Genomic DNA, 57,671 nt, shown 5'->3' with positions numbered 1-57,671 from the left:
GCGAAACGGGAAGCCCCCCAAGCGGACACGCGGTCTTCGGTCACTGAGTTCCCCCTGGACTTTCGATGGTGGTGTGGTCATGCGCTCGGTCGTGCGCGTGTCGGTCCGTCACGCCGGGACCCGTCTCTCGAGATCCGCGAGTAGTTCGGCGACCGTCGAGCCCAGAGCGGACGGGATGAGGTCGACGAGTGCGGTCAACACGCCGGTGGCGCGCGTGGCGACGTGGTCGGGAACGATTCCGGGCTGGTGATCGACCTCGACGTGGGTGGCGTGGTCGTCGGTCTCGAAGGCGATCGACAACGGATAGTTGGCGATTCCGTTGAACACCGAACGGCAGGTGACCGGAGGGTCGTCGGGCCGGGCGATGCCGCGCAGCGGCGCGGGACGCACCGAGGCCATGATCTCCATGACCGGGAACCGGCCGCCCCGTTGACGAAGTGCGGTGAGGATCGGGCCGAAGTCGGTGCCGGAGTGTTCCATCGCCCGGTAGATCACCGAGGCGGCATCGCGTAGGGCCTGCTCGACGGTCGCGGTCGGGTCGACGCGGAAACGCATCGGGATGATGTTGCCGCAGTAGCCGATACGCTGCGGTGACTGCGTGCGGCGCCGGTTGTCGGCCGGGACCACGAGCACATGGTCGGGTGAACCGGTCAGCGCGAACGCGGCCAGCGAGCACACTCCGATGAGCATCGCGTTGGGTGTAGCGCCGACGATCTGTGCGACCCGGTCGAACGCGGCGAGCGATTCGTCGGCGACCGCGGCGGCCACCTTGATGCCCTCCCGATCGTCCATCGGGGAGAGCCAGCTCTCCGCGGCGCTCTCGGCGGGCAGTTCGCCGGAGAGCGGGTGGCGCACATCATCGGCCGCCCAGGTGTCGAGAGCGTGGCGTACCGCGGCGTCGGTGGTCTCGGCCGCAGTGGCGGCATCCGGGGTCGCGGGCCGGGACTCTGCGTGCACGTCCCCGATCCACTCGCCGGACACGAGCGTGCCGAGCAGCAAAGGCCACGAGGTGTCGTCGACCGCGAGGTGGTGAACCACCAGGATCATGGTCACCCGCCCGTCACCTCCCGAGACATGCAGGCGTAACGGCACCTCGGCGAACAGGTCGAATGGAGTGCGGGTCAACCGTGTTGCCATGGTGTCGCTCTCCGTCGAGCCGACCGAGGCGTCGTCGAGACCCCAGGTCCAGAACGAACGGGTTGCGTCCCAACGTCCTTCTCGACGGACCCTCACACGGTGGGGTACGCCGGCCTCGACCTCGACGATCGAACTGAGAACCTCGAAGCGTTCGACGAGTAGTTCCGCTGCGGCGACCACGGATTCGACGGTTCGATCGCCGTCGAAGTCGATGACCAGACCGATGTTGTGTGACACCGATTCCGGATCGAGCTCGTAGATCTTCCACATTCGACGTTCGGCGATGCCGAACTGTCCGAAGGAATCCGGGGTCTCTGCGCTCGGGTCAGGGCGGGCCTCGCCCGCAGCGGAGTCGCCGGACTCCGCGATCCGCCGGCGGAGCAGTGTGAGTCGCGCTTCGGTCAATGTGGGCACGGTTCTCCCTCGGTCGGAGTGGCGGTCGAAGTGACGGTGGACATGACGGTGGGGTCCTGCGCGCGCAGGACATCCCAGTCGCGGGCCACCGGGATCAATCGGCCGTCCGCCCACAGTGGGGCCTGGTCCTGGAAGTGCTCGGAATCCGGGTCGCCGCTGACGCCGAGCGGCACCACCCAGCGGCTCGCCCGCGGGTCGGCGAGGTCCCAGACATAGCGGGCCGCGGAGCCGGTGATGCACACGTGGGTGCCGACCGCGGACGCATTGGCGAAGACACACTCCGAATCCCCGGCGAGGGGCAGTGGAGTGGGTCGCAGCGCCGCGAACAGCTCCGGATGTCTCGGTGACGCGCCGACGAGATCGAAACCGTGGATCGGGGCGAGCACGTGCACGCTGCCCCAGCTCGGGACGTGCCCGATCGCCTCGACGCGGGTGACGACGGCGTCGAGCGCGTCGAGCGCGACCTCGCCGATGTCTATCCCGATCACGGCGGAGTTGGTGATCACCGTGGTGATGGCGGTGGCGAGGCGCGGCTCCGGGACGAACCACGGCTGGAACACCGCGGGGAAGCCGTGCGGACCCCGCAGCGGGGCGAGGACGTCGGTGCGCGCGACTCCGAGCACCAGCTGACTGCGGAATTCGGCGAACAGGAAGGCGTCGCTGCTGTCGGCGCCCATGGTGCGGTCCCAGGCGAGGATGCGTTGTCGGATGTCCTCGGCGGCAGGGGTGTTGCCCACCACCCGGGTGAGGAGTCGCTGGACCACCTCCGCCTGGTCGAGGCGGATGTCGCGGTGGATGTTCCCGCAGTCGTCCGCGCTGACCGCGTCGAGTTCGTCGAGACGAGCGGTGATGCGGTCGGCGCGGAACGCCTCCACGCACTCGGTGGTGATCGGTTGCAGCGCAGGGACCGTGGACATCCGTTGATTCGCGGTCACGCTGACACCGCCGTCGGCCACGGTCGCGTCGAAATCGGGGTCGCCCAGTGAACCCGGTTCGTAGCCCTGCCACTGGTAGCGCTCGTCCCAGCCGGGAACCGGTAGCCAGTAGTTCTCCGGAGCCCGGACGGGTACCCGTCCGGCCACGTGGGTGACGGTCGTTCCGTCGGCGTGCGCGACGACGGCACGGTTCACCGGCTCGACCCAGGACGACAGCGCGGCTTCGACGTCGGCGATCGATCGGGCGAACAGCAGGTCGAGCGGGGCGTCGAAGGTGACGTCCGTCGAGAGCAGCGGCGAACGCAGGCTGATCGCGAACGGCTCATCCGGACCACCGAATACGACGGCGCCATTGTGTGTGGTGATCACCTCGACCGCAACGGGTTCGGAGTCGCGGACGCCGATCTGCTCGGTGTGGACGGTGGCCGGCGCCCGGTTTCCGCCGGGCACCTCGACGAGCAATGTGCCCGTCTCGTCGCGGGTGAGTCGCTCGACGTACAGGTCCTGGTAGTCGGCCATCGCGTTGGTGATGCCCCAGGCGATCTCCTCGCCCTGAGCGAAGTGCGGGATCCCGGCGACGCCCGCGAAGGCGAAACCGGCCACGTCGAAGGACTGTGCCGGGTCGGTCGAGGCGAGGTGGAACTGCTGGTAGATGCCGGGCAGTTCGAGGAATCGGTGCGGGTCGCCGGCGACGATCGGCGACCCGGTGGTACTGCGGGCCGCGGAGACACCCCACGCGTTGCTGCCCGACATCGGATCCCCCAGGTCGACGGTTTCCCCGACGGGGGATTCGGCGACCGGCGTGGGCCGGGTGAGATCGAGGATCTCGCGAAGGAATGCCTCGTCGGGAATCCTCGGCACGGTCGGGTCGTTCTCGCTGCCCTCGAAGGCCCAGAACCGCAATGCATCCGGTCCGGTGGTGCGGCAGGCGTGGAGCCGGAACAGTTTCGTGGTGAACCGGCCGAACAGCACGTGATGCATGATGAAGACCGAGATCGGGGTCCACGGCCGCCAGGGCTCCGGATGATGGTCGAGCGCTGCGAGTTCCGGTGCCGGAGGAACGCCATCGGCATCCGACAGGGTACTGTTCACGCCGTCGGCATAGGCGCGCAGCAGGTTTCGGGTGCGCTCCGAGGAAGCGTGGTACATCCGTTCGGCGGCCGCATCGAGGCGTGCTCGCCGGGCGAAGGTGTCCCACTCCACGCAGGACCCGCCGAAGACCTCGGCGGTGCGGCCCTCGGCGCGCAGCCGCATGAACTCGATCTGCCACCGGCGGTCCTGACCGCAGGCACGGCCCTGTCCGTAAAGTGCCCCGGCCGGAGTGGCGGCCAGCACGTGCGGGATGCCGTGGGCGTCGCGCAGGATCTCCGCGACGGGAGATTCGGCCGACGGGGTCGTGGTGGTCATCGGGGCCCCCGATCGGCGACGGGGTTGGCAAGCAGATGGCCGGCGTCGATGAGAGATGCGTAGGAGTCCTCGATGTCGACCATCCGTTTGTTGTTGCGCAGCTGCAGGCCGTTCATGTGGACCGCACCGAAATGTGGCGCGAACAGATCCCATTTCGCGAACTTGTCGTCGAGATCGGGATGGGCGGCGACGAATTCGCGCAGGCTCTCGGCCACCAGGTCCCAGAACTGCCCATCGGTGACGAGCCGGTGGGTGTGGAGGATGCCCGCCAGTGGGCGCAGGAAGTCGTCGAAGATGTCCGAGAGCACGCCGAGGTTGCGGATCTCGTCGGGTTCGGCGGTGAGCACGCGAGCGCAGTTCTCCGGGAACCCCTCCGGATCGCCGAAGACCGAGACCTCCTCGCCGATGTCCTTGAGGATCGCGCGGACCGGGATCCCGTTGTCGAGGACGAGGATCAGGTTCTCGCCATGGGGGGAGAACTTCAGCTCGTACCGGTACAGCAGGTAGGCGATCGGATGGAGGTACGTCCGGAGGTAGCGTCGAATCCACTCGGCGGCGGGAATCCCCGACCGTGCGATGAACGCACCGACAAGGGAGTCGCCGTGGTGGTCGACGTGCAGGAGCGCCGCCATGGTGGCGAGCTGTTCGTCGCTGCGCACGAGCGAGACCGGACTCTCGCGCCACAGCGCCGAGAGGATCTTGCGGTACTCCGATCCCGGCTGGGTGATCGGGGTGAAGGTGGGGCTGCGGTAGCCGATGGCCGCGACCTCGAAGATCATCTCGAATCCGATGGCGGCCAGGTACGGGTCGTCGGCCACGAGTCCGCGGACCCAGTTGTTGATCAGCGGGGTGGTGCGCATGTAATCCGCCGACATGCCCCGGGTGAAGCCCATGTTCACGATCGACAGGGCGCCCTTGACGTAGTGGCGGGTGGGCCTGGTCGAGTTGAAGACCGTACGGATCGACTGCTGCGCCTGGTACAGGTCGGGGCTCTCACCCACGAACACGATGCGCCGGTCGGCGAGATCGGCGGAGTAGAGCTTGCGGACCTTCTCGGTCCACTGCCACGGGTGCACCGGGAGATAGCGGTAATCGTCGGGTTCACAACCGCATTCGCGTAGGACAGCGTCGAAGTCGGCCAGTGTGTCGACGCCGAGTTCTTCGACCAGCATGGCGTCGTAGTCGACGCCGCCGACCGTCGCCACGTCACAGTCCTCACGGCGGGCAGCGACCCAGACGAGCCGGAAGTGATTGCCGACCTCGGGTGCGTAGCGCTCGATGTCCTCGGCGCTGAAGCCGAGGCGCCCGGCGTTCGCCACGATGCAGGGATGGCCCTCGGTCATCGTCTTCTCGATGGTCTGGAAGTCGGCGTACGCGAGATCGGTTGCCGTGACGCGCCGTTCGTCGGATCGGTCGGCGCTGATGGCGAGGGTGTTGATGAATTCCTCGAGGTAGTCCGGCAGCGCCTGGGGGCCGATGCCGAGCAGCGGTGCGAGGTCGACGACCAGGGCGATGGCGTCGACGGGTAGTTCCTCGCCACGTCGCACACGACGCAACGAGGACTCCTCGATCGCCCAGTTCTCCAGCGCGAGGACCTCGGCGCGGAAACGGTATTCGGTGTCGCCGTCGGCGGAGACGACGACGTAGTGGCCCGGTCCGGTCTCGACGGGACTCAGAGCGCGTTCGTGAGAGAACTCCGCCAGGATCTTCCTGGCGATCCTGCGGTGATACGTCTCCCGATGGGACACGGTGCCCGGCAGTGCGGTTCGCGTATGGCGGATCTGTTCGACGGTCAACGGATCACGCTCCCAGGTCCGTCACCTCGACGGCGCCGACGCTGGTGCCGCCGGCGGTGACGCGGAGGAAGTCGTCGCGCGTGCAGTAGCTCAGATGAGCGATCTTGTCGCCGACCGGATAGTCGCCGTCGGCCTGGAATCCGACGCTGGCGTTGAGGCGGTGGACCGCGGTGTTGCGCACGTCCGGTTCGACGACCACACGCGCGGCGCCGACCTCGAGGATCACCGTCCGCATGATGTGCAGCATCACCGCGCCGGTGAAGCCGGGCAGGGCCTGCTCGGCGTGGGCGACGAGCAGATGCATCCCGATGTCGCCCTCGGCATGAACGTAACCGCTTGCGGGGTCGGCGAGTTCGCTGGTCTGCGGATCGTACAGTTCGAACAGGAACTGCGGTCGGCCGTCGTGGTAGCCCAGGCGCATGCCGTAGGGCGTGCCGGCGGTCGCTGCCGCGGTCTCCCGGATCATCTTCTCCACGTCCGCGACCGAGCTCTCCAGCATGTCCCAGTACTTGGCCTTGGGATGGGTGAGCCATCCGTGGACCGTGACGGCGTGCGACAGGTCGTCGAGATCGACCGAGTGCAGGTCGTACGCGGGTGCCGATGAAGTGGTCATGATGCCTTTGCTGTCGTGAAGTCTGCGGTCGTGGTGGGTGCGGTCGTGGTGGGTGCCGGGGCTGCCGGCCGCGCGTCAGGTCCCGGCGAGTTCGGCGTCCACCTGGTCGTCGGTCAGGGCCACGACGCCGAGGAAGATCTCGGCGACGCGCGTGACGCGCGGGCCTTCGAGGGCGGTGAGCCGTTCGGCGAGGCCTGCGATGGTCCGGTGACCGAAGATGTCGGCGACCGACAGGCGCGGGGCGTCGAGCCAGGTGCGCGACAGCGCCACGAGGCGGGTGGCCTGCACCGAGTCGCCGCCGAGCGAGATGAAGTCCTCGGTGACACCGATCGGCCGGACCGGCAGCACGTCGGAGAAGATCACGACGAGCGCCTCCTCGAGCGGAGTACGCGGTGCGACGACCGCCGGGCCGCTGTCCGACGGGTCGACGAGGGTTGCCAGTGCCTTGCGGTCGTACTTCCCGTTCGCCGTGAGGGGCAGAGCATCCAGCACGGCGATCGAACGCGGGATCATGTGCGGCGGGAGCGTTTCGGAGAGTCCGGCGAGGATCTCGTCCTCCCCGATCCGTGCGCCGGCAGGGACGACCGCGGCACGCAGGTCGCGGCCGTCGGACCAGGCGACCGCCGAACCGACCTCGTCGAGCCCGAGCAGTCCGGCTTCGACCTCGCCGAGCTCCACACGGTAGCCGCGCACCTTCACCATGTGGTCGGCGCGGCCGAGGAAGTCGAGGAATCCGCCGGGTAGATAGCGGGCGAGATCACCGGTCCGATACCACGTCTCGCCGTCATGGTGGACGAAGCGATCCGCCGTGCGCTCGAGATCGCCGCGATAGCCGTCGGCGACGCCGGCACCGCCGATCCACAGTTCACCGGGGACGAGGTCGGGACGGTCACGGCCGGTCTCGTCGACGACCCGGCACCGGACGCCGCGCAGCGGAACGCCATAGGGCACGAACGCCATACCGGCGGGCACGTCGTCCGCTTCGCAGATCGTGGAGTGGATGGCGGTCTCGGTGGTGCCGCCCAGGCCGGCGACCCGGCAGTCGGGCAGCTGTGCGGCGACCCGGTCGAGCAGCGACACCTCGACCTTGTCACCGCCCATGATGATCACCCGCATCGACGCGGGCAGCGAACCGATGTCGAGGATCATGCCGAGGATCGACGGCACGCAGTTGAGCACGGACACCGAGTGTTCGGTGAGAAGCCGCACCCAGTCGTCGACCTTGGTGCGCTCGTCGTCACCGGGCACCACCACGGCGCCGCCGACGGCCAGCAGTCCGAAGATGTCGAAGACGGAGAGGTCGAACTCGAGCGAGGAGACCTGGAGGCTGCGATCACGCTCGTCGAGCGAGTAGCGGTCGAGGAGGTCGGTGAGGGTGGCCACCGCGGCACGATGTGGGACCTGGACGCCCTTGGGCAGTCCCGTCGATCCGGAGGTGAAGAGGATGTAGGCCAACGCCTCGCCGGACACCTCTGCGGGCTCGGCCGGTGCCGCGGTTCGGGCATGTGCGATGTCGATGACGGCGGGTCCGTCGCCGTCCGCCCAGGCGCCGACATCGGCGGTGAGCACAGCGCGTGGTCCGGCGATGGAGACAATCCGGGCCCGGCGGGCCTCCGGTTGCGTCGGCGCGATCGGTACGTAGGCGGCGCCGACGGCGAGCACGGCGAGTGCGGCGACGACCTGGTCGCCGCCCTTGGGCAGGTGGACGACCACGGTGTCCCCGGTGCGGAGGCCCGCCGCGGCGAGTGCGCCCGCCACACGGAGTGCGTCGTCGGTGAGCTCGCCGTGCGTCCAGGTGTGGTCATCGGTGATGACCGCCGGATACGCGGACCGCTGCGCCGCGCGGCCGAAGATCGTGCCGTGCAGGGTGCCGTCGAAGACATCGGTGGCAGGGAGCGGGTGCTCGACCGAGCGACGTTGTGTACGAACCTCATCGGCGACCGGATCGGGCGCGGCCAGGTCCCACTCGCCGTCGACGAGGAGGCCGAGGAGACGGACGTAGTAGTCGAACATCGCGCGGGCGGTGGTCTCGTCGAGGTCGGACACCCGGACGTCCCAGTTCAGGAGCAGGCCGCCGGCGATCTCGGTGACCTGTGCGTCGAGCAGTACCTGGGGACCCTGTGAGACGATCCACGTGGGGTCGCCGAGTACGTCGGTGGACTGCGCCGAGAAGAGGTCGCCGAGCCCGAGCGCGCTGGTGAACACGACCGGCGAGACGACGGATTCGCCTCGTGCACGCCCGAGTTCGCGGAGGACGTCGAGGCCGCTCATCGAACCGTGGGCAGCGGCGTCATGCATTGCCGAACGCATCTGATGTGCGCGCTCGGCCAGCGTCGCCGGTTGGCTCAGGTCGACGTCGACGAGGATCGAGGAGGTGAAGTCGCCGACCACGCGTTCGACATCGGGGTGGATCTGCGGACGGTCGAACAGCGGAACAGTCAGCAGGAAGCGGGAATTCGCGGAGTGCGTGCCCACGGCCTCGGCGAAGACCGCCGCCACCGCAGCCGCGGGGGTGACGCCCCGGCGATGGGCGTGTTCCTCGAGTCGTTTCCACTCGGAGGCGGAGACCGAATGGTGGAGGCGGACGCTGCGCGGTTCCACCTCGCCGCGGGCGGCGCGATCGTCGACTGGGAGTTCGGGGGGTCCGGGCAGGTGGGGGATGCGCTCCCGCCACCATGCGAGGTCCTCGTCGCGGATCTCACGGGACGTCCGGTCGGCCGTGATCGTCGCGAAGGTGACACCGAGCTCCGGCAGGGTCTCTCCGCGGTAGAGACGCGCGAAATCGTCGACGAGCACGCGGTAGCTCATGGCGTCGGCCGCGATCATGTCGACGTCGAGGTGCACGCGGGTGGAGCCGTCCGGAAGCAGGCTCAGTTCCGCGCGGATGACCGCGCCCTCCTCGACCGGGAGGGCGCGATGCGTTCCGTGTGAACGCTTTTCGGCGAGGATCGCGTCGACCGTCGCGGCCGGCCGGCCGCGGAGGTCGTGGACGGCGATGGCCTCCGGATGTGCGGGTCCGACGACCTGGGTGCCGTCGGGGAGTACGCGGATCCGCAGCATCGGATGACGCTCCAGCAGCGCGCTCATGGCGGTGGTGAAGCGGTCCGGATCGATGTCGTGACCGTCGAATTCGATGTAGAGGTGCGCGGCGACGTTGCCGAACGCATGGCTGTCGGAGCGGCCGATCCAATACGCGTGCTGCATCGGCGCCAACGGGAAAGGTGCTGTGGGGTCGACGTTCTCCGGGGACTCGTCGGTGTCTGCGGTGGTCGCGGGACTTCCGATGAGTGCAGTCCAGGCGTCGAGTGTGGGTGCGGCGGCCAGGCGGGCGAAGTCGATGTCGATGCCGCGTTTGCGCCAGGTGCCGGCCAGTCGCATCATGCGCAGGGAGTCGAGTCCCTGGGCGATGAGGTCCTGGGTGGGGTCGAGGGACTCCGATGTCACGCCGAGAGCGCCGGCGACCTCGGCACGGATGACGGCAGGGTCGGCGAGATCGGTGATGGTGGATGTCATCTCGGAGTTCGTGGCCATCAGTCGAAGTGCCTCTCGCGGTTCGGGAACGTCGTCTACTCGTGTACGCCAATTTAGGGTAGGGTATACTAACTAATCGCCGCGACCAACGTCTGCCGGCGACAAAACTTAGGTTAGCCTAAGTTATGAACCGCCATGTCGCCAAATGATCTGAATCACGCTTCGGTGGGCAGTCGACCGCCCCTTGTGCGTTACAAAGATTAGGCTAACCTACCCATGGGTGGTGGGCTGAGTTCGGTCGCCGCGACCCACGCGATTCGCGCGCTCCGGCGCAGTGGACGCCATTCGCCAGATTTACGAGACAGCCGACGCCGCGGTCGGCGAGAACGGGGAACGAACATGTCGCAGAGCAGCGTGGTCCTGGAGGAGGCCGGCTCCACCAATACCCTGGCAGCAACTGTCCGAGAGGCGATGTCGGCGGGGAACACCACGCTGTCCGTGCTCGACTCCGACACCGGCGAGTGGGTGACCGCGCCCTGGCGCGAGGTCCACGCACGCGCCGAGCAGATCGCGGTGCAGCTGCTCGCCGACAGTGAGCTCCACGAGCCGCTCGCCGTCGGACTCATCGGCGATCCCACCGTCGACCTGATCGCCGCGATCCAGGGTGCGTGGCTCGTCGGAGTGCCGGTGAGCATTCTGCCCGGACCCATCCGTGGAGCCGACGAGGACCGGTGGGCGCAGGCCACCTACTCGCGATTCGTCTCGATCGGTGTCGGCACCGTCCTGGGCAGCGGCTCCCAGCTCGACCTGCTGTCGAAGGTCGACGGTCACCTGAGGATCGCGCGGGTCGCCGAGTTCGGTGTCGCCGCCGACACCACCGACTTCGTCGCCCGCAACGTCAACAGCAACACCGTCGCTGTCCTGCAGGGCACCGCCGGGTCGACCGGTGACCCCAAGACCGCGGTGCTCACGTCGTCGGCCGTGTACTCCAACGCGATCGAACTCGTGAGCCGCCTCGGACTGCACCGCACCCGCGACACGGGGTTCAGTTGGCTCCCGCTGTACCACGACATGGGCCTGATGTTCCTGCTCGCCGGCATGACCACCGGCATCTCCACCTATGTGTTGCCGAACACCGCGTTCGCCGCCGCGCCGTTCAAGTGGATGCAGTGGCTGACCGAGACGAAGGCCACCGTGACGGCCGCCCCGAACTTCGCCTACGACATCCTCGGTCGCTACGGGAAACTCCTGCGCGACGTCGACCTGTCGAACCTCCGCGTCGCGATCAGCGGCGGCGAGCCGATCGACGCCGACGCATTCGACAAGTTCCTCGAGGCGACCGCGCCGTTCGGTTTCGATCGCTCGGCGGCGGCACCCGCCTACGGCATGGCCGAATCCGCTTGTGCCGTGACGATGCCCGCGGTCGGCGAGGGCGCACACTACGACGAGGTGACGGTGACCCCGCCCGGCGGCGGCGAACCCATCCGACGCCGGTACGCGATCCTCGGAAAGCCGCTGGGCGGCATGCAGATTCGGATCGTCGAACCGAATATTGACGTTCCCGCCGTCGACGGTCGTTCCGTGGGCCACGTGGAGATCCGTGGTGCCTCGATGATGCGCGGCTACCTCGGCAGCGCCGATCTCGGTGCGGGGGAATGGTTCTCCACAGGTGACCTCGGTTATCTGATCGACGACCGCCTGGTCATCTGTGGACGGGCCAAAGAGGTCATCATCGTTGCCGGACGCAACCTGTTCCCGATCGAGATCGAGCGCGCGGCCGCCGAGGCCGCCGGCGTTCGGCGTGGCGGCGTGGTCGCGATGGCGCGGGGCGAAGGGTCGTCGCGTCCGGGCCTGGTGATCGTCGCCGAGTACAAGGGTTCGGACCCGGAAAAGGCTCGTGCCGAGGTCATGTCGGAGGTCGCATCGGCATGCGGGATCATGCCGGCGGACGTGATCTTCCTGGCCCCCGATTCGGTTCCACGTACCACCTCGGGCAAGATCCGTCGCCTCGAAACCCGCCAGATGGTCGAGGACGGGACGCTCGGATCGGTCGAGCAACAGTGAGCCAAGTGGTGACAAGAGGTCGTGGATGGCAGGGCGCCGTCCTCAAGCTGCTGGGCGGCGACGACTTCCGGCTCACCGTGACCGGCTCCGAGGTGGTGACCGAACACTATGTGCGTCTGACCTTCAGCGGCGGCGGTCTCCTCGCGAAACGAGCACTGCACCCCACGATGTGGATCCGGATGTGGTTCGACGACGCGGGCAAACTCCACCAACGGGGGTACACCCTCGTCGACGCCGACCCTGCCGCCGACACCTTCGGCATCGAGTTCGCGATCCACGACGGCATCGCCGCCCGCTGGGCGCAGCAGGCGCAGCCCGGGGACACGATCAACGCCACCGTGATGGGTTCGAAGTTCGCCATGCCGGCCGACGTCCGCGGGTGGGTCATGGCCGGTGACGCGGCTTCGCTCCCGGCGATCAACTCGCTGCTCGACGCCATCGAGGCATCCGGTCGCCCGGAGACGCCTGCCACGATCTGGTTGGAGTATCAGCACGAGAGCGACAGGTCCCTGCCGCTGCGTGCTCGTGCGCACGACACCGTCCACTGGATCGCCCGTGAGCGCGACGGGGCCGCACTCGTCGACGCCGTACGCTCCGCGGCCTTCGATGCGAATGGCCACTTCGGTTGGGTCGCACTGGATTCGGTCAGCACCCGCGCGGTGTCGGCGACGCTGAAGAACGACTACGGAATCCCCAAGAAGTCAGTGAAGGCGCAGGCCTACTGGATTCCGGGCAAGTCCTTCGCCTGACCCTTCGAGACGCTCGCGAGCTCGCTCTTTCTGCTCCTTGAGTAGCCCGGAGCTTGCGAAGGGCGTATCGAAAGGACTCTTCGAGATGCTCGCAGGCTCGCTCCTCAGGGAGCGGTCAAGCGAGGTCGAACACCACCGGGGCATGATCGCTGGCGCCCTTGCGTTTCCGCGCCTCGCGGTCGATGTGCGCGCCCATAACGCGTGTGTCGAGCGCGGGTGAACAGAACGCGTAGTCGATACGCATGCCCTCGTCGCGCGGGAAGCGCAACTGTGTGTAGTCCCAGAACGTGTAACCGGGGGCGTAGGGGAGCGCGGAGTCGACCAGACCGCCGTCCAGGAAGCGCTGCACCGCTGCGCGTTCCGGAGGTGTGACATGGGTGCGTCCCTCGAAGTATTCGCGGTCCCAGACGTCGTCGTCGGTCTGGGCGACGTTCCAGTCGCCGGCCAGCATCATCTCGACGGCCGGATCGTGAGCCAGCCGCAGTGCGATGTGGTCACCGAGCGCGTCGAGCCAGCGCAGTTTGTACTCGTAGTGCGGATCGTCGGGCGTACGTCCGTTGGGGACGTACAGACTCCACACGCGCACCCCGGCGCACACCGCGGAGATCGCGCGAGCCTCGCGGATCGGCTGGTTGTCGACCGGATAGGTGGGCACGCCGTCGAAGGCGATCTCGATGCCGTCCAGGCCGACCCGCGACGCGATCGCGACCCCGTTGTAGGCGCCCTGCCCGATGTGTGCCACGTCGTAACCGGCGGCCAGGAAACTCATCAGCGGAAACGCGTCGTCGTGACACTTCGTCTCCTGCATCGCCAGCACGTCGATGTCGGCCTGCTCCATCCACGCGACGACCGACTCCGATCGCGCCCGAATCGAATTGACGTTCCAGGTGGCGAAGCGCATGCAGCGTTCCTCGATCATGGTGGTGGCCGATGTCGGGTCCACCATAATGTGGCCGGTCGGCCTGCAGGGTCACCGGGGGTTGGCGGCCAGCTCTACGGCGCGTTCGAACGACCGGACGCGGTGTCGGGCCACGTCGTACCCGGTCCGGGCGAGCAAGGCGTCGCGGAACTGGGTGTTGAACCGGCCGGCGATCCCGGCCCACCAGGGCTTGTGGCTCCGGGGCAGATCGGCGAGCAGCCGGTCGGAGGCGACGGTGAAGACCGGGGCGAGCCGGAGGTAGTCGGGCCGGAATTCGCGCAGATCACGGTTGGGATAGCGGTCGAGACGGACCTCCGCGAGCGCCCGCGGCAGATCGGCTTCGATGTGTGCCGAGACCCCGGCCAGCAGTCCTTCCATGACCGGCAGATGCGGCTTCTCCGGGCTGACGATCTCGCAGGTAGACCATGCGACCCGCCACGGTTCCTCGACGTCGCCGCCGTTCCGGTAGGCGTCTAGGTTGCGGGCGAAGTAGTCGTGGAAGACCGGGATGATCGCGAGGACCCAATCGGGGTGGGTCAGTCCCAGTTCGAGACGTCCGGTGGCCGCGTCGATCATCGTCTCGGTCACGTACTGGTAGACGCGGGCGAACCACTGTTTCGGGTCGTTGGCGCCGGCGAGCTCGTCGGCGATCTCCTGCTGTAGGTCGCGGATCGCGAGCGCGGACGCCACGAGTTCGTCGAGGTCGTCGGGTTCGCGGGGTGGGCTGGTGCTCGGGGGAGTGAGCGTCGCGTCGTCGAGCTCGCCGGCGATCGACGCCATCACCTCGAGGGACCGTTGCACCTCTCCGCGGATCTTGCGGGCCATCACATGAGAGAGAACACCGGGGAAGAGGGTCATGTGGACGGTCCAGTGCACCTCGACGCCATCGGGGGTCTCGACGACGCGCTGGTGACCGCGGTGGTCCACCAGCAGAGGACCACCGTCGTAGACGCGGTACCTGAATGTCGTTGGGAACTCCGCATCTTCGATGACCTCGCGCAGTTTGACCCGTCCTCCCGGCAGCGTCACCATGCGCAGCGCGCCCGGGGTGTCGAGTCGATCCTGCGGGCCGCTGGACAGCGGGCTGATCGGTGCCGTCGACCACCGGCACATCTGCTCCGGATCGGTCAGCAGATGCCATGCGGCCTCGGGGGTGCAACGGAGTTTCTGGCGGAGGGTGAAGGTGGCGGTCATGCGACGGTCTCCAGGTGGCCCTTGTCGGCGGCGTCGTAACGGGTGGACATGATGTGCTCGAGGTCGATGCCGAGTTGCATGGTGACGAGCTGTAGTTCGCGATGCGCGACCTTCCGCTCGGAGCCGAGCAGTCCGGCGCCGCGCGCCATCTCGCGAGAGCGCACGACGGGTCGCGCCAGGGTCACCAGGTGATGCAGCGGCGTGGACCGCAAACCCATTGCGGCCGCGACCTCGTCGTCGACCCAGCGGGTCGACACGGAGGCGAACAGGCTCCGGAGGAATGGCCGGGACAACCGGTGCACCGCGTTGTTGAGTGGCTTGGGCAGTCGGAGATCGGTTCGGTACCCGTCGTCGAGGAGTGCCTGGACGAGCAGCTTGGACTCCTCCGGTGGGGTCAGGTGGAATTCGCGTCCGATGTGGTCCGTCCGCCGCGCGTCGGCGAAGCTCTTCGGGAGCCGGTGCTCGTCGACGCCCATCACCCAGCCGATCCAACGCCACAGATGGGTGATCGCCTCGAGTTCGGCCTGGGAGTACTGGATTCCGAAGTCCTTGGCGACCCGGAGTGGCAGGACGAGGAAACCGGCGGTGATGGTCAGCTGTGAGTACGTCTGGTTGATCGGTACGCCCCACTGATCGTCGTCCCATGTCTCGCCCGCGTGCAGGTGGTGGCGAATGATGGCGTGCACCAAGCGGATTCGCAGCGTCTGCGACCAGCCGGGGTTGCCGGGTTCCATCATTCCGGGGGCCGTGGCGAGGGTGACCCACCGTCCGGTGGCGACGACGCGGTCCCAGGTGCCTTCGGTGAATCGGCCGGTTTCCACCAGGGGCCGGGTGAATCCACGGGCCTGATATCCGTAGATCAGCGACTGGTACAAGGTGCTCGACTGCAGCGAACCGAAACGCCACCACGCCTCGGCGCCGGCGCGTGCGACGGCCGGATCGAACCACGGCGGTGTATGGGCGGCCTGGTCGAGGAACCGTTGCAGGGCGGGTGGGGCGTCGGCGCCCAGGGTCGGATCGTCGACGGCGGCGATGATCTGGGGCCACGCCCACCCCTCGCCGGCGAACATCTCGGCGATGACGGCGTCGGCGGCGGGGTCGCCCACCATCAACCCGTCGGCCATCGCGTCGACCTGTTCGGGATGGGCGGACCTCACCTCCGTCCAGTTGCGGGCGCCGGTGATCGAGGCGGCGCGTTGCGGTGTGACGGTACTCATGGCGTTCATAAAAAGACAGTGTGTCTTTTTGATGGGTTGTGGTCAAGGGTTGCGGGCGTTCGCCCTGCTGTCGACGCCTTCGAAACCGGACCAGATGAGGAGATGGAGGTGATCGACCAGCGTCGACCGCGGGATCGACCGGGTGCGCGACCACCAGCTCACCGTCGACGAGACCGCGCCCACGAGCGCGTGCGCCCAGGAATCGGCGGGGGCGTCGTCGCCACCACGTGCGCGGAAGCCTGCGCGCAGGATCTCGGCGATCGCGCTGACCACGGCCCCGGACTCCCCGTCGGCGGACTGGTCGAGCCGGCCGGTGAGGAGCTGGGCGAGTTGGGGTTCGGTGTCGAACCATTCGGCCAGGATGTCGATGGCGGCGCGCGTCTGATCGGCCGGTTCGATGGTTCCGCTGACCACGACGGTGAGCTTCTCCACGATCTTCCGCGCATGCCGCGCCGCCAGGGCATTCATGAGCGCGTCCCGGTCGGCGAACGCCGCGTACACCGCCGAGCGGGTGAGTCCGGCCGCCTTGGCGACCTCGGCGAGTCCGACCTCCGCCCCGGAGCTGCGGATCGCGGCCTCGGCCGCGTCGAGTAGCTCCTCGCGACGGGCGTCGAGGTCCACCGGAGGGCCGGGAGGGCGGCCTCGGCCGCGTCGTGCCGGTTCTGTAGTCATCTCCGCCCCAGGTTACGACGGTCCGACGCCATGGTGGGCCACGACCCGGCGTGGCCTGATCAGCGGAGGTTCGACAGGTCCGTGATTGCCACACCCGCATCGGACCAGCGGGAGCGCACCTCGCCCAGACGAGAATCCGAGGTCGACAGGATCACCGCGAAGGTGCGTCCACCATCTTGATACTCATCGCGGTAGAACTCGACGGACTGCGCGAACCATGTGAAGCCTGCGTCGTCGGAATCCAGCAACCGATGCGCCTGGGCGATGTGGACGACGATCGTCGACGGGGCGTCGCCCTCGGCGGCTGCGGTTTCGAGATCCCGCATGCAGTCGTCGAAAGCATCCTTGTTGCGCCCGAAGTGGTCCGGGAAATCCCAGACGCGGGCGAAGGAGGTGTACAGGCCACCGAGGTCGGTCGCGGTGGCGCCGCTGACCGTGCGGATGCGGGTGTCGGGCTCGAGATCGGGAAGTCTCGGCGCGGTCGTGACGGCGACGGCGGGGCCGTCTTGGCCTACGCCGGCGAGGAACGCGCGGAGGTCCTCGATGAACGAATCGTCGTGCGGCGCGGTCATGACGGTCCTCGGATCTGGATGAACGAGCGGTAGTGGTCGGCGGTGTACCAGGCGGAACCGTCACTGCCGGTGACGATCCGCTCGGCATCCCGGCCGCGGTTGGGGGCCTTGGGATTCACGTCCCACTCTCGGTATGTGATCCGGCGGTCGTTCGCGTCGGTGGCCGGGAGATGACCCTCGTTGTTGCGGAAGGTCATTCCGCCCTTCGTGCCCGGCGCCCGGGCGGCCTCGGGCCATTCGCCCGCGTCGATGTACGCCAGCGTGCGGGTGACGTGCGCCGGAATCGATGCGGGAGCAGGTGTTTTCGAGGTCTTCGACGCCCTGGAGGTCTTCGTCGCCGTCCGGGCCGTGGACGTCTTCGGCCTCGACGTCTTGGTGGTGGTCGTCCTGATTGTGGTCGTCTTGGTTGTGGTCGCGGCCTTCGATGCCTTGGACTTCGTGGCCTTGGTCGTGGACGACGCCGCAGCCGTACGCATGTCGTCCGCGCTCGAGTCGCGGCTGTTGTTGATGAACCACGTGATCGCGAAGACGAGCCCGATGATCACGAACGCGGCCACGGTGATCGCGGCCTGCCGCCGGCGCTGGGCGACGCTGGGCGTCGAACGGGAACGTGAACGGCGGGCCATCAGTGGTCCTCGGTGGGGATGTCCTCGGTGGGGATGTCGGTGGAGGGGATCTCGGGGGTCAGGTAGCGGTAGGCGTGGTGGAGGCCGAATCCGAGCCGCCGATACCACGCTCCGGCAGAGCGATTGGTGGTCTCGACCTGCAGACAGGCGGCGTCGGCGTCATTCTCGGCTCCCCAGGCCACCAGTTCGGCGAGCACCTGGGTGGAGAGGCCGGCGCGGCGTCGTGCGGGGTCGGTCCACAATGCGGAGAGCCCCAGCCACTTCCGGCCGTCGGCGGCCTGGGTGACGATGCCCCGGCCGATAGCTGCCGCGGTGCCGCCCGCATCGATCGACGCGAACACCAGCGGTTCGTCACCCGCTGTCACCACCTGCCGGACCACGTCGGTGTCGGCGTCGGCTCGGTGTCCGGCGTAGGCGTCGAGCCACGCCGCATCCGGTTCGTCCGCGAGCCGCACCGCGTCCGACCGTGAATCGGCGAGGCGCTCGGTGAGTGACGCGAGGTCGCAGGTCAGCGTCTGTACCTCGATGTCCTCCACGCCGCCGATGGTCGATGCCTTCATCAGCCGGTCGGGCAGCGCCAGGAGCGGCGGCAGGTCGCGGTCGGCGTACCAGCGAGCGATCCGCTGCAGCGTGGTCGCGTCGGGATGGGCCGACATGTCCAGTGGGACAGCTGAATTGGCGCGGCGGGTGAAGCCGAGTCCGGCGCGGAGGAACCAGCCGGCGATCCATGCGGTCTCCACGCCGGGCCAGGCACGGGCCGCTGCCTCTTCGAGTGTGCGGATCTCCCTGTTGCGCACCGGACGTGCCGAGAGGAGCCGGACCGATGTCACCGTCGCGACTGGGATCGACACCACCTCGCCGTCACGCTCGAGCCGCAAGGGATCCGCGTCGTCGACGAGGATGCCGGTCACATCCGACTGTGCGGCATCGGGATTGCCGCGCCAGTCGGCGGGTGTCGTGGAACCCAGCAGATAGCGCACGACGACCCGGTCGCCGACGACGGCACCCGACAGCGAGACAGTCACCTGGTGGGTCAGTCCTCGTCTTCGTCGTCGTGCCCGAAGGGGTCGGCGACGGTGCCCGGCAGCCAGGTCAGCCCGGGGACACCCCATTTGTTGCGCTTGATGGCCTTCTTCGCGGCCCGCGCGTTGCGGCCGACGAGCACGTCGACGTAGAGGAACCCGTCAAGGTGTCCCACCTCGTGCTGCAGCATGCGGGCGAAGAAGCCGTTGCCCTCGATGACGACCTCGGCGCCGGTCCGGTCGACGCCGGTGACGCGTGCCCAGTCGGCGCGGCCGGTGGGGAACTGCTCGCCCGGCACGGACAGGCAGCCCTCGTCGTTGTCGTCGGGATCGGGCATGGTCTCGGGGATCTCGGAGGTCTCGAGGACCGGGTTGATGACCTCGCCGCGGCGTCGGGTGGCCATGCGGTCGCCGTCGGGGCAGTCGTAGACGAACATCCGGGACCCGACCCCGACCTGGTTGGCCGCCAGCCCCACGCCACGGGCCGCGTCCATGGTCTCGTACATGTCGTCGAGGAGGGTGATGACCTCTTGCGACGGACGGCCGTCCGCGTCGAGCGGGACCGGGGAGGTGGGCTGGTGGAGCACCGGCTCGCCCACGATGCAGATCGGGAGAATCGCCATGCCGATCACCCTATAGCTGCTCAGGGCGCCGGAACGACGCCGGGTACGGCGCCACAGTCCGGAAATCATCCGATTCCCCGGATCGACGTGAACGTGGTGAGGTGAGGCTTACAGCGACAGCTCACGCGTGGTCTCGACCGACCGAGCGTCGTGGCGAGTCACAGCGCGATCGGACGGCGTGACCGTGGTTAGATTGTCTGCGAACCACACTGTTGTGATTCGTCGCCATGTCCCGGAATCTCGAGTCGGTCAACTCGGGTCGGTCCGCCGGCTCGGCGCACGTCGGCGACGGTGTGAGGGTCATCAGGTTTCATCGGTGAGGGAGTGAGATGGACGGCGCAGTCGCGCGTAGCCAGAACGAAGGCGATCAACCCACCCCCGACAACGGAGCCCAGCTCGATCCGCACGAGGTCGGTGCGGACGGACTGACGCGCAGGGAACACGACATCCTGGCCTTCGAGCGGCAGTGGTGGAAGTACGCCGGCGCCAAGGAAGAAGCGATCAAGGAACTGTTCGGTCTCTCGGCGACCCGGTACTACCAGGTGCTCAACGCGCTGGTGGACCGTCCTGAGGCGCTGGCCGCGGATCCCATGCTCGTCAAGCGACTCCGCCGTCTCCGTGCGTCGCGCCAGAAGGCCCGCGCCGCGCGTCGTCTGGGCTTCGAGATCACCTGAGACGCTGACCCCGGTCAGCCACCCGAGGTGCGTTAAGGTCGTCGGTGATGAATGCAGACCGTGAGCCCAATCGCCTCCCGCTGCGCGCGGGGGCGATGATGCTCTTCGCAGTGGCCGTCGTCTTCATCGGGCTCGGCTGGCATTCCGCGGCGACCTCGGGAAGCGATCCCCAGACCGAGACGACCGCGACCGCCACCTCGACGCCCACCGCAGCGACCCCGTCGTCGACCTCTGCCGCGGCGTCGGCGAAGCGCGTGTGCGTCATCAACGCCGGCCAGGTGTCCGGACTCGCGTCGGACGTGACCGACCTGCTGAAGGAGAAGGGCTACACGATGGCCCAGCCCGGCAACTACACCGCGGGTGGCTTCAGCGAGAACACGGTCTTCTACGACGAGGACTCCGACAAGGCGCAGGCCGAGCAGCTCGCGGAGGCGTTGGGCGGCACCGTCTCCGTAGAGGAGCGTCCCAGCTCGTTCACCCGGTGCAAGGGCGGGCTCCCGGTCATCGTGGTGACCGCGGTCAGTGGATCGTGACGCACGAGGCCGGACTATCGTCGAAGCATCCACAATTCAACAGCGCGCCTGTAGTTGTCGCGCACCGTTGGGCCGACGCCCAGTGAACCGCCCCAACCGGGCGCAGACCCGGTGACAGTGATCAAGGAGTGACATGTCCGGACGTTCGAAACTCACCGCGTCGCGCGCCCTCGCCGCGCTGGCTTCCGCGGGACTGATCGGAGTGGCCCTGGCCGGATGTAGCCCCGACCAGAACCCCACTGATGTCCCCGGCACGACCCCGCCGGTGGTCTCCGACAAACCGCTGCCCCCGGGTGCCGAGGACGACGTGGACAGCGAGCCCAGCGGCCAGACCGCGGTCGCCGAGATCAAGGACGCCTCCGGCAAGGTCGTCGGCGAGGCCACCTTCTCGGCCGAGAGCCAGAGCGAGGGTGCGGTCACGGTCAGCGTCCGCATCACCGACGGTGACCTCCCGGCCGGCTTCCACGGCATGCACATCCACGAGAACGGCACCTGCGACGCCGGTGCAGGCGGGGCACAGGCCTTCACCTCGGCGGGTGGGCACCTGCAGGTCAACGGCAACACCAGCCACCCCGCGAGCGGTGACCTGGTCTCGATCAACATCCTGAAGGATCACACCGGCCGAACGGTCACCACGACCGACGCGGTGAAGCTCCAGCAGGTCTTCGGCAAGGCCATCATGATCCACGAGAAGGCCGACAACTTCGGCAACATCCCGGCCGACAAGTACCCGGGTGGACCGAAGGAAGACACCCTGAAGACCGGTGACGCCGGCTCCCGCATCGCCTGCGGCGTCATCGAAGAGAAGAGCTAGGCACCGCGATCCGACAGCGATCGCGGCCGTCCATGACACCGATCGAGTTCGACGGGTCGCCGTCCCCCACTCTGGGGGTCGAGTGGGAATTCGCGCTGACCGACAAGGTCACCGGCGATCTGTCGAACTCGGCGGCGGCGCTCTTCGCCGCGGTCGAGGAGCATCACCCGGAACGTCTGGGGAAGATCCACAAGGAGCTGCTCCGCAACACCGTCGAGCTGGTGACCGGCATCTGCCGGACGACCGGTGAGGCGGTCGCGGATCTCACCGACACGCTCGGCATCGTGCGGGTACTGACCGAAGAACTCGGCGTCGACCTCTACGGCGCGGGCACCCATCCGTTCGCCGAGTACTCGACCCAACTGCTGACCGAAGGGCACCGGTACGCCGAGCTCATCGAGCGCACCCAGTGGTGGGGTCGGCAGATGCTCATCTGGGGCGTCCACGTCCACGTCGGGATCAGCCACCGCGACAAGGTGCTCCCGATCCTCGACGCCCTGCTGAACTACTATCCGCATCTGCTGGCGCTGTCCTCGTCGTCGCCGATGTGGGCCGGCCAGGACACCGGCTACGCCAGCAACCGCGCGATGATGTTCCAGCAGCTCCCGACCGCGGGGCTGCCGTTCCAGTTCGAGACCTGGGAACAGTTCGAGGCTTTCGTCGCCGACCAGAAGACGACCGGGATCATCGACCATCTCAACGAGATCCGCTGGGACATCCGCCCGTCGCCGCATCTCGGCACCATCGAGGTGCGGGTCTGCGACGGCATGACCAACCTCGGTGAGCTCTCGGCGATCGTCGCACTGATCCACTGTCTCGTCGTCGATCTCGACCGTCGGTTCTCCGCGGGGGAGACGCTGCCGACGATGGCGCCCTGGCTCGTTCAGGAGAACAAGTGGCGGGCAGCGCGTTACGGCCTCGAGGCCATCGTCATCCTCGACGCGGACTGCACCGAGAGACTCGTCACCGAGGATCTCCACGACCTGCTCGAACGCCTACAGCCGATCGCGCGCGACCTCGACTGCGTCGACGAACTCGCCGGGATCGAGAACATCATCGCGCAGGGCGCCAGCTATCAGCGGCAGCGCGCGGTGTACCGCGACACCCACTCGATGCGCGACGTCGTCGCATCGGTCGTGGCCGAACTGGGCGGTTAATCCCGGTCGGGTGACTCCATGTCCCGCTCCTCGATGAGGCCGTCGCGGGCACGCTGCTCCTGATACGCCAGGCGTCCGATCCGGTGTGCGACCACGGGTGCGGTGATCAGCGCGAAGAGTCCGGCCAGGATGAGCATTCCACTGTCGACACTGTCGCCGAGTCGCACGACGGCACCGATCAGGACCAGCAGCAGGCCGAAGGTCTGCGGTTTGGTGGCCGCATGCATTCGGCTCAGCGTGTCCGGGAACCGGACCAGGCCGATGGCCGCGGTGACCGCCAGGAGGCAGCCGACGAGAATCAGCGTCGCGCTGACGATGTCCACAATCATTTCTTCACCGTCATGTCTGGTCATCCCGCACACGGAAGCGTGCGATCGACACCGATCCCACGAAGCTGACCAACGACAGCGCGACGATGGCCGGCACGACGGTCGAGTCCCGGCTGTAGGCCGCCCACGCACCGAGGCCACACATGCACAGGGCGATCAGTACGTCGAGCGCGACCAGGCGGTCGAGTGTCGTCGGACCCCGCAGGATCGCGATCGTCGTCAGGACCGCGGCGAGCAACAGCATCGCCGCCACGATCGTCCACACCACGCTCATGACTCCCCTCGATCCGACCGGCCCGTGGTCCGGTCAGGTTCTTCGGCCGGTGGGGCGCCGTCGACCGGTTCGATGGGCCGCACGTGATGGAAGTCCTCGTCGATGCCGTGGTACGGGCTGGGATGCCATTCGCTGTCGCGCTCGAAGGCCTTGATGAACATGCGCTCGACATACGCCACCTGGTCGTAGAAGGCGCGCACCTTCTTCTCCGAGCGGACGTCGAAGACATGGACGTACAGCATGCGCCGCCGGTGGTCGATCTCGAGCACCATCGTGCCCGGCACGAGGTTCAGGTAGTCGACGGCGAGAGTGAGAACCATGTCCGACTTGATCGCCACCCGGACTCGCACGACCGCGCCGAGCGGCGGACGGCCGGGACGCAGGGCCATCCAGCCGATCTGCACACTCGAGACGAAGAAGTCGACGACCATCCGGACGAGGAGCCGCGCCACCGACAACGGATGGATACGGCCCTCGACGGGCACGCGGGGCAGCGGCAGCACGGTGAGCACCGTGATCGCCAGGACGACACCGCCGATGACGTTCGCCCAGGAGACGGTGCCCCACAACAAGACCCACACGAAGGTCAGCCAGGCGATGGTCCAGAGCCGGACCGCGACCTCGCGGCTGTCGCCGCCGAGCCACGTGGGCAGGCTCGTGTGATTGCGCAGCCACACCAGGGCACTGACGAAGTGCCAGAAGAGGAACAGCAGCGACACCCGCCAGGTGTTGATCACCAGCGACAGCACGGGCCCCTTGGTGGAGACCACGGGCGCGCGCCGCTTCGGCGGCCCCGTGTGCTTGCCGGTGTGCGGTTCTCCGGTGGTCACCGTGTTTCACCTCCGCCCAGTACGGCCTCGACATACACGCCGCGGTGCACGACGTCGGTCGCGGCACTGTCGGTGAAGTCGAAGATCGGGCCTGCCCACAGCGTGAGCACCAGACCCGCCACGACCATCGCGAACGTGGGGAGCACCATCATCGCCGGCATGCGGCCGACGTCCTCACGGTCGGAGAAGGCGCCCTCGTCGCGTTCGTCGATGAGTGCGGACGGTCCCTGGTCGGCCAGCTCGCCCTCGGGGGCGTCGGCACGTGGCCGCCAGAAACCCTTGGTCCAGATGCGGGCCATCACATACAGCGTGAGCAGGCTGGTCACGACCGAACCGGTCACCAGAATCCAGGCCAGCACCGAGCCGTTCTGGACGCCGGCCTGGAGAAGGGCGACCTTGCCGATGAACCCGGAGAACGGCGGGATGCCGCCCAGGTTGAGGGCCGGGACCAGGAACAGGACGGCGAGGATCGGGCTGGCGATCAGGCCACCGAGACGACGCAGCGACGCCGAACCCGCTTGACGTTCGATCAGTCCCACCACCAGGAACAACGTGGTCTGGACGAGGATGTGGTGGGCGACGTAGTAGATCGCGGCCGACATGCCGAGTTCCGACGACAGGGCGACACCGAAGACCATGTAGCCGATGTGGCTGACGAGGGTGAACGACAGCAGACGTTTGATGTCGGACTGTGCGATCGCGCCGAAGATGCCCACGATCATCGTCAGCAGACCTGCGACCATCAGCACCGTGTCCATCGACCCGCCGGGGAACAGCAGGGTGTGGGCGCGGACGATCGCGTAGACACCGACCTTCGTGAGCAGACCGGCGAACACCGCGGTGACCGGTGCGGGGGCGGTGGGGTAGGAGTCGGGCAGCCAGGTCGACAGCGGGAACACCGCGGCCTTGATGCCGAAGGCGACCAGCAGCACGGCGTAGAGGGCGTTGCGGGTACCGCTGGAGACGTCGTCGAGACGGACGGCCATCTCCGCGAGGTTCAGCGTGCCGGTCGTGGCGTACGCGAAGGCGATGCCGGCCAGGAAGATCAGCGACGACACCATCGACACCATCACGTACGACGCGCCGGCTCGCACGCGCTCCTCACTGGCACCGAGCGTCAGCAGCACGAAACTCGCCGTGAGGAGCACCTCGAAGGACACGTACAGGTTGAACAGGTCGCCGGCGAGGAAGGCGTTGCAGACACCCGCGGTGAGAATGAGGTAGGTCGGCAGGAAGATCGACGTCGGCTGTTGCGCCGTGCCGTCCCGGATACCCTGACCGATCGCGTACACGACGACGCAGAGCAGCACGATCGTCGAGACGACGAGCATCAGGGCGGCCAGTTGATCGACGACCAGCGTGATCCCGAGCGGACCGTTGGGGTAGCCCTTGTCGCCCCAGCCGCCGATCGCGACGGCGAAGGTGCCGTGCCGGTCGGTCAGGTAGAGCAGCAGGCACGACGTGATGAACGCCACCGAGATCGCCCCGATGGCGACCACGCGCTGGAACCGGGGGCTCCGGCCCAGCAGCAGCGAGAGCGCGGCGGCGCCCAGGGGCACCAGCGTCGGCAGGGCGATCAGGACGGGAATCCAGGACGGCTGCGGAGTCATCGGTCACCCCCTTCGGAACTGTGTGCTGCGTCGTCGGCGGCGATCTTCTCCCCGGAGCTGCTGATGACATTCGGCTCGCCCGAGTCGTCGTCGGGCACCTTGTCGCCAACGACGTCCGGGTCGTCCTCGGTGTCGTCGGAACCGATCTCGTCGATGACGTCCGCGTCGGTCGGCATGATGTCGGTCTCATGCAGGGCGGAGTGCCGCTCGGCGGCCTCCTCGGGGGTGAGCGGGTTGCCCGCGTCGTCGAAGTAGTCGCCGGTCACGGTGTCGGACAAGGTGACCGGGTCGTCGCTGCGGTCGCGGTCGGGGGCGGTGTCGAGCGTGCCGGTCTTGATCTTGACGTCCTCGACGTCGTCCTCGACGTCGTCGTCGTCGCGGTTGATCACGAACAGCCGGTACACCAGCGCGAGCACGAACGCCGCCACACCCATGGTGATGACGATCGCGGTCAGGACCATCCCCTGTGCGAGCGGGTCGGCATCGGTTGCACGGTTCTCCGACGACCGGCCCAGGATCGGCGGATTGCCCATCCCGCCGGACACCACGATGATCATCAGGTTCAGCGCGTTGCCGCACAGGAGCAGGCCGAACAGCATCCGGACCAGGCTGCGTTCCATCAGCAGGTACACACCGCAGGCGGCCATGAATCCGACGACCAGCAGGAGCGGGAGGTTGGTGCTCATCGCGCCACCTGTCCCTTCCCGGTCGGTACGTTCTCGGCGGTCGGTTCGTCCGATTCGGCCGGGACCGTCTCCGACGAGGTCCGGGACCGGACCGTGGTGCGGGCCATCGTCGTCTCGACGTCGAGTCGCGCACCGAGACTGCGCAGCACGTCGAGCACGAGGCCGATCACGATGAGGTAGATGCCGAGGTCGAAGAACAGCGCGGTGACCAGTTTGATGTCGCCGAGGACGGGGACGGTGATCTCGAAGACGGCCGACGAGAGCGCCGGGGCCCCGAGGAACATCGAGGTGATCGCGGTGGTGGCGGAGATCGCCAGACCCGCGCCCAGGATGCGGCCCGGTTCGATCGGCAGGGCCTCACCGAGCTCGTAGCGTCCGCCGGCGAGGTACCGCAGGACGAGTGCGAGTCCTGCCGTGAGTCCGCCGGCGAAACCACCGCCCGGCGAGTTGTGGCCGGCGTAGAAGAAGTAGACCGAGAGCACCACCATCGTCGGGAACAGCAGACGTGTCGTCGCCTCCAGCACCATCGAACGGTGCCGCGGGTCGCGCAGACCCGACCCGAGCAGCCACGTCGTGCGGTCGGGTGGGATCGGATCGTCGTCGTCCGAATCGTCGCCACTGATGCCCGCCTGCAGCCGGATGGCGTCGGCGACGCGTGGTGCCGCGCCGAAGCGTCGGTTGCGGAACACCATCGAGGCGACGCCGGTCGCCGCGACGATCAGCACCGACACCTCGCCGATCGTGTCCCAGGCGCGGATGTCGACCAGGAGCACGTTCACCGCGTTCGCGCCGTGCCCGTACTTGTAGGCGGCTTCGGGGAGGTCGACGTGCAGGGGCTCGGTCGAGCGCGCGGAGGCGGCGTACAGACCGATCACCACGAGCATGGCGCCGAATGCGAGACCGATCAGCGCGCGGAGGGGCTTGAAGGCGGTGGCGTGCCGCTTCTCCGGCTCGGCGGGCAGCTTGCGCAGCACGAGCACGAAGATGACCAGCGTCAGGGTCTCCACCAGGAACTGGGTGAGGGCGAGGTCGGGGGCACCGTAGAGCGCGAACAGCATGCCGCAGCCGTAGCCGGTGATGCCGACCAACAGTGTCGCGGCGAGACGATTGCGCAGGACGACCGCGGCGAGCGCCGAGGCGATCATGATTCCGCCGATGACGACCTGGACCGCGGTGGCGCTGTAGTCGACCTGCAGCCGGTCGCGCGCGCCGAGGAACAGGACGATCGTCGGCAGCAGGATCGCCGTGCACAGGATGACGCCCTGGGTGATGGGCAGTGAACCGCGCTGGGTGTTGCGGGTCAGCAGCAGCGAGATGGTGTCGGCCGAACGCAGCGCAGCGTCGTAGATGCGGTCGGCGTTGAGCAGGGGCCGGAACCCGAAGACGCGGTCGCGGATTCGGCGGATGCCGAGGAAGGCGATCACGCCGCCCACGATGACGATGATCGAGAAGATCACCGGGAGGCCGAATCCATGCCACAGGGCGAGGTGTTCGATCTCGTGGCCGTAGCTGTTCAGGGTCTCGGCGTAGGGCTCGAAGAGATCGCCGATCGGTCCGCTGACGAGTCCGGCCACCACACCGGCGACCGCGAGGACGACCGGGGAGAGGTAGAAGGCCCATGAGGGTGCGTGCATCTTCGCCACTGCCGGGCTGGGCGTGTGCCGCACCTTGCGACCGAAGGCCCCCCACAGGAAACGGAGCGTGTACGCGCAGGTGATGATCGAGCCGACGAGCAGCACGATGTCGACGGTGTGGGCCTGCCAGGGGGCGAGGGCGCCGGTGTCCCAGACCGACGCGAAGGCGGTTTCCTTGCCGATGAAACCGAAGGTGAAGGGGATGCCGGCCATGCTGGCGCCGGCGACCGCGGCGGTGATGGCGAGCACGGGTAGCCGATGACCGAGCCGCGCGAGTTTACGTATGTCGCGGGTACCGGTGGCGTGGTCGATGATGCCGACGACCATGAACAGCGAGGCTTTGAACATGGCGTGCGCGACGAGCATGGCGAGTCCGGCCATGGCCACGTTGGCGTCGCCGATGCCGACGAGCACGGCCATGAACCCGAGCTGGGACACCGTGCCGAAGGCCAGGATGAGCTTGAGGTCGAGTTCACGCAGCGACCGCCAGCCGCCGAGGACCATCGTGAACGCGCCCAGTCCGACGACGGCGACCTGCCAGCTGGCGGTGACCGAGAAGGCCGGGGCCAGCCGCGCGATCAGGTAGATGCCGGCCTTCACCATCGCCGCGGCGTGCAGGTACGCGCTGACCGGGGTGGGGGCGGCCATGGCGCCCGGGAGCCAGAAGTGGAACGGGACGATGGCCGATTTGCTGAGCGCGCCGACGAGCAGCAGGACGATCGCGACGTCGACGTAGACGCCGGTCGGCGGCGCCGCGATGATCTCCGAGAGCAGGTAGGTCCCGGACCGTTCGCCCAGCATGACGATGCCGACGAGCATGGCCAGACCGCCGAAGGTGGTGACCAGCAGCGCCTGGGTGGCCGACCGGCGGGCAGTCGCGCGGACGCCGTAGAAGCCGACCAGCATGAACGACAGCACGGTCGTGAGCTCCCAGAACACATAGAGCACGAGCATGTTGTCGGAGACGACCAGACCGAACATGGCACCGGCGAACGCGACCATCTCGCCGCCGAACAGCGCGACGCGGGGACGGGCGTCGTCGAAGTAATGGGCGCAGTAGCAGAGCACGAGGGCGCCCACCCCGAGGATCAGCACGGACAGGATCGCCGCGAGGGTGTCGAACCGGGTGGCGATGTCCATCTGCAGCGACGGAACCCAGCTCACCGTCTCCACGACGACGCGGTCGGCTTCCGGTTCGGGCCAGTGGGTGATCACCCAGATCAGGGCGCCGAGCGGCGCGAGCGCGAGGATGTAAAAGCCCCGGGTGCCGATCCAGTGGATGACTGCGGGCGCTATCAGTGCGCACACTGCCAACGCAGTCAACACGGATATCAAAAGGGCACTCCGTCTTTCTCCCGGCGGGGTGTCACGGGCGAACACCCGCGGGAACTACTTTACCGTTGCCCGTATGTTCCGGTTCGACTGGCTCTGGCGTCTCCTTGTGGTACTGGCTTCGATCGTGGTGGTCGCGGGCTCACTGGCCGGGTGTGGCGAGGAGGAGCAAGCCGGTCCCGAGGGTGTCCCGCTGCCGTCGGATTTTCCCGTCACGCAGGTGCCGCTGATCGACGGGCACGTGCTCTCGGCGAGCGGTACACGCGCCGACGGCTGGGAGGTCACCGTCCAGGGTCCGGCGAATGCCGGCAACCAGCTCGACGCGGCGGCGAAGAAGCTCACCGACGCCGGCTACACCGAATCGCACCGTTCCACCGAAGGTGGTCAGTCGGTCGCCGTGTTGTCCGCGTCCAAGGGCGGATCGACCTTCTGGGTCCAGATCGGCGCATCACCCCAGGCGGCCGGTGGTGGTTCATCGGTGTTCTACCTGGTGAACGCGGAGTAATCCGGCGCGTCGGCCCCCGCTGCGGCGGGGGCTTTCTCGTGCCCGAAGCTGCGAGACAAATGACAGAACATGTCAGGTGTTGACCTAACGCCTTTCGGTTACTAGTCTCTCCTGTGACCCGATTCACAACGCTGCGTCACCGTGTTGTCCGCCCTGGACTCCGGGGCCGCACATCCACTCATCGAGGAGCTGTTCCATGACGACGACCGAACAGGCGACCGACCCACTCGCCACCATCGCCGACCGCGACCGAGTCTTCATCGGAGGCCGCTGGGTCGAATCGAGCGGCAATGACTGGATCGACGTGGTCGACTCGTACTCCGAGCGCACCGCGGCCCGCGTCCGTGCCGCCACCGCCGAGGACATGGCGCGTGCCGTCGACGTGGCCCGGGCATCGTTCGACGGCGGTGAATGGGCGCGCAAGTCGCCTGCGGAACGTGCCGACGTGATCGACGCCATCGCCGACCGCCTCGAGACGCGGATCCCCGAACTGACGACCCTCGGCATCGTCGAGGTCGGCGTCACCGCGCCCGTCAGCGCGATGACCCAGCAGATGGTGCTCGGCCTGTACCGTGCGGTGGCCGCCGAGGCGCGCAAGGTGAATGTCGTCGAGGAGCGTCCGCGCGCCGACGGCGGGGTCTCCCGCATCGTCAAGGAGCCGACCGGCGTCGTCGCCGCGATCATCCCCTGGAACGGTCCCATCGGCAGCATCGCCTTCAAGGTGATCCCGGCGCTGGCCGCCGGGTGCTCGGTGGTCCTCAAGACCTCGCCCGAGGCGCCGCTGTCGCCGTCGGTGTTCGCCGACGTGGTCGCCGAACTCGTCGAAGAGGGTGTGATCCCCGAGGGCGTCCTCAGCGTGCTCGTCGCCGACCGTGAGGTCTCCGAGTCGCTCGTGGTCAACCCGAAGGTCGACCACATCACCTTCACCGGCAGCACCGCCACCGGCCGTCGGATCATGAGCCTCGCGGCCGACCGGGTCGCGAAGGTGTCCCTCGAACTGGGCGGCAAGTCCGCGGCGATCATCCTCGACGACGCTGACCTGAACACGGTGATGGCCAACCTGCCGATGGCCGGTTGCATGCAGTCCGGCCAGGCGTGTGTCGCCCTGACCCGCGTCCTCGTCTCGCGCAAGCGTCACGACGAGATCGTCGGGGCGTACAAGGCGGCCCTCGACATGATCCCGATCGGAAACCCCTGGGAGCAGACGAATTTCCTGGGGCCGCTGACCTCGGAGCGTCACCGTGAGCGCGTTGAGGGCTACATCGAGAAGGCCAAGGCCGAGGGTGCCGAGGTCGTCTACGGCGGCGGTAGGGTCGGGGATCAGGGCTTCTTCGTGCAGCCCACGATCATCGACAACGTGCGCAACGACATGACGATCGCCCAGGAAGAGGTGTTCGGTCCCGTCATCTCGATCATCACCTACGAAGACGAAGACGACGCGGTGGCCATCGCCAACGACTCCGTCTACGGCTTGTCCGGTGCCGTCTTCACCGCCGACGTGGAGCGCGGATTCGAACTCGCGCAACGCATCCGGACCGGAACGGTCAACGTGAACACCTCTGTTCTCGACTTCACCCTGCCGTTCGGCGGCTACAAGCAGTCCGGTGTCGGCCGCGAGGGCGGCGCGGAGGGTCTCGAGGAGTTCTTCGAGATCAAGACCGTGCACCTACCGGCGCCCCCGCAGTCCTGAACCGGGTGAGGGCGGACCTCTCCGACGGCTGCACGACCGACAACTGAACGACGCCAACGTGGCGATCCTTCCGGGTCGCCAAGGTGGCGCGCGGAACGAAACAGACGACCAGGCGTGACACTGTCACGCCTGGTCGTCGTCGTTGAAATCAGCTGTGTGGCAACGAGAAAAGAAAACCTTGAGCTGCTGACAAATATCACTTGACGTCTCATGTTCAACGATCTAACGTGGTGCCCGAAGGTGGCGGTCATCACATCGACTCACACGTCACGATGCGAGTCACCTCGTTTCACGGCGTCAGTCAGCCTGGCCGCGAACTCGGCAGGTATCGCCACTCACCCCCCCCAGAGCAAGGATCGAACATGAAACTCGAAGGCAAAGTCGCACTCATCACCGGAGCCGGCTCGGGTCTGGGCCGTCAGTCCTCCCAGCTGTTCACGGCGGAGGGTGCCAAGGTCGCCGTCGTCGACATCGACGGTGATCGCGCCGAGCAGACCGTGAAGCTCGTCGAGCAGCAGGGTGGCGAGGCGATCGCCATCACCGCCGACGTCTCCAAGAAGGACCAGATCACCGCCGCGGTAGACCAGACGGTCGCCGAGTTCGGCAAGCTCGACATCGCTTGGGCCAATGCGGGAGTCGTCTCGCGCGGTGGCGTGCCCACCGTCGCCGGCGGCGAGCAGGTCAACTTCGAGGACCTGACCGAGGAGGACTGGAACAATGTCCTCGGCGTCAACCTCTCCGGTGTCATCTTCACCGCCCAGGCCGCGGTTCCCCATCTCAAGCGCAACGGCGGCGGCACCATCATCGCCACCTCGTCGGCGGCCTCGTTCCTCGCCTACCACCAGATCGCGCTGTACTCGGCCACCAAGGCCGGCGTCAACGGCCTCGTGCGCGGCCTGAGCCTGGACCTCGGCCCCTTCGGCATTCGCGTCAACGGCCTCGCACCGACCCACGGCATGTCGCCGAACTTCCTGATGCCCGCCGGTTCGCCGGTCGTCGGCCAGTCCTACGAAGAGGTCTCCGGCCCGTGGGACCCGTTCGTCTCGCCGATCCCGCTCAAGCTGAACCGCCCGCCGTCACTCGTCGACAACGCCAAGATCGCCCTGTTCCTGGCCTCGGATGACGCCGCCTACATGTCCGGCCAGGTCATCTCCTCGGGCGACGGCGGCACCATGTCGCGCGTCGGCATGTGGTTCCCCGAGGACCTCGAGCAGAAGAACCCGAACGCCTGACCATGTCCTCCCCGCAGCCCACCACTCTCATCGTGGATCGCGTGGCGTGCGCCGGACACGGACTGTGCTACGGGGTCGCCCCTGATCTGATCGACGCCGACGATCAGGGCGACCCCGTTGTTCCGGAACGCGCTCTCACCCCGGACGAGGCGGCTCAGGCAAGCGAGGCGGTGTCGATGTGTCCGGAACGGGCCCTGGCGCTGCTCACCACCGACTCCACGACCACAAAGGACCAGTAATGACAACAGCGGAACGATCCCGCGAGGACGTCACCGTCGACTTCGACGTCTACGACCAGTCCATCGCAGCCCCGATCGATCGATTCCAGGAATTTGCCGCAGAACTCGCCGCGAAGGGACCGGTCGTCTACTCGACGGCCCACGGCGGCCACTGGATCGTCACCTCTTACGACGAGATCCACGAGGTCCTGCGCGACGCGGAGACCTTCTCGAGCTACCCCAACAACCTGGTGACGAACGAGGCCTTCGGCAAATTCATCCCGATCGAGCTCGATCCCCCGGAGCACACCGGCTACCGCAAGGCGCTGCAGCCGCTGTTCGGTCCGGCGCGGATGAAAAAGCTGTCCGATGACATCAGAGGTGTCGTCAACGACCTGCTCGACGGCTTCGCGAAGAAGGGTGAGGCCGAATACATCTCGGAGTTCGCCCACGAACTCCCGGCTCGGATCTTCTTGGCGCTGATGGACTGGCCGGTCGAGGACGCGCCGCTGTTCACCGAGGCGACCGACGTCGTGCTGTTCGGCAAGCCCGGTGGCTCCGAACAGGAGTCGCTGGAAGCTCGTGCGATCGCCGGCATGCAGATGCTCGGCTACTTCCAGAAGATGGTCGACGAGCGCCGGGCGAGCCCGGGCGACGACGTCACCTCGCAGCTCATCCACACCGAGGTGGAGCTCGAGGACGGACTCCGGCTGCTGACCGACGAAGAGCTGAACCGCATGTTCTTCCTGCTGCTCATCGCCGGCCTGCACACCGTCCAGGGCTCGCTGGCGTGGGCGATCGTCCACCTGGTGAACCATCCCGAGCAGCGACAGCAGATCATCGACGACCCGGAGCTGATGATCCCGACCGCGGTCGAGGAGATCCTGCGCATCGAGGCGGCCGTGGTGCCCGGGCGTCGCGCCACCCGTGACGTCGAACTGGGCGGGATGAAGATCTCGGCGGGCGAGCAGCTGATCCTGATGCTCTGCTCGGCGAATCGGGACCACGAGGAGTTCGAGGACCCCGATGCCCTCGACATCGCCCGTAAGCCGAACCGCCATCTGTCGTTCGGCGGTGGCGCACACCGATGCCTCGGTTCACATCTCGCGCGCATCGAACTCACGGTCGCGCTCGAAGAGATCCTGCGCCGAATCCCCGATTTCCAGCTCGTGGAATCGGATCCGCCGGTGTTCCACGCCAGCCAGGTGCGTGGCTGCGTCCGCATGCCGATCCGGTTCACCCCGGAGTCCTGACCCGGCGTCCCAGACCACCGGTGCGGCGGGTTGTGTTCCCCGCTCGCCGCACCGGTACCCAGGCCGCACCGTTGCCCCATAAAACTTATTACTGTAGGTTTAGGTCCGTATCCGCGGCAGCCCGCCGGGTGCATCCCTACTCGCAGACAACCGCTCCTCCACGGAGGGAATCATGACCACTTCGCTTCCCCGTCAAGATCGAATCAGGCGTGCGCTGGATCTCCTGCGCAACGAGACGACGGACAAGTTCGACGAGATCGTCCAGTTCGAGTCCGAAGAGTTCACCGATCCGGTGCTCGCGAAGGAGGAGCGCGACCACATCTTCGGCCGTGTGCCCTCGATCGTCGCGCACGGCAGCGAGATCTCCCGGCCCAACGACTTCGTCACGGTCCAGATGCCGCGGAACAACATCATCGTGGTGCGGCAGAAGGACGGCAGTGTCCGGTCGTTCGTCAATCTCTGCCGGCATCGCGGGGCGATGCTCGAGAAGAGCGAGAAGGGGCGCTGCCGGATCTTCTCGTGTGGCTACCACCGCTGGTCCTACGACCCGGACGGATCGCTGCGGACCATCACGCGCGACTCGACCTTCGGCGACGTGGATCGTTCCGACCACGGACTCATCGAGATCCCGACCGAGGAGCGTCACGGATTCATCTGGGTCGTCGACAACGCCTCGGCCGAGATCGACGTCGCGGCGTGGCTCGGTCCCGAGATCGACACGATGCTCGCCGAGTACAACCTGGACAAGCTGGTGTGCTTCCGGGCGGGGGGCTTCGACGAGCCCACCAACTGGAAGATCATGCAGGACGCCTTCCTGGACGGCTACCACATCCAGTACGCGCACCCGAACACCGCGGGCAAGATCATCCACACCAACGTGATGGCCTTCGAGGACTTCGGGCGGCACTGCCGGTTCATCGCGCCGCGCAAGACGATCGACCGGTTCCTAGAAGAGGATCCCGGTGACGCGCCGCTGGACAAGTACGTCACCGAGACCCATTGGCTCGGGCCGAACAGCACGTTGCTCCGCCAGCCGGATCACTTCCAGCTGTTGACCTTCCGGCCGCATCCCACCGACCCGACCAAGTCGCGGATGGAGCAGCGTCTGATCGTTCCGTCGGTCGAGGACAGCGGAATGGAACAGGAGCGCTGGGAGCGCCTGTGGAACAAGAACTGGGAGATCCTGCTCGCGGTTCTGCATCAGGAGGATTTCCCGTTGCTGCGCGATTCACAGGTGGGCATGGGCAGTGCCGACGCCGGTGAGATGCTCTTGGGCCGCAACGAGATCGCCAACCAGGTCTTCCGTCGTGAGACCAAGAGGCTGGTCGCCGAAGGACGCGCCGCCGGTTCGTGATCGCCGGGGGGTCGGTTCGGCCGAATCGGCCCGTGTCGGCGAAGTCCGATTTATCCTATAAGCGTTAGGTGATTGGGGGGCCGGTCGTCCCGCCGGATTCTCGCAGTGCGGCGGCCGCGCCCCTCGGTCGCATCGAAACCCGTTGACATAGAAGAAAGTACGATCATGACCGCAACCATCGGCAAAGCCCTCGACTGGTGGGCCCGGACCAAGGGTGACACCACCGCCGTGGTGTTCTCCGAGTCCGAGATCTCCTACCGTGAGCTCCGGGACTGGAGCAGCCGCATCGCCCGCCTCCTCGTGGAAGACAAGGGAGTCGCCCGGGGTGACCGGGTGGGCCTGCTCGGGCCGAACTCGCTCGAGTGGCCGGTCGCGGCCCTCGGTGCGCTCAAGTCCGGTGGTGTCCTGGTTCCGCTCAACAGCCGTTACCGTCCGGCGGAGCTGCGGAAGATCGCCGACGACGCGGGAATCGGCGTCGTGATCGTTGCGCCGGGTTTCGAACAGCTCGCCGAGGACACCGCCGCGATCGGTGAACCGTTCACCGTGGTCACCTACGCCGAGCTCGAGGCGCTGCGTAGCGGGAGTGCGGACGACTTCCGGGTCGATCTCGATCGGGACGAGCCGACCACCGTGCTGTTCACCAGTGGGTCCACCGGTCTGTCCAAGGGGGTGATCCTGACCAATCAGACCCTCACGTCGATCGTCCTGGAGAACACGCTCACCGAGGAGGGCTTCCGGCCGGGAACCACCACGCTGCTGGTCCTGCCGCTCGCCTTCACCCCGGGTCTGGTGTACGGACTCCTGATCACGACGGTTCTGGGCGGCACGCTGGTCATCGAGCCGGAACTGAACCCCTCGAACGCGGTGAAGCTCCTCGAGAAGCACTCGGTGGAAGCCATCTTCGGTGTTCCGCTGATCTTCGAGGCCATCTCGCGTGCCCCGGAGTTCGCCGACGCGGACCTGAGTTCCCTCAAGACCGCGATCGTCGGCGGCGCCGCGGTGCCGGTGCCGTTGCTCAAGCGCTGGGGCGACAAGGGCGTGCTGCTGCGCCAGATCTACGGCATGACCGAAGCGGGCGGCGTCGCGACCGCGACGATCCGCGAGGAGGCCTTCGAGTACCCGGATCGGTGCGGCACCGGGTCGATCTTCACCGAGGTCAAGGTCTTCAACGACAAGGGTGAGGAAGCGGCGCCCGGCGAAGAGGGCGAGCTCGTCGTCCGCGGCCCGGGTGTGACCCCCGGATACTGGAACGACCCCGAGACCACCGCGCAGGCCCTCCGGAACGGCTGGCTGCACAGCGGTGACCTGGGCGAGGCGGACGAAGAGGGTCGGGTGAAGTTCGTCGATCGTCTCAAGGACCTCATCATCTCCGGCGGCATCAACATCTCGCCGGTGGAACTCGAGATCGCGATCGGCGCCATCGACGGTGTCCAGGAAGTCGCCGTGATCGCGGCGAACGACGACCGGTTCGGCGAGACGCCGGCGGCCATCGTGACGACCTCGGGCGACGTCGACGAGAAGACGATCGTCGAGCACTGCCAGCAGGTCCTGGCCGACTTCAAGGTGCCCCGCTACGTGGTGATCCGGCAGGACCCGCTGCCCCGGCTCCCAAGTGGAAAGATCGCCAAGACGGTGATCCGGGACGAGTACAAGGACGTGGACACTCGCTTCGATCGCGTGCGCTGAGGGGTGCGCGTGCGTTAGGCGGGATACGCGCTGGGTGTGAGACGGCCGAGGTTGCGGAGGACATCCGCGCCTCGGTCGTTTTGCTTGTCGGCCGCCTCGACGCCACGGACGACGAGGCTGTCTCGAATTTTCCGCCTCGTGGACAGATGACACAGTTTGTCCGTTGTAACATCGCTTGAGGGAGGTGCACACACGTGGCACGCAGAAAGACGGGCAACGTCCTGAGCGAGGACGTCGACGAGGCCCGTAAACAGATCATGGTCGCTGCCGAGAAGGTTTTCCAGCGATACGGCGTATCCAAGACGACGATGGACGACATCGGTCGTGAGGCCGGTGTGTCCCGCCCGACCGTCTACCGCTACTTCGGCGACCGCGACACGCTCATCTCGGCCATAATCGAGCGGCGCTCGCGGATGCTGTTCGCCAAAGCGCGGAAGTTCTTGCTCGAGAAGGAGACCTTCGCCGATCAGCTCGTCGAGGGCCTGATCTTCCTGGTCGACCGCGGACGTCGTGATCCGTTGATCCGCATCCTCGTCAGCCCCGAGCACATGCAGATGGCCGAACCGCTGGTCGGTGCCTCGGGCCTCGCCGCGCGGCTGACCGCCGAGATGTGGGACCCGGTCATCGAACGGGCGATGGAGCGCGGCGAGGTCCGACGGGACGTCGACAGGGAGAAGATGGCGGAGTGGATCGCGCTCGTCCAGTTCATCCTCGTCGGGCGTCTGGACTTCGATCGTCCGGACGACCCCGAACACCGGGACATGTTGCGTACCTTCGTTCTTCCGGCGTTCTTGCCGAGCGCGGTGCCGGCCGCTACCGCCAAGTCCTAGCCCGAACCGCAAAGCGCCCCTGAAATTCGCCCTCCACAGACTGTCCGACGACACCACGTCGGCGCGACTACAGAGGGTGGTTTCCAGGGGCGGTTTCGGTGGCTACGGCGAACTCTCGGAGTAGACCTCGTCGATGACCGAGGCGTACTTGTCGGCGACGGCGCGTCGTTTGAGTTTCATGGTCGGTGTCAGTTCGTCGGAATCCGGTAGCCACTCGTCGGCGAGCAGCCGATAGTGCTTGACCTGCTCGACCCGTGACAGCTGACCATTGGCGCGCTCGACTGCTTCGGCGATCACGGCCTGCAGGGCAGGATTCGCGACCAGTGTCGCCGGGGAGCCGTCGGCGAGACCGTGCGCGGCCGCGTAGGTGTCCGCGGCGTCCGGATCCAAGACGATCAGTGCGACGTTGTACGGGCGCCGGTCGCCGAAGACACACGCCTGGCCGATGAGCGGCGATGCGCTCTTGAGTTTGCCCTCGATGTTCACCGGCGACATGTTCTTACCGGCGGCGTTGATGATGAGTTCCTTCTTGCGGTCGACGATCGTGACCCATCCGTCTTCGTCGATCCGTGCGATGTCACCGGTGTGCAGCCAACCCGACTCGTCGATGGCCTCGGCGGTCCTCTCGGGGTCTTTGCGATAGCCCATCATCACATGGGGGCCGCGCAGGAGCAGTTCGCCGTCCGGCGCCAGTTTCGCCTCGGTACCCGGTTGCGCGAGTCCGACCTTCCCGACGCGAATGTCGGTGGGCAGGTTGGTGAAGCCGAGTGCTCCGGTCTCGGACATGCCGAAACCTTCCTGGAGCGGAGTGCCGATGGCGAGGAAGAACTCGTGTACCGCCGGCGCGATCGGGGCGGCGCCGGTCATGAGCAGCGCGACGCGGTCGAGGCCGAGCTGAGCGCGGAGTCCCGCAAAGATCTGTCCGTCGGCGGCGGCGACCGACGCTTCGACCTCGGCCGGGACGGGTTCGTGACGCTGCTCCATCTGTACCCTGCGCGTTGCCGCCTCGATTGCCGCGAGCGTGGGTTCCCGCTGATCGTCCGGAAGTGCGGCGAAACGGGCGAGGAGTGCGGTACGGAGCTTTTCCCAGATCCGGGGAACGCCGAGGAACCAGGTCGGACGCGCCTCGGCCACGGCGGCGAAGACGGCTGTCGCGTCACGCACGGTCGTGATCGGCCATCCGGTCACGATCGCCAGATAGTGGGAGAAGACGCGGTCGGCCGCATGTGCCGTGGGGAGATAGCTGATCGCCGCGCCGTCGGAGGCGAACGGGAAGCGCAGGTTGCAGGTGAACATCACGAACATGAGGTTCGCGTGGGTGAGCTCGACCCCCTTGGGGTCCCCGGTGGTCCCGGAGGTGTAGATCAGGGTCGCCAGGTCGTCGGGCCCGAGGGTGCGCCAGGCCTGTTCGAAGTCGAAGCCGTCCGAGGGATGCCGCCGGAGGTCGGCGAGGCAGATGAGCGCCTCGGGACCGTCGTCGCGACCGTACGGACCGTCGTCGACGGCTCCGTTGACCACGATGTGTTCGACGGTGGGCGCCGCCGTGCGTCGGAGAACGTCGACGAACTCGGGATCGGCGACGACGACGCGGTTGCCCGCGTTCTCGAACAGGTAGCTGATCTGTTCGGGCGCCGAGGTCAGGTAGATGGAGAAGGGGGTCGCGCCGAGGTGCAGCACCGCCATGTCGAGGATGTGGAACTCCGGACTGTTGCGCACCATGAGGGCGACGGTGTCACCGCGGGAGACGCCGAGGCCCGCGAGGCCGGTGGCCACTTCCTCCACCGCGTCGCGGTACTCACCCCAGGTGTACGAACGGTTTTCGCCGAATGCGGTCAGGGCGGTGCAGTGGGTGCGATTCGCCGCGGTTGCCTGGAAGGCGTCGACCAGGGTGGTGGCGGAGATACCGGGAGCCGCGACGGGTTCCGGCGATGTCTGTGTGCGGTTCATGGGTCCTGTCTCGATTGCGTTGGGGGAGTGGGAATTCACCCGGACTGGGCAACAGGTTCCGCGACGGCGGAGTGCAGCCCGGCCGTGACGGTGTCGCGGGTGGTGAGGAAGTGGGCCGGATCGGGTTGGTGGACCCGTCGCCAGTAGTCGACGTAGCGCCATGGGCTGTTGGTGACGATCCGCCCACGATCGTTGCGGTAGTAGGTGGTGGTGCCGCCGAAATGCCAGACGGTGTCCGCGAGTGCCTCGTCGAGTTCCCGGTTGTAGGCCTCGTACGCCTCGGGACGAACCTCGATGGTCGCGAGGCGATCGTCGATCATCGCGGCGAGCAATGCGGTCACGTGTTGGATCTGCATCTCCGTCCCGGCGATGACCGTCCCGCCGTGGCCGGTGTTGGTGTTCGGGCCGTACAGGCAGAAGAAGTTGGGGAACCCGGGCACGGTGATCCCGAGATGCGCCCTACCGTCGTCATCGCCCCAGACCTCCCGCAGAGTTCGTCCGTCACGTCCGCGGACCTCGACCGAGCCGAGGACGTCCACCGATCGGAACCCCGTGGCGAGGACGATCACGTCGGCCTCGAAAGTCGTTCCCGCCGTGGTGGCGACACCGCTCGGGGTGATGGTCTCGATCCCGGTGGTGATCAGGTCCACGTTGTCCCGACGCAGGGTGCGGAACCAGCCCGCGTCGATCAGCAGACGCTTTCCGTACGGCGGATAATCGGGAAGGCTCTTCTCCAACAGGTCCGGGCGATCGGACAACTCGCTCTCGATGTATGCGGTGAGCATCGCGCGCAGCCGGTCGTTCCCCTTGTTGATGGCGCGGCCGAGGTGCGGGTAATCGCGATCGACCTGCAGCAGACGCCACACCTTGTCGCCCATGCGCCAGAACAGCCGGGCGCGGTACCACGCCAGATAGAACGGCACGTGTTCGTTCAGCCAGTGTGTCGACGCGCGTACCGCAGCACCTTTCAACGGATGAGGCATCGCCCACTGCGGTGACCGTTGGAAGATACGCACCTGTGCGGCGATATCGGCCGCGGCGGGGACGAACTGCATCGCGCTGGCGCCCGTGCCCACCACGGCGACGCGTTTGCCCCGGAGGTCGAACTCGGGATCCCAACGGGCGGTGTGGAGAACCGGACCGTCGAAGTCCTGGAGTCCCGGAAGGTCCGGGAAGCTCGGCTGGTTCAGCAGTCCGACGGCACTGACGACGGCGGTCGCGGTGAGGTTCTCGGTCTCACCGGTGTGGACCGAACGGACCGTGAGTGTCCACGTCGAGGTGCCGGAGTCGAAGACGGCTGAATCCACCATGGTCGAGAACCGTGTTCGGGCGAGCACGCCGTGCCGCTCGGCCAGATCCTGCCAGTACTCGGCCAGTTCATGCTGGGGAGCGAAGTGACTCGACCAGTCCGGTTTGGGGTCGAAGGACAGCGCGTACAGGTAACTCGGGGTGTCGACGCCGCAGCCCGGATACACGTTCTCGTGCCACGTGCCGCCGACGGCAGTGTTCTTGTCGATCAGGATGTAGTCGATTCCCGCCTGCTCCAGGCGGATCGCCATCGCGAGTCCGGAGATGCCGGCACCGATGACGGCGACCCGGAAACCGTCCGCCGGCGGTGACGACGGTTCGGAGTGGCGTCGGTGGATCCCCATCTCCTCGCCGAGCAGCCGGCCGTAGTCGTCGGGGATCGCTTCGGCCAGCATGACCGACAGGATTCGCGAAAGTCGTTCGGGTGCCGGGGGATCGGACATCATCAGGTCACCGTCACGCCAGGCGCACATTGCCGTGTGTGCTTCCTGTCGGATGCGGGTCGCGAGTTCCGGACCGAAACCACCGCCATCGTGGTCGCCGAGGTCGGGCGGCGGGGTGGGAAGAAACGGCTCACGAATCCAGCGGTCGTCACCGGTGAGCAAGGCCAGCGATCCGAGCAGAATCGGCAGATTCGCTTCCTCGAGCGCCGCTTCGAGCTCCGCGTCGCCGAACTCCGCGTTCGGCCGGAACGAGTTGTCCGGTGCGCCGGACCAATCGGGGCCCGGCCACGGGGGACGTGGTGTCGATGTCCGATGCGGTGCCGATGTCCGATGTGTGGTCATCGTTTCGCCACCACCGGCATGCCGCCCTTGTTCGCGGCGATGTCTGCGTGAACCTCGTCCGGGTTGGCCACGGCCATCTGTTTGTCGGCTCCATCAGGGAGCCTGATCGCGTCGTTGAACTGGCGAAGCATGGCGAAGGCTGCCTTCTCGTCGTCGTGCGGGAGTATCCGCCCGACACGATCGGCGAAGGTGACGAGGGGACTGATGGCCGGCAGAATGTGCCGCCAAGCGGTCTTCTCGACGCCGAGAGCGTCCATCACCTGCGGCGGAATCCACGAGTGCAGCAGTCCGTAAGCGAGTTTCAGCCTTCGTTCGTTCGTCATGAACTTCGCGACCGGCCCCGGCAGGACCTCGACATCGCCGGGCGGGTTCTCGACGCTGTACTCGATGATCGAATGCACGACGTCGTGGCAGAGCTCGTCCGGCGGCAACTCGATGAGAGTGTGCAGATCTGTCTTTCGGCGGGCGTCGTCGTAGTCGGTGTGCAAGATGTCCTCCGGGACACCGATGACATGACCGACATAGCGGCTCAGAGCGAAGATGTCGTCGAGTTCGCGGTCGCTGTAACGGATTCCGGCGGACTGGACGGCATCGGTGAACTTGACACCGAACTGCCCGGCCTGGGTGACCATGCTGTCGAGGTTGTTGATCGGGATGCCCCAGTTCGCCCAGTCCCAGTGGTCCGAGCGCCCGAGGCTGTGACGGACGGCGGCGTGGATCATGCGGACCTTGGCGGTCAGCCGGAACCCTTCCTCGAAGCGCCTCATCCCGCCCGGGGTGTACGCCGCCACCACGTAACGGAAGCTCTCGATGAGTCGCGTCCCGACCTTGTCCTCTTTGCGCAGGCGGCCGCTGAACAGGACCGGGCGCGTGGCGCTGTACATCGAGAACCCGCCGGCGATCGCACCCCAGGCGAGGACCGGCGGGACGATCGGTCCGGCGCGCCAGAACGCGACCGCGCCCCGGTAGAGCTGGTCGAAGTCGACCCACTCGGGGACCCGGTCGAGCTGCTCGAACAGCGCGATCAATCCGGGACTCGGATCGTCCACGGCGTCGATGCCGTACTCGAGCGCCTGGTCGAACGTGCGCCACGTCGAGGTGTACGACGGGTCCTTGAAGTCGAGCATCGCCGCGTACGCGTAGTCGTCGGCGAGGAGTGCGTGGTCGGTCAGCTTCTCGACCAGGCCTCTCCCGTACATGGCTATTGCCTTGTCCTTGTTCGCGATTCGTCCCAGGTCGATCCCGCGGGGCAATCCCGCCGGTACATCCAGGTCGCCGCGAAAAGTCTGCTCGTCCGCCTGTGGTGCTGCGTGGGGTGTCATGTCCTCTTCCTCGCCGAGTGCGTGAAGCGGCCGGTGTGACGGCCGTTACACGGCAGGGTAGACCCGACTGAACACTATGTCTACACTGCATGTCTGGTTAGGTGTCTCGTCGCTGGTGCCACCGGCCGGCGAGCAAGATCCATCAGGAGGAGACAAGCCAATGTCCGGAGTCCCGGCCCACGAGACCGGCGCAGTCGGTTCCGGCGTCGCCGCCGAAGTGCTGCGAGACCTGCTGGCCACGCGCTGGAGCTGCCGCGCATTCCGGCCTACGGCGGTGCCGCGCAACGAGATAGAAGCGATCCTTGACATCGCACGCCGAACCCCCTCCTGGTGCAACACCCAGCCGTGGCACCTGCACATCACGGAGGGCGACGCCACCGGTCGCCTACGGGAAGCACTGCGGGCGCGGGTTGCGTCCGGGGCCGATGTCCGGCCCGACGTCGAGTTCCCGCGGGCCTACGAGGGGGTGTATCGCGAGCGCCGTCGGGAGAGCGGATGGCAGCTGTACGACAGCCTCGGTATCGACCGGGACGATCGGGTGGGTTCGGCGCGACAGACGTTGCGCAACTTCGATTTCTTCGACGCCCCGCACGTTGCCGTGCTCACCACCGACGAAGTCCTGGGCACCTACGGCGCCGTCGACTGCGGGCTCTTCGTCCAGAGTTTTCTGCTCGCGGCGCACAGTCGCGGGGTGGCCGCGATTCCGCAGGCGGCGCTCGCCACTCAGGCACCCCTCCTCCGTGAGCATCTCGGTCTACCCGCTGATCGGCTGGTCCTGCTGGGGATCTCCTTCGGTTACGCGGATGTCGATCACCCGGTCAACGGTTATCGGACACACCGTCAGAGTGTCGACGAGGTCGCGACCTTCGTCGGCGGAGGCCGGCTCGGATGAACCACTTCCATGTCCTGACGCGGGACGGCGTCCGGATCGCGTTCCACGATGTCGGTGACGGGCCGGGTGTGCTGCTCATCCACGGCTGGAGTCTGAGTGGGGAGGTGTGGGATCGGCAGATCCGTGTCCTCGCGGAGAGCGGGCACCGGGTTGTCGCGATGGACCTTCGGGGCCATGGGAACTCGGACGCCCCTCGCGCCGGCTATCACATCGACTCACTCTGCGACGACGCCATCGAGGTCATCGATCAACGCGCCCTCGACCGGGTGGCCCTCGTCGGATGGTCGCTGGGTGGCCTGGTCGCGATGCGATTGGCCTGTCGGCGACCGGATCTCGCGCGTTCCCTGGTACTCGTCGCGTCGAATGGCGTTGCGTCGGCGCGACACGAGACCTTCCCCTTCGGGGTGCCGCCGGAGGGGACGCTCGAGGCGATGCTCGCGGCCGAGCACGCCGACCGCATCTCCTTCCGGCGGAAGGCGGTCGGGGACCCGTTCAAGGGAAGCGACCCGGAACCTTCGGTGCTGGATTGGCTGCACCGCATCTCGCTTCAGACCCCGAGCTGGGCCGCGGGGGCGGCGTTGCGCACCTTGATGACCACCGAGCAGGTCGATCTGCTGGATCGTCTGTCGCTGCCGGTGACGCAGATCGTCGGCGACGCGGACCCGGCGCTCTCGGTGCGCGGTGCCCGGTGGGTGCGGGATCGTCTGGGCGGTGAGCTCGTGGAGCTGGACGCCGGTCACTATCCGATGCTGGAGTGTCCGGACGAATTCGACGAGGCGTTGCTGGCGGGACTCCGGACCGGTGCCGGACTCCGGTCGTGAACGATCGGGTCACCGCCGGCCCCTCCCTGCAGACGACCCTGCAGACGGCGTGTCCGGACATCCACTACCCTTCTCCCATGAGCCAGGGTTCGTTCGCGCGTCGACGCCCCCGTGACCACGACGGGAGTTCCGCGGCGGAGACCGCGGTGTTCGACGCGACCGAGAAATTGCTGGCCAATACATCTCTCCAGGACCTGACGGTGGCGCAGATCCTGGAGGTCGGCGGTTTGTCCCGGGCGAATTTCTACCACTACTTCGCCAACAAGTACGACGTGCTGGTTGCGCTCCTGGGCCGTGTCTTCGACGAGTCGTACGGTCTCGACGCACCGTGGGGGACAGGCCCGGGCCGCGACCGGGCGCGGCGAATGGGGTCGAGTCTCGACCAGACGCTCGAGATGTGGTCGAAGCACGGCGCGGTGATCTGCGCGGTCATCGAGCACATGCACAGCCGACCGGCGGTCGCCGAGGCGTGGCAGCGCATGTTCGAACAGTTCGTGTCCGCTCTGGCGGAACAGATCAGGTTCGAGCGAGCCGAGGGCCGGGCACCTGACGGAGCTCCCGCGGTGATGCTCGCCGCGATGCTGGTCGGTGGCGCCGAGCGTGCCTTCTACGTGAGCACCCGTGGTCTCGATGATCGGTTGCCTGCGGCCGCGAGCGTCACGACGTCGTTGACCGCGATCAACGAGGCGGCCATCTACGGAGGACGCACCCCGGTGAAGGGGCGGCGCGCGAAGGCGAAGGACACCGCGACCGAGGTGACCGCACCGCCGGCCGCGGAACCCGTGGCCGTCGAGGCCGAGACCGCGCGCAACATCTTGAACTCGATGCGCGAGCTGCTGATGACAGAGACCCTCGCCGAGCTGTCGGTGGCGAAGATCCTCAAGCACTCCAACACTTCTCGCGCATCCTTCTACTTCTACTTCCGCAGCAAGGAAGATGCCTTCGTCGTCCTGTTCCGGGAAGCGGCAGCGCACGTCGTCGCCGGGCTCGCCGACATCGTCGAGGTCGACCGGGCGGACCCGTCGGCGCTCATGGGTCAGGTCGACCAGTGGTTGAACGTCGATGGTCACGCGGGGGCGGTCATCAAGAACGCCGTGCACGAGTGGCCGCGCCTGCCCGACCTGCGTGTCGAATACCTGGCGGCGATGAGTGCGATGGAGACCGTGCTCGAGTCGATCATCCTCGCCGATCGGAAGCGAGGTCTCGCGCCCGCCGGGCCGCCCGTTCGTGAGTACGCGGCGACCCTGTTGTGGACGATCGAACGCACGATTGCCGGTTCGCTGGCCGGGGAGGCCCATCTCGGCGACCGTGCCGCCGTCACGGAGATGGTCACACGATTCGTCTTCGCAGCGATCTACGGACGTCGCTGACCGCGCTGCACAACGCGACGCAGGGGGGTTCGAAAACCCTCCTGCCGAGTCGATTTCGGATTCTTCCGGCCGTACTCCCGGTGATCGGCGGTGGAATCGTGCGTGACGCACATCGATCGAACCCGGGATCTGCACTGCCATTTTTGTGATTGACGTCACGTCTGAACACTATGTATGCTCACGGTATCTAGCCGGCCCACGGTGGGCTGTCGGCACCCCGCGAAGAAACCGGAGTCATCGATGAGTGTTACCCAGATCCCAGCCGGCTCGACCACCGCCGGTATCGAGGACGAACTCGATTGTGCCCGCGCGGCTTTCACGAGTGGGCGCACGAGGCCGCTGTCCTGGCGGGTGGCTCAGCTCGAGGGGTTGTTGCGATTCATCGACGACTGCGAGGCCGGTATCGCGGCCGCGGTGCGCGCCGATCTCGGGCGAGACCCGATGGCGACGTTCATGGCCGACATCGCGCCTGTCCGGCACGAGATCCGGCACACGCTTGCGAACCTGGCGCAGTGGATGAAGCCGGAGAGGGTTCGGGTGAGTGCGGCGACCGCGCCGGGTAAAGCGTGGATTGTCCCGGAGCCCAGGGGAGTTGCTCTCATCCTCGGCGCCTGGAACTTCCCGATCCTGCTGACCCTTCATCCACTGGTGAGTTGTCTGGCAGCGGGGAACGCCGCGGTCGTGAAGCCGTCGGAGATCTCCGCCGCGACCGCGAGATTGCTCTCGGAGCAGCTGCCGCGGTACGTCGATGCCGAGGCGGTTCGCCTCGTGCTGGGTGACGCGGAGGTCAGCGCATCGCTGGCCGGGCGGCCGTTCGATCACACGTTCTTCACCGGTTCGACGCCGGTGGGCCGTGCGGTCATGGCGGCGAGCGCTCGCAATCTGACCCCGGTGACGCTCGAGTTGGGCGGTAAGAGCCCGGTGATCGTGGCCTCCGACGCCGATGTGGACGTCGCCGCTCGGCGGATCGCCTGGGCCAAGGCGGTGAACGCCGGCCAGGCGTGTACCGCTCCCGACTACGTGCTGGTGGAGGAGTCGGTGCGACCGGCGCTCGTCGAGCGGTTGCTGGCGGAACTGCCGCTGCGCGGGGCCCAGGACAGCACCCGGATCGTGAACGACCGGCATGTCGCCCGACTGCGGCGCATCCTGTCGACGCATGGCGGCGAGCAGTACGGCGGCGCGATCGACGAGGCGAGGCGGATCGTCGCGCCGGCGCTCGTCACCGACCCGGATCCGGACTCCGAACTGATGCAGGAGGAGATCTTCGGTCCGGTGCTCCCCCTGGTGTCGGTGCCCGACCTCGACTCCGCGATCGAGTTCGTCAACGCCCGACCCAAACCGCTCGCCCTCTATCTGTTCACCCGGTCGAGCGCTGTGGAGGATCTCGTGGTGAGTCGGACCTCGTCGGGGTCGGTTGCGGTCAATCACCTCCTGTACCAACTCCTGGTGCCGGAACTCCCGTTCGGCGGCGTGGGGGCCTCCGGGATGGGCAGCTATCACGGCCGCCACGGATTCGACACCTTCAGCCATCGGAAAGCGGTGTTGAGCAAGCCGTCCCGTCCGGATCTGCCGCTCGCCTACCCGCCATACGGCCGGAGGGTGGAGAGGGTGCTCAGGAAGCTGATGGGATAGCCGGCCACCCGAACGGCCGGCGAGTGGTCGGTCGGGACGCCGACGGGCCGCGTGCAGAATGTACGCGGCCTGCTGGTCCATGTCATCGCCCGGTCGACGACAATCTAACATCGATAGGTAGCGATTTACCCTTAAGTCACGCGACTATCAGCGGTTTTCGCCGGTCCAGACAGCTTTGAGCTGCTGACACTTGACAGCTAACGTCTCATGTCTGCTAGCCTGATCCAGGCTTCAAGTGGTGGGCATCACACCAAGCCACCTAACGGCGTTAGGCCACAAGAGATGCCCGACGTCGGGGAAGACGCTTCGGAGGTCCTCTTGACGACACCGGTGCGCGGGTCAGCCCGAGAACCACGCCCGGGGTCGTGGGACCCGTTTCGGCATCGGCTCAGACGTGTCACCACTCGCAAGAATTCGAGAGGACCGTGATGACTGTCAGTGCTCTGGGAGGGCGCAGTCCGGGAATCAGATCTGCCGAGGCGCTCCGCAAGGTCGTCGCCGGCGTGATCGACCGGATCAGTCGCAGTCTGGCGACCATCGGTCGTTCGGCGCGACTGGCCGGGGAGATGATCCGGTTCGCGATCACCGACACCTTGACCCTCCGCCTGGCCGGCGGTGAGGTGATCGATCAGATGTGGAAGCTCTTCAAGGTCACCGCGCTGCCTGCCCTGCTGATGGCGGTTCCGATCGGCGCCGAGGTGTCGGTCCAGGTCGGTGGCGTCATGGACCAGGTCGGTGCCAACTCCCTCGCCGGCGCGGCGTCGGGGCTGGGCGTGGTGAACCAGGGTGCGCCGATGGCCGCCGGCCTCCTCATGAGTGGTGCCGCCGCCTCCGCGATCGCCTCCGACCTCGGTGCGCGGTCGATCCGCGAGGAGATCGAGGCGATGCGGGTGATCGGGGTGAACCCGGTCCAGCGGCTCATCGTGCCGAGGTTCCTGGCGATGCTCGCCATCGCCCCGGCGCTCTGCGTGATGATCATCGCGTCCGGCGTCGGCGCCGGGCTGGCGATCGCGGCGAACGTCAACGACGTTGTCCCGGCGAGCTTCTGGCAGTCCTTCGGGACATTCGCGACCCCGACCGACCTGGTGTTCTCGGTGCTGAAGGCGGTGCTGTTCGCCTTCATCGTGGTGGTCATCGCCAGCCTGCGCGGCCTCGAGGCCAAAGGCGGTCCGAAAGGCGTGGCCAACGCGGTCAACGCCTCGGTGGTCCTCAGTGTCCTGTGCATTTTCATGACGAACATGGCGGTCAGTCAGCTGCAGGCCATGTTCTTCCCGGCCCAACTGGCGTGAGGCGCAGATGACTACAGGTAGTACGACGGCCACCACGGGTATCACCCGTCTGGGCCGATCGATGAACGAGCGGCTCACCACGGCGATCGCGACCTTCGGTCAGATCGTGGTGTTCGTGGGCAAGACCTTCGCCCTGCTGCCGACGACGATCCGCCACTACCGCAAGCAGACGTTCAAGACCATGAACGACATGGCTTGGGGCAGCGGCTCGATCATCGTCGACGGCGGTGTGGTCAGCCTGATGTTCTTCCTCGGCATCGCGGTCGGCTCGGTCGTCGCGATCATGGCGTTCATGGCGTTCGACCTCCTGGGGTTCGGCGCGCTGACCGGCATCATCAACTCCTTCGGCAACATCCGCGTGGTGGCGCCGATCATCACCGGGATCGGCTTCGCCGCGCAGGCCGGGTGCCGCATGACCGCCGAGATCGGCGCCATGCGGATCTCCGAGGAGATCGACGCGACCGAGACCATGGGTCTGCGGGCCATCCCGTTCGTGGTGGGAACCCGCCTCATCGGCGGCATGCTCGTGGTGCTGCCGAGCTACCTGATGGCGCTGGTCGTCAGCTTCATCACCGGCGGCCTGATCGTGAAACTGTTCCACGAGCAGCCAGAGGGAACCTACGACCACTACTTCGCGCAGTTCATCTCGATACCGGACCTGCTCGCATCGGTCGCCAAAGCGCTCATCTTCTGCGCGGTGATCACCATCATCCATTGCTACTACGGCTATTTCGCATCCGGCGGGCCGGCAGGCGTCGGCGCCGCATCCGGGCGCGCCATCCGTGCGAGCCTGGTCGCCATCGTCGTTCTCAATTTCCTCATGACCGTGGCCATCTGGGGCCTCAATCCGGTCCTTCCGTTCAGGGGTTGACGTGTCGGTAAACAGCAGTCAGGACTTTCTCCGAGGAGACGTCCGGGGACAATCCCGGACGCTGGTCATCGCCGGCCTGTCGGCACTGGTCGTGATCGCGCTCGTCGTCGCGGTGTTCGCGGTGGTCTATCCCCGTGCGACCGCGCCGAAGGGAACCGATCTCCACCTGGTCTTGCCGGCACTGGGGCCGGGTGTGGAGAACGGGAGCAGGGTGTTGCTCCGCGGGGCCGAGGTCGGTGAGGTCTCCGGCATCGACTCCTCCGAACCCGGGGTCGTCCATGTGGACGTGGTCCTCGACGATCAGGCCGCCGGCAGCCTCACCGATTCCTTCGAGCTCGACTACCGGCCGCAGAACTACTTCGGCATCACCGCGGTGAATCTCGTTGCCATGCCCGGTGGTTCACAGCTGCGCAGCGGGCAGACCGTGCGTCGCGAGGCCGCCCCGGACTTCACCATGTCGACGATGATCGAGCGCAGTTCGATCGTCGTGGACGGCACCCTGACGCGCGAGATGATCGACAGCCTCGACGAGGTGATGCGGTACGCCAACGGTCTCTCGCCGCTGATCGAGTCGGCGGTGATCTTCACCGACACGGTCGCACGCACACAGCGTCAGATGCCGAGCACACTGCTGGGCAAGATGAATGACCTCGCCGAGGCCTTCCCGGGCTTCAACCGCGAGGCGATGAAGAGCCTCGACGCGATCAGCAACAACGTCCTGAACAAGTTGCCGGATGGCTCACGCGGCGTGGACGAGGCCTACCACGACCTGATGGACCGCTCGCTCACCGTGGCTTCGACCGGCTTGTTCGGCGCCATCGGCACCCTGCTCGCCTCGCATGCCACGGATTTGACGCCGGGGGTGACCGCGATCAAGTACCTGGTCGACCCCGTGCCGCAGATGATCGGCGGTGGTGCATCGATGGCAAAGACACGAAAGGCAATCGAACAGTTGCGCAACACGTTCAAGGGCAACGACGAGGCCAAGACCCTGCAGGTCCGACTGCTCCTCGACACCGTTCCCGCCGTAGCGGGTCCGCTGGCCACGATGGGCGTCGTCGACGGCCCGAGTCGCGGAGGTAACTGATGCTGACCTCTCGAAGTACGCTCTTCGCCGGCATCAAGGTTCTCGTCGTCGCGGTGATCACCGTCCTGTTGTTCATCCTGGTGATCAACGCGATGCGTAATCCGGTCGACGCGCAGGTGGTGAAGTACCGTGCCGACTTCACCGACGCATCGGGTCTGCACGAGAACGGTGACGTCCGCTTCCGCGGCAAGCGCATCGGCAAGATCACCTCGGTGGACCTGCAGCACGATGTCGACGGAAAGCCCTTTGCCCGAGTCGAATTCACGATGGAAGACCAGCAGAAGCTGACGTCGACCACGAAGCTCGCCATCAAGTACCAGAACCTCACCGGTGTGCGATACCTCGATGTCCGTCCCGGGGACACCCCGGGGCAGATGGTCAGTCATGTGCCGACCTCTCAGACAGTGCCGTCCTTCGACATCACCGGTCTGTTCAACGGACTCCAGCCGGTGCTGACGACGATGGATGCCGACGAGGTCAACCAGTTCAGCGAGAACGCGATCGCGCTGCTGCAGGGCGACGGTTCCGGTCTCGGACCGATGCTCGACAGCACGCAGAAGCTGGCGAACTTCGCCAAGGACCGTCAGCAGCTGATCTCCACTCTCACCGCCAATCTCGCGCGCATCGCCGACACCATGGGTGGACGTTCGCCCCAGGTCATGGGCTTCCTGGAAGCGGTGGACCTGCCCATCAGCAACGCGATGACGGTGCTCGACGAGTTCGCCGTGACGGCCAGCGCGGGTCCGGCCCTGTTCGAACCCGTCGAGCGTCTCCTGGTGGCATTGGGCATCAACGAGCAGTTCAACGTCGACGAGTTCCTCCAGACCTCGTTCAAGTCGATGCAGGAGGCGCTGAACTCCTTCCAGCTCATGCCGAATGCGCTCGCCGGCCTGCGGGGCATCGACACCCGCGCGTCGTTCTCGAAGCAGTGCGCGCACGGACGTGCGCAGATCCCCGCCGATGTCCGTGTGCTCATGAGTGGTAGCGAGGTGGTCCTGTGCCAGCGATGAAGAAGAGCCGGTTGCATCGGTTCTCGACACACGACGGCGTGCTCGGCGCGCTGGTGCTGCTCGTCGTCGCGGCGCTCCTGGGCACCCTCGCGGTCATCTACCTGCGTCCGCCGGGCCAGAAGACGATCACCTTCGAGGTCACCGACGCATCGGCCATCGAACCGGGAGAAGACGTCCGGGTCGCCGGCATCAGCGTCGGGAAGGTGAGCGAGGTGACCCTCGAGCCGGACCGGGTCAAGGTGACGGCACGAATCGACGAGAAGACCTTCGTCGGTGATCAGACGCGACTCGAGGTCCGGATGCTCACCCCGGTGGGCGGTTACGCGATCACGATGATCCCGATGGGCCGGCAAGAGCTGTCCACACCCATTCCGGCCGAACGGGTCACCGTTCCCTACTCGATCGGCGACGTCATCCAGGCGGTGCCCAGCACCACCGACGAGGTCGACGCCGGAGAGGTCAACTCGAATCTCGATCAGGTCGCGAAGGCGCTCGGCTCCAACGACACCTCGCTGCGGTCCATCGTGGACGGTCTGGAGTCGGTCACCGAGGTCTTCGACAAGCAGCGCGGGCAGGTCCACCAGATCGCCGGGCTGGCCGCGGAGTACCTCCAGACCTTCAACGGCAACCGGGAGTTCGTCTTCGAACTCATCCGCAAGATCGACATGGTCGTCAGCACCTATCACGTGAACTCGGCGGGCTTCAACTACGCCTACAAGCTGTTCGCGAACGTGCTGTACAAGCTGTCTCCGTTCATGCGCTTCTACCTCGGCCACAGCGATCTGGTCGCCCAGCAGGTGAACCAGATGAAGGACACCATCATCCGGCTCCAGCAGCAGCTCGGACCGGCCATCGACGGCCTGGTCTCCACACGGAAACAACTGGCGCAGTGGATCACTCCGCAGGGCATGCGCGAGGTCGGCGGCGGCGCGCTGTGGACCGAGAACGTGTGCATTCCGATACCGGGAAGGAACTGCTGATGAGGCGCATCGTCAACGGCTTCGGAGGAAGCCGATCGAACCGGCGGCGCACGGTCGTCGCGGTGGGGACCGTCGCGGCGATCCTGGCCGTGGTCACGACGGTCGGGTTGAGCACGGCCTCCGCTCGTGACGTCGGACCCGGCTCCGCCGGCGGCGACGGCTTCTGTGCCGACATCTCGGACACGATCGGTCTGTATGTGGGGAACCCGGTCACCCAGATGGGTATCCCGGTCGGCAAGGTCGAGAAGATCGAGAACCGCGGCACCCATGCGCGGGTCACCTTCTCGCTGGAACCGGGACGGCAGTACCCGGCCGACGTCAAAGCGGTCACTAGGTCGAAGTCTCTCCTGGCGGATCGCAATCTGGAACTCGTCGGCAACTATGCCGGCGGTCCGACACTCGTCGAAGGCGGATGCATCGGCGTCGACCGAGCCTTCACCCCGAAGAGCATCTCCGAGGTCGCCGGATCGGCGTCGGACTTCCTGAAGGCTCTGTCGGACAACGGCGGTGACGATCTGGAGAAGGTCCTCGAGGGTGCCGACCGGGCGTTCGCCGGGACCGGATCGCAGGCGGCGAAGATGTTCTCCAACGCCGCGCGTGCCGCCCAGAATCCCGACGCGTTCATCGCCGACATCGGGTCGTCGATCCGCGACATGGCCCCGCTCACCGATTCCGCGGTGCGCAACTGGGACCAGATCATGTCGATCATGAACCAGGCGCCGAACGTCTCGGCGCTGGGCACCACCCTGTTCTACGACGTCGCCAGGTTCTGTCAGGGCGTCGGCTGGACCATCGCCCTGCTGTACGACATCCAGCGCAACTACGGCGACGACATCCTGTGGCCGCTGCTGCACGGACCGGTCGAGGACATCGTCGCCTACGGTGCACAGCGTGCTCCGGAACTCAAGGAACTCCTCGGGGTCACGCCGTCGATCGCGGCGGCGATGCGTGAGCAGGAGTCCGCCGCGGGTGCGCTGTCGGTGCCGTACGTCGCACCGAAGGTCGCGGTCAGCAAGGCCGAGTGCAAGGCCCTCGGTGGAGCGTGCGACCAGGAGAAGGGCGGCACCACCTCGGTCAACCCGTTGTCGATCCTGTTGCAGAAGGCTGGTTTCTAGATGAGTGCGAAGAGAATCCTCGTCGCGGTGGTCGCCGTCTGCGCGATCGTCGTGGGTCTCACCGGCTGCTCGTCGCTGAGCCCGAATCGCCTACCGTCGGTGAAGAGCAGTGTGCCGCTGGACTATCGGGTGACGCTCCAGTTCACCAGTGTGCTGAACCTGCCGGACGGCGCCGACGTGATGATGAACGGCATCCAGGTCGGACGGGTCGAGTCGACGAATACCACCCGGGACGGCGTCGATGTCGTCGTCGGACTGACCGACGACCGCGCGGTGCCCGCTGACTCGAGCGCGATCATCCGGCAGAACACGCCCCTCGGTGACACCTACCTGGCCATCGAGCCGCCGGCCCGCAACGGTTCCGGCGAGTATCTCCGGGACGGCAGCGTCATCCCTGTCGACCGGACGACGTCACCGCCACCGCTCGAGGACACCATCGCCGTCCTCGCGTACTTCGTGAACGGCGGCAGCATCCAGAAGGTGCAGGACACGATGGCAACCCTGAACCGCACGATGCCGCCGGTCGGCGATGTCCGCAAGATCGCCGCGACCGTGTCGAAGGATCTCGATGACCTGGCCCGGAACACCGCCGAGCTCGAACGAACCATCAACGCGCTCAACGCCGTATCCCAGTCCTTCGACGACAGCCGGGTTCAGATCGATCACGTTTTCTCCGATCAGGGCCTGCACTACTGGAAGACCGTGGCCAAATCGCTGGTCGCGCACATCAGTACGCTGCTGCCGTCGGTGGGGTCGGTGTTCACCGGTGGCCTGTTCCTGGTGCCGTTGCTGAACTCCCTCGCCGACACCGGCGAGGCCGGACGCGGTATGTGGGACCAGGCACCGTCCACCGGCGCCGCGATGGCGAAGTTCCTCGAGAACACGCTCATCCCGTTCGCCAAGAACCCCTCGGTCAACGTCTCGTCCGTCCGCGTGACCGCCACGGACAGTGGGTCGGTCCGCACCGCGGGTAAGAAGCAGCTCCTCGGGGACACCAAGCTGCTGCTGAGCATGCTGGGAGCCATCCGATGATCACGAAGACCCGAGTGTCCGTGGTGGCCATGCTCGCGCTGGCCGCCCTGTCGATCGCCTACATCCTCAATGTCGGGCTGCACATCAAGTCGCCGTCGGCGAAACACGCGACGATCACCGTGCCCGACACCAACGGCATCCTGGTCGGTTCCCGTGTCCTGTTGCGCGGCATCGAGATCGGGCACGTCACCTCGATCCGGCAGGCTGCCGACGGGGCCCAGATCACCTGGGACTACGACGAATCCGAGAACGTTCCGGTCGCTTCGACCTTTCGGGTCGACAACCTCTCGGCGCTCGGCGAGGCATACGTGGCCGTGATGCCCAACACCGCCGGCGGTCCGTACCTGAAGGACAACGCACTCGTCGACGGCGACAGTGTGTCCAGTTCGGCCACGTTCAAGGAACTCTCCGAGCGGGTGACCGAGGTGCTGGGACAGACCGACCCGGACAAGGTTCAGCGGGTGTTCGCCGAACTCGACCTCGGTCTGCCCGACGGGATGGAGGTCATCGAGGACCTCAACCGCGCCGGTCGGCTCCTGACGTCCGAGTTCACCCAGCAGACGGATCAGCTCACGACGCTGCTGGCCACCATGCAGCCGCTGCTGATGCGGTCCACACCGCTGCCCGCCCTGCTGCGTGCGACCGCACCGAACCTGGAAGGATTCGGCTTGGGTTTCTCGGCGATGGAATCCGGGACCAAGGACGCGATCGACTGGAGTGGCCCTATGTACACCGGTATCACCACCGGCGCATCACCACTTGTCGCCGCTCTGCAGAAGTTCCTCGATGACAGCGGAGCGGATCTGAAGGTGATCGGCGACAATCTGTTGCCCGCAGCCCAGTCCGGTGCGGCGTCACTGCGGACCGTCGACATGGGGCGTTTCCTGGACAACCTGCTGAACGCAACGGATTCGGGGTCGCTCGACGTCAAGATCCCGGTGGGAGGTCGATGATGTCGCGTCGAAGACAAGCGGGACGGGCGTAGCCCCGTCGTCGACCCTGTTGACCACCAACCCATCACCTGAGAGAGACTCCCATGAAGACCGACAGCCGCGCCGACCAGCACGACACCACCACCGACGAACTCACCACCGACGACCTCACCACCGAGGCCACCGCCGCCGACACGACTGCCGGCGAGGCGGTGGAGGGCCCTGAGAGCAAGGCCACCGAGAGCAAGGCCACCGGGGAGAAGAAGTCCGCCGAGACGAAGGGTACGCCGAAGTCCGGTCTGTCCGCGCGTTCGGTGTCGCTGCGTTCCGTTCTCATCGGCGCGGTCGCCGTCCTGGTCGTCGCCGGGGTGGCGTTGATGGGTTGGCAGCTGTGGAGCACGTCGAACGAGGTCGACGATCTCCAGGCGGCGTCGGCCGACCGGGCCAAGGCCGAGCAGGTCGCCCTCGACTACGCCCAGGGTGCCGCGAACATGAGCTTCGAGAACCCGGAGGACTGGCGCGGCCGCCTCACCAAGGGGACCTCGCCGGAACTGTCCGAGCGCCTTCGCCAGGCGTCCACCCAGATGGAACAGCTGCTGCGTCCGCTGCAGTGGTCCTCGACCTCGGAACCCATCGCGGCCAAGGTCGAATCGGTCGACGGTGACACCTACCAGGTGGTGGCCTTCGTGAACGTTCGCACGAAGAACGTGCAGGCCCCGTCGGGCATCGAGTCGACGGCCACCTACCGGATCACCCTGGACAAGAGCCAGGACTGGCTCATCACCGCCATCAGCAGCACCGGGTCGAACCTGGATGCGAACGACGGCGAGGCCCCGGCACCGGCACAGCCCGCGCCGGCACAGCAGGCACCCGGTCAGCCCGCACCCGCGGTCCCGGGCAACTGAACGCGACCACGAGGACAGGGGAAACGTCATGGGTGTTGAGGTCAGTGTCGAGAATCTGACGAAGTCGTTTGGTTCGCAGAATATCTGGCGTGATGTCACGCTGACGCTCCCAGCGGGTGAGGTGTCTGCGCTGCTGGGTCCGTCGGGTACCGGTAAGTCGGTGTTCTTGAAGACGTTGATCGGGTTGCTGCATCCCGAGCAGGGGTCGGTGATCATCGATGGCACCGATATCACGCAGTGTTCGGCCAAAGAGCTCTATGAGATCCGGACGTTGTTCGGTGTGCTGTTCCAGGATGGTGCG

Annotated in this window: 51 protein-coding genes (1 of these 51 running past the window's edge); 28 read left to right on the top strand and 23 right to left on the bottom strand. The window is 66.9% G+C overall.

Annotation, left to right across the window (positions count from 1 at the left end; all coding sequences use genetic code 11):
- The 6 genes from NWF34_RS15490 to NWF34_RS15465 form a co-directional block, all read right to left on the bottom strand.
- Window positions 1-44, bottom strand: the 5' end (the start) of a protein-coding gene (locus NWF34_RS15490; RefSeq protein ID WP_258325432.1) for a pyridoxal-dependent decarboxylase. The gene continues 1,501 nt to the left of window position 1, outside the view; only the first 44 of its 1,545 coding nucleotides appear in the window; its start codon is at window positions 42-44; its stop codon lies off the left edge, out of view.
- 64 nt (window positions 45-108) lie between these two features.
- The gene (locus NWF34_RS15485; RefSeq protein WP_024500268.1) at window positions 109-1,551 is read right to left on the bottom strand and encodes a condensation domain-containing protein; all 1,443 of its coding nucleotides are present in this window, start codon (window positions 1,549-1,551) and stop codon (window positions 109-111) included.
- Complete coding sequence (locus NWF34_RS15480) at window positions 1,539-3,893, bottom strand: penicillin acylase family protein (RefSeq protein ID WP_258325431.1); 2,355 nt, start codon at window positions 3,891-3,893, stop codon at window positions 1,539-1,541. Before NWF34_RS15480 ends, NWF34_RS15485 begins: the two co-directional genes overlap by 13 nt.
- The gene (locus NWF34_RS15475; protein ID WP_258325430.1) at window positions 3,890-5,689 is read right to left on the bottom strand and encodes an IucA/IucC family siderophore biosynthesis protein; all 1,800 of its coding nucleotides are present in this window, start codon (window positions 5,687-5,689) and stop codon (window positions 3,890-3,892) included. Before NWF34_RS15475 ends, NWF34_RS15480 begins: the two co-directional genes overlap by 4 nt.
- 4 nt (window positions 5,690-5,693) lie before the next feature.
- Entirely contained in the window at window positions 5,694-6,302 is a 609-nt protein-coding gene (locus tag NWF34_RS15470; RefSeq protein ID WP_258325429.1) for a GNAT family N-acetyltransferase, read from the bottom strand.
- 75 nt (window positions 6,303-6,377) lie between these two features.
- Window positions 6,378-9,833: a non-ribosomal peptide synthetase gene (locus tag NWF34_RS15465; RefSeq protein ID WP_096272910.1), complete on the bottom strand. Its 3,456-nt coding sequence runs from the start codon at window positions 9,831-9,833 to the stop codon at window positions 6,378-6,380.
- A 339-nt stretch (window positions 9,834-10,172) separates the two neighbouring features.
- Here NWF34_RS15465 and mbtM point away from each other — a divergent pair, with 339 nt between their 5' ends.
- Window positions 10,173-11,837, top strand: a complete 1,665-nt coding sequence (gene mbtM / locus NWF34_RS15460) for a long-chain-fatty acid--ACP ligase MbtM (protein ID WP_024500263.1) — start codon at window positions 10,173-10,175, stop codon at window positions 11,835-11,837.
- Window positions 11,834-12,586 (top strand): siderophore-interacting protein, encoded by a 753-nt coding sequence (locus NWF34_RS15455; RefSeq protein ID WP_024500262.1) that lies wholly within the window; start codon window positions 11,834-11,836, stop codon window positions 12,584-12,586. The genes mbtM and NWF34_RS15455 overlap by 4 nt, the downstream gene beginning before the upstream one ends.
- A 115-nt stretch (window positions 12,587-12,701) precedes the next feature.
- Here NWF34_RS15455 and NWF34_RS15450 read toward each other — a convergent pair whose 3' ends face one another.
- From NWF34_RS15450 to NWF34_RS15415, 8 genes are all read right to left on the bottom strand, one after another.
- Complete coding sequence (locus tag NWF34_RS15450) at window positions 12,702-13,487, bottom strand: exodeoxyribonuclease III (protein ID WP_024500261.1); 786 nt, start codon at window positions 13,485-13,487, stop codon at window positions 12,702-12,704.
- 69 nt (window positions 13,488-13,556) lie between these two features.
- On the bottom strand, window positions 13,557-14,699 hold the full coding sequence (locus NWF34_RS15445) for a DUF5995 family protein (RefSeq protein ID WP_096272912.1): 1,143 nt from the start codon (window positions 14,697-14,699) through the stop codon (window positions 13,557-13,559).
- Complete coding sequence (locus tag NWF34_RS15440; protein WP_375295676.1) at window positions 14,696-15,916, bottom strand: oxygenase MpaB family protein; 1,221 nt, start codon at window positions 15,914-15,916, stop codon at window positions 14,696-14,698. The genes NWF34_RS15445 and NWF34_RS15440 overlap by 4 nt, the downstream gene beginning before the upstream one ends.
- Window positions 15,917-15,958: 42 nt before the next feature.
- Window positions 15,959-16,588, bottom strand: a complete 630-nt coding sequence (locus tag NWF34_RS15435) for a TetR/AcrR family transcriptional regulator (protein WP_024500258.1) — start codon at window positions 16,586-16,588, stop codon at window positions 15,959-15,961.
- Window positions 16,589-16,647: 59 nt separating this feature from the next.
- Window positions 16,648-17,160: a barstar family protein gene (locus tag NWF34_RS15430; RefSeq protein ID WP_024500257.1), complete on the bottom strand. Its 513-nt coding sequence runs from the start codon at window positions 17,158-17,160 to the stop codon at window positions 16,648-16,650.
- Entirely contained in the window at window positions 17,157-17,786 is a 630-nt protein-coding gene (locus NWF34_RS15425) for a ribonuclease domain-containing protein (protein ID WP_024500256.1), read from the bottom strand. The genes NWF34_RS15430 and NWF34_RS15425 overlap by 4 nt, the downstream gene beginning before the upstream one ends.
- The gene (locus NWF34_RS15420) at window positions 17,786-18,811 is read right to left on the bottom strand and encodes a GNAT family N-acetyltransferase (protein ID WP_024500255.1); all 1,026 of its coding nucleotides are present in this window, start codon (window positions 18,809-18,811) and stop codon (window positions 17,786-17,788) included. Before NWF34_RS15420 ends, NWF34_RS15425 begins: the two co-directional genes overlap by 1 nt.
- 8 nt (window positions 18,812-18,819) lie before the next feature.
- Entirely contained in the window at window positions 18,820-19,431 is a 612-nt protein-coding gene (locus NWF34_RS15415; protein ID WP_024500254.1) for a peptide deformylase, read from the bottom strand.
- A gap of 329 nt (window positions 19,432-19,760) precedes the next feature.
- Here NWF34_RS15415 and NWF34_RS15410 point away from each other — a divergent pair, with 329 nt between their 5' ends.
- From NWF34_RS15410 to NWF34_RS15395, 4 genes are all read left to right on the top strand, one after another.
- Window positions 19,761-20,105: a DUF3263 domain-containing protein gene (locus NWF34_RS15410; protein WP_024500253.1), complete on the top strand. Its 345-nt coding sequence runs from the start codon at window positions 19,761-19,763 to the stop codon at window positions 20,103-20,105.
- 47 nt (window positions 20,106-20,152) lie between these two features.
- Window positions 20,153-20,638: a LytR C-terminal domain-containing protein gene (locus tag NWF34_RS15405; RefSeq protein ID WP_096272914.1), complete on the top strand. Its 486-nt coding sequence runs from the start codon at window positions 20,153-20,155 to the stop codon at window positions 20,636-20,638.
- Between the two features lie 133 nt (window positions 20,639-20,771).
- A complete protein-coding gene (locus tag NWF34_RS15400; protein WP_096272916.1) occupies window positions 20,772-21,452 on the top strand; it encodes a superoxide dismutase family protein in 681 nt (226 codons plus the stop codon).
- Window positions 21,453-21,484: 32 nt separating this feature from the next.
- A complete protein-coding gene (locus NWF34_RS15395) occupies window positions 21,485-22,609 on the top strand; it encodes a glutamate--cysteine ligase (protein WP_096272918.1) in 1,125 nt (374 codons plus the stop codon).
- Here NWF34_RS15395 and mnhG read toward each other — a convergent pair.
- From mnhG to NWF34_RS15365, 6 genes are read right to left on the bottom strand one after another with little or no spacing between them, the layout of a single operon-like run.
- A complete protein-coding gene (gene mnhG / locus NWF34_RS15390; protein ID WP_096272920.1) occupies window positions 22,606-22,938 on the bottom strand; it encodes a monovalent cation/H(+) antiporter subunit G in 333 nt (110 codons plus the stop codon). The genes NWF34_RS15395 and mnhG overlap by 4 nt on opposite strands.
- 10 nt (window positions 22,939-22,948) lie before the next feature.
- Window positions 22,949-23,212, bottom strand: coding sequence for a monovalent cation/H+ antiporter complex subunit F (locus NWF34_RS15385; RefSeq protein ID WP_096272922.1), 264 nt, complete (start codon window positions 23,210-23,212; stop codon window positions 22,949-22,951).
- Window positions 23,209-24,042, bottom strand: coding sequence for a Na+/H+ antiporter subunit E (locus NWF34_RS15380; RefSeq protein ID WP_096272924.1), 834 nt, complete (start codon window positions 24,040-24,042; stop codon window positions 23,209-23,211). The genes NWF34_RS15385 and NWF34_RS15380 overlap by 4 nt, the downstream gene beginning before the upstream one ends.
- Window positions 24,039-25,652, bottom strand: a complete 1,614-nt coding sequence (locus NWF34_RS15375; RefSeq protein ID WP_096272926.1) for a Na+/H+ antiporter subunit D — start codon at window positions 25,650-25,652, stop codon at window positions 24,039-24,041. Before NWF34_RS15375 ends, NWF34_RS15380 begins: the two co-directional genes overlap by 4 nt.
- Entirely contained in the window at window positions 25,649-26,338 is a 690-nt protein-coding gene (locus tag NWF34_RS15370) for a Na(+)/H(+) antiporter subunit C (protein WP_096272928.1), read from the bottom strand. Before NWF34_RS15370 ends, NWF34_RS15375 begins: the two co-directional genes overlap by 4 nt.
- Window positions 26,335-29,307, bottom strand: a complete 2,973-nt coding sequence (locus tag NWF34_RS15365; RefSeq protein WP_238064139.1) for a Na+/H+ antiporter subunit A — start codon at window positions 29,305-29,307, stop codon at window positions 26,335-26,337. The genes NWF34_RS15370 and NWF34_RS15365 overlap by 4 nt, the downstream gene beginning before the upstream one ends.
- 73 nt (window positions 29,308-29,380) lie before the next feature.
- Here NWF34_RS15365 and NWF34_RS15360 point away from each other — a divergent pair, with 73 nt between their 5' ends.
- The 8 genes from NWF34_RS15360 (at window position 29,381) to NWF34_RS15325 (ending at window position 38,072) form a co-directional block, all read left to right on the top strand.
- Window positions 29,381-29,809, top strand: coding sequence for a hypothetical protein (locus NWF34_RS15360; RefSeq protein ID WP_024500250.1), 429 nt, complete (start codon window positions 29,381-29,383; stop codon window positions 29,807-29,809).
- Window positions 29,810-30,005: 196 nt separating this feature from the next.
- Complete coding sequence (locus tag NWF34_RS15355) at window positions 30,006-31,499, top strand: aldehyde dehydrogenase (RefSeq protein ID WP_024500249.1); 1,494 nt, start codon at window positions 30,006-30,008, stop codon at window positions 31,497-31,499.
- A gap of 362 nt (window positions 31,500-31,861) precedes the next feature.
- Window positions 31,862-32,731: an SDR family NAD(P)-dependent oxidoreductase gene (locus NWF34_RS15350; RefSeq protein WP_024500248.1), complete on the top strand. Its 870-nt coding sequence runs from the start codon at window positions 31,862-31,864 to the stop codon at window positions 32,729-32,731.
- 2 nt (window positions 32,732-32,733) lie between these two features.
- Window positions 32,734-32,970: a ferredoxin gene (locus tag NWF34_RS15345; protein ID WP_096272936.1), complete on the top strand. Its 237-nt coding sequence runs from the start codon at window positions 32,734-32,736 to the stop codon at window positions 32,968-32,970.
- Complete coding sequence (locus NWF34_RS15340) at window positions 32,970-34,202, top strand: cytochrome P450 (RefSeq protein WP_024500246.1); 1,233 nt, start codon at window positions 32,970-32,972, stop codon at window positions 34,200-34,202. The genes NWF34_RS15345 and NWF34_RS15340 overlap by 1 nt, the downstream gene beginning before the upstream one ends.
- Before the next feature lie 172 nt (window positions 34,203-34,374).
- Window positions 34,375-35,556 carry an aromatic ring-hydroxylating dioxygenase subunit alpha gene (locus NWF34_RS15335; protein WP_096272938.1) on the top strand — a complete coding sequence of 394 codons (1,182 nt, stop codon included), beginning with the start codon at window positions 34,375-34,377 and terminating at the stop codon, window positions 35,554-35,556.
- Window positions 35,557-35,721: 165 nt separating this feature from the next.
- A complete protein-coding gene (locus tag NWF34_RS15330) occupies window positions 35,722-37,242 on the top strand; it encodes a class I adenylate-forming enzyme family protein (protein WP_024500244.1) in 1,521 nt (506 codons plus the stop codon).
- Window positions 37,243-37,436: 194 nt separating this feature from the next.
- The gene (locus NWF34_RS15325) at window positions 37,437-38,072 is read left to right on the top strand and encodes a TetR/AcrR family transcriptional regulator (RefSeq protein ID WP_024500243.1); all 636 of its coding nucleotides are present in this window, start codon (window positions 37,437-37,439) and stop codon (window positions 38,070-38,072) included.
- A gap of 102 nt (window positions 38,073-38,174) precedes the next feature.
- Here NWF34_RS15325 and NWF34_RS15320 read toward each other — a convergent pair whose 3' ends face one another.
- Genes NWF34_RS15320 through NWF34_RS15310 form a run of 3 tightly spaced genes read right to left on the bottom strand, consistent with a single transcriptional unit; the run spans window position 38,175 to window position 43,434 of the window.
- Window positions 38,175-40,019 (bottom strand): long-chain fatty acid--CoA ligase, encoded by a 1,845-nt coding sequence (locus NWF34_RS15320; RefSeq protein WP_024500242.1) that lies wholly within the window; start codon window positions 40,017-40,019, stop codon window positions 38,175-38,177.
- 35 nt (window positions 40,020-40,054) lie between these two features.
- Window positions 40,055-42,112 carry an NAD(P)/FAD-dependent oxidoreductase gene (locus NWF34_RS15315; RefSeq protein WP_024500241.1) on the bottom strand — a complete coding sequence of 686 codons (2,058 nt, stop codon included), beginning with the start codon at window positions 42,110-42,112 and terminating at the stop codon, window positions 40,055-40,057.
- A complete protein-coding gene (locus tag NWF34_RS15310) occupies window positions 42,109-43,434 on the bottom strand; it encodes an oxygenase MpaB family protein (RefSeq protein ID WP_096272940.1) in 1,326 nt (441 codons plus the stop codon). Before NWF34_RS15310 ends, NWF34_RS15315 begins: the two co-directional genes overlap by 4 nt.
- 160 nt (window positions 43,435-43,594) lie before the next feature.
- Here NWF34_RS15310 and NWF34_RS15305 point away from each other — a divergent pair, with 160 nt between their 5' ends.
- The 14 genes from NWF34_RS15305 to NWF34_RS15240 form a co-directional block, all read left to right on the top strand.
- Complete coding sequence (locus NWF34_RS15305) at window positions 43,595-44,326, top strand: nitroreductase (RefSeq protein WP_096272942.1); 732 nt, start codon at window positions 43,595-43,597, stop codon at window positions 44,324-44,326.
- Window positions 44,323-45,147 (top strand): alpha/beta fold hydrolase, encoded by an 825-nt coding sequence (locus NWF34_RS15300; RefSeq protein WP_096272944.1) that lies wholly within the window; start codon window positions 44,323-44,325, stop codon window positions 45,145-45,147. The genes NWF34_RS15305 and NWF34_RS15300 overlap by 4 nt, the downstream gene beginning before the upstream one ends.
- 77 nt (window positions 45,148-45,224) lie before the next feature.
- Window positions 45,225-46,517: a TetR/AcrR family transcriptional regulator gene (locus tag NWF34_RS15295; RefSeq protein WP_096274888.1), complete on the top strand. Its 1,293-nt coding sequence runs from the start codon at window positions 45,225-45,227 to the stop codon at window positions 46,515-46,517.
- Between the two features lie 174 nt (window positions 46,518-46,691).
- A complete protein-coding gene (locus NWF34_RS15290; RefSeq protein ID WP_258325428.1) occupies window positions 46,692-48,149 on the top strand; it encodes an aldehyde dehydrogenase family protein in 1,458 nt (485 codons plus the stop codon).
- A 428-nt stretch (window positions 48,150-48,577) separates the two neighbouring features.
- On the top strand, window positions 48,578-49,438 hold the full coding sequence (locus NWF34_RS15285; protein WP_096272949.1) for an ABC transporter permease: 861 nt from the start codon (window positions 48,578-48,580) through the stop codon (window positions 49,436-49,438).
- A 61-nt stretch (window positions 49,439-49,499) separates the two neighbouring features.
- Complete coding sequence (locus NWF34_RS15280) at window positions 49,500-50,309, top strand: ABC transporter permease (RefSeq protein WP_232513108.1); 810 nt, start codon at window positions 49,500-49,502, stop codon at window positions 50,307-50,309.
- Window position 50,310: 1 nt separating this feature from the next.
- The gene (locus tag NWF34_RS15275; protein ID WP_258325427.1) at window positions 50,311-51,396 is read left to right on the top strand and encodes a mammalian cell entry protein; all 1,086 of its coding nucleotides are present in this window, start codon (window positions 50,311-50,313) and stop codon (window positions 51,394-51,396) included.
- Window positions 51,397-51,398: 2 nt separating this feature from the next.
- Window positions 51,399-52,406 (top strand): MlaD family protein, encoded by a 1,008-nt coding sequence (locus NWF34_RS15270; protein ID WP_096274890.1) that lies wholly within the window; start codon window positions 51,399-51,401, stop codon window positions 52,404-52,406.
- On the top strand, window positions 52,403-53,386 hold the full coding sequence (locus NWF34_RS15265) for an MlaD family protein (protein ID WP_096272953.1): 984 nt from the start codon (window positions 52,403-52,405) through the stop codon (window positions 53,384-53,386). Before NWF34_RS15270 ends, NWF34_RS15265 begins: the two co-directional genes overlap by 4 nt.
- A complete protein-coding gene (locus NWF34_RS15260) occupies window positions 53,386-54,501 on the top strand; it encodes an MlaD family protein (RefSeq protein ID WP_096272955.1) in 1,116 nt (371 codons plus the stop codon). Before NWF34_RS15265 ends, NWF34_RS15260 begins: the two co-directional genes overlap by 1 nt.
- Entirely contained in the window at window positions 54,502-55,533 is a 1,032-nt protein-coding gene (locus tag NWF34_RS15255; protein WP_096272958.1) for an MlaD family protein, read from the top strand.
- Complete coding sequence (locus NWF34_RS15250; RefSeq protein WP_096272960.1) at window positions 55,530-56,486, top strand: MlaD family protein; 957 nt, start codon at window positions 55,530-55,532, stop codon at window positions 56,484-56,486. The genes NWF34_RS15255 and NWF34_RS15250 overlap by 4 nt, the downstream gene beginning before the upstream one ends.
- An 83-nt stretch (window positions 56,487-56,569) precedes the next feature.
- Window positions 56,570-57,370, top strand: coding sequence for a hypothetical protein (locus NWF34_RS15245; RefSeq protein ID WP_096272962.1), 801 nt, complete (start codon window positions 56,570-56,572; stop codon window positions 57,368-57,370).
- A gap of 28 nt (window positions 57,371-57,398) precedes the next feature.
- The coding region (locus NWF34_RS15240) for an ATP-binding cassette domain-containing protein (RefSeq protein WP_258325426.1) at window positions 57,399-57,671 on the top strand (273 nt) is incomplete at its 3' end.

Origin of the sequence: Gordonia sp. GONU (assembly GCF_024733855.1) — a bacterium.
In the GTDB taxonomy this organism is placed as follows: Bacteria; Actinomycetota; Actinomycetes; order Mycobacteriales; family Mycobacteriaceae; genus Gordonia; species Gordonia amicalis.
The sequence above is the reverse complement of the archived record's forward strand: the minus strand, read 5'-3'. Positions and strand labels throughout refer to the sequence as shown.

Coding starts and splice junctions, on each gene's coding strand:
- NWF34_RS15435 (WP_024500258.1), bottom strand. CDS start 16,588: ATGACTACAGAACCGGCACGACGCGGCCGAGGCCGCCCTCCCGGCCCT.
- NWF34_RS15285 (WP_096272949.1), top strand. CDS start 48,578: ATGACTGTCAGTGCTCTGGGAGGGCGCAGTCCGGGAATCAGATCTGCC.
- mnhG (WP_096272920.1), bottom strand. CDS start 22,938: ATGATTGTGGACATCGTCAGCGCGACGCTGATTCTCGTCGGCTGCCTC.
- NWF34_RS15430 (WP_024500257.1), bottom strand. CDS start 17,160: ATGACCGCGCCGCACGACGATTCGTTCATCGAGGACCTCCGCGCGTTC.
- NWF34_RS15245 (WP_096272962.1), top strand. CDS start 56,570: ATGAAGACCGACAGCCGCGCCGACCAGCACGACACCACCACCGACGAA.
- NWF34_RS15280 (WP_232513108.1), top strand. CDS start 49,500: ATGAACGAGCGGCTCACCACGGCGATCGCGACCTTCGGTCAGATCGTG.
- NWF34_RS15410 (WP_024500253.1), top strand. CDS start 19,761: ATGGACGGCGCAGTCGCGCGTAGCCAGAACGAAGGCGATCAACCCACC.
- NWF34_RS15320 (WP_024500242.1), bottom strand. CDS start 40,019: ATGAACCGCACACAGACATCGCCGGAACCCGTCGCGGCTCCCGGTATC.
- NWF34_RS15340 (WP_024500246.1), top strand. CDS start 32,970: ATGACAACAGCGGAACGATCCCGCGAGGACGTCACCGTCGACTTCGAC.
- NWF34_RS15330 (WP_024500244.1), top strand. CDS start 35,722: ATGACCGCAACCATCGGCAAAGCCCTCGACTGGTGGGCCCGGACCAAG.
- NWF34_RS15440 (WP_375295676.1), bottom strand. CDS start 15,916: ATGAGTACCGTCACACCGCAACGCGCCGCCTCGATCACCGGCGCCCGC.
- NWF34_RS15300 (WP_096272944.1), top strand. CDS start 44,323: ATGAACCACTTCCATGTCCTGACGCGGGACGGCGTCCGGATCGCGTTC.
- NWF34_RS15360 (WP_024500250.1), top strand. CDS start 29,381: ATGTTCCGGTTCGACTGGCTCTGGCGTCTCCTTGTGGTACTGGCTTCG.
- NWF34_RS15395 (WP_096272918.1), top strand. CDS start 21,485: ATGACACCGATCGAGTTCGACGGGTCGCCGTCCCCCACTCTGGGGGTC.
- NWF34_RS15295 (WP_096274888.1), top strand. CDS start 45,225: ATGAGCCAGGGTTCGTTCGCGCGTCGACGCCCCCGTGACCACGACGGG.
- NWF34_RS15400 (WP_096272916.1), top strand. CDS start 20,772: ATGTCCGGACGTTCGAAACTCACCGCGTCGCGCGCCCTCGCCGCGCTG.
- NWF34_RS15425 (WP_024500256.1), bottom strand. CDS start 17,786: ATGGCCCGCCGTTCACGTTCCCGTTCGACGCCCAGCGTCGCCCAGCGC.
- mbtM (WP_024500263.1), top strand. CDS start 10,173: ATGTCGCAGAGCAGCGTGGTCCTGGAGGAGGCCGGCTCCACCAATACC.
- NWF34_RS15345 (WP_096272936.1), top strand. CDS start 32,734: ATGTCCTCCCCGCAGCCCACCACTCTCATCGTGGATCGCGTGGCGTGC.
- NWF34_RS15405 (WP_096272914.1), top strand. CDS start 20,153: ATGAATGCAGACCGTGAGCCCAATCGCCTCCCGCTGCGCGCGGGGGCG.
- NWF34_RS15350 (WP_024500248.1), top strand. CDS start 31,862: ATGAAACTCGAAGGCAAAGTCGCACTCATCACCGGAGCCGGCTCGGGT.
- NWF34_RS15375 (WP_096272926.1), bottom strand. CDS start 25,652: ATGACTCCGCAGCCGTCCTGGATTCCCGTCCTGATCGCCCTGCCGACG.
- NWF34_RS15465 (WP_096272910.1), bottom strand. CDS start 9,833: ATGGCCACGAACTCCGAGATGACATCCACCATCACCGATCTCGCCGAC.
- NWF34_RS15445 (WP_096272912.1), bottom strand. CDS start 14,699: ATGACCGCCACCTTCACCCTCCGCCAGAAACTCCGTTGCACCCCCGAG.
- NWF34_RS15315 (WP_024500241.1), bottom strand. CDS start 42,112: ATGACCACACATCGGACATCGGCACCGCATCGGACATCGACACCACGT.
- NWF34_RS15290 (WP_258325428.1), top strand. CDS start 46,692: ATGCTCACGGTATCTAGCCGGCCCACGGTGGGCTGTCGGCACCCCGCG.
- NWF34_RS15415 (WP_024500254.1), bottom strand. CDS start 19,431: ATGGCGATTCTCCCGATCTGCATCGTGGGCGAGCCGGTGCTCCACCAG.
- NWF34_RS15355 (WP_024500249.1), top strand. CDS start 30,006: ATGACGACGACCGAACAGGCGACCGACCCACTCGCCACCATCGCCGAC.
- NWF34_RS15335 (WP_096272938.1), top strand. CDS start 34,375: ATGACCACTTCGCTTCCCCGTCAAGATCGAATCAGGCGTGCGCTGGAT.
- NWF34_RS15305 (WP_096272942.1), top strand. CDS start 43,595: ATGTCCGGAGTCCCGGCCCACGAGACCGGCGCAGTCGGTTCCGGCGTC.
- NWF34_RS15255 (WP_096272958.1), top strand. CDS start 54,502: ATGAGTGCGAAGAGAATCCTCGTCGCGGTGGTCGCCGTCTGCGCGATC.
- NWF34_RS15260 (WP_096272955.1), top strand. CDS start 53,386: ATGAGGCGCATCGTCAACGGCTTCGGAGGAAGCCGATCGAACCGGCGG.
- NWF34_RS15450 (WP_024500261.1), bottom strand. CDS start 13,487: ATGCGCTTCGCCACCTGGAACGTCAATTCGATTCGGGCGCGATCGGAG.
- NWF34_RS15480 (WP_258325431.1), bottom strand. CDS start 3,893: ATGACCACCACGACCCCGTCGGCCGAATCTCCCGTCGCGGAGATCCTG.
- NWF34_RS15385 (WP_096272922.1), bottom strand. CDS start 23,212: ATGAGCGTGGTGTGGACGATCGTGGCGGCGATGCTGTTGCTCGCCGCG.
- NWF34_RS15250 (WP_096272960.1), top strand. CDS start 55,530: ATGATCACGAAGACCCGAGTGTCCGTGGTGGCCATGCTCGCGCTGGCC.
- NWF34_RS15370 (WP_096272928.1), bottom strand. CDS start 26,338: ATGAGCACCAACCTCCCGCTCCTGCTGGTCGTCGGATTCATGGCCGCC.
- NWF34_RS15265 (WP_096272953.1), top strand. CDS start 52,403: ATGAAGAAGAGCCGGTTGCATCGGTTCTCGACACACGACGGCGTGCTC.
- NWF34_RS15470 (WP_258325429.1), bottom strand. CDS start 6,302: ATGACCACTTCATCGGCACCCGCGTACGACCTGCACTCGGTCGATCTC.
- NWF34_RS15310 (WP_096272940.1), bottom strand. CDS start 43,434: ATGACACCCCACGCAGCACCACAGGCGGACGAGCAGACTTTTCGCGGC.